At 57.7% G+C, this 49,139-nt stretch carries 46 protein-coding genes, 3 tRNA genes, 1 pseudogene and 1 riboswitch; of the genes and pseudogenes, 31 read left to right on the top strand and 19 right to left on the bottom strand.

The features are described from left to right. From K0F75_RS24470 to K0F75_RS24435, 8 genes are all read right to left on the bottom strand, one after another. Positions 1-1,656: DUF2235 domain-containing protein (locus K0F75_RS24470; protein WP_257604479.1), on the bottom strand; the 1,656-nt coding region annotated here is incomplete at its 3' end. Positions 1,657-1,746: 90 nt separating this feature from the next. Then, a complete protein-coding gene (locus K0F75_RS24465) occupies positions 1,747-2,304 on the bottom strand; it encodes a DUF3304 domain-containing protein (protein ID WP_219064541.1) in 558 nt (185 codons plus the stop codon). Positions 2,305-2,738: 434 nt separating this feature from the next. After that, positions 2,739-4,076: a HAMP domain-containing sensor histidine kinase gene (locus K0F75_RS24460; RefSeq protein ID WP_219064540.1), complete on the bottom strand. Its 1,338-nt coding sequence runs from the start codon at positions 4,074-4,076 to the stop codon at positions 2,739-2,741. A 69-nt stretch (positions 4,077-4,145) separates the two neighbouring features. Continuing rightward, positions 4,146-4,565, bottom strand: coding sequence for an LTXXQ domain protein (locus tag K0F75_RS24455; protein WP_219064539.1), 420 nt, complete (start codon positions 4,563-4,565; stop codon positions 4,146-4,148). Between the two features lie 133 nt (positions 4,566-4,698). Further along, positions 4,699-5,376, bottom strand: a complete 678-nt coding sequence (locus K0F75_RS24450) for a response regulator transcription factor (protein ID WP_219064538.1) — start codon at positions 5,374-5,376, stop codon at positions 4,699-4,701. Positions 5,377-5,383: 7 nt separating this feature from the next. Then, positions 5,384-5,794 carry a translation initiation factor 2 gene (locus K0F75_RS24445; protein WP_219064537.1) on the bottom strand — a complete coding sequence of 137 codons (411 nt, stop codon included), beginning with the start codon at positions 5,792-5,794 and terminating at the stop codon, positions 5,384-5,386. Positions 5,795-5,918: 124 nt separating this feature from the next. Continuing rightward, positions 5,919-6,218: a YciI family protein gene (locus tag K0F75_RS24440; protein ID WP_219064536.1), complete on the bottom strand. Its 300-nt coding sequence runs from the start codon at positions 6,216-6,218 to the stop codon at positions 5,919-5,921. A 2-nt stretch (positions 6,219-6,220) separates the two neighbouring features. Beyond that, positions 6,221-6,817, bottom strand: coding sequence for a septation protein A (locus tag K0F75_RS24435; RefSeq protein WP_219064535.1), 597 nt, complete (start codon positions 6,815-6,817; stop codon positions 6,221-6,223). A 66-nt stretch (positions 6,818-6,883) separates the two neighbouring features. Here K0F75_RS24435 and K0F75_RS24430 point away from each other — a divergent pair, with 66 nt between their 5' ends. From K0F75_RS24430 to scpB, 4 genes are all read left to right on the top strand, one after another. Beyond that, positions 6,884-7,744 carry a PHP domain-containing protein gene (locus tag K0F75_RS24430; protein ID WP_219064534.1) on the top strand — a complete coding sequence of 287 codons (861 nt, stop codon included), beginning with the start codon at positions 6,884-6,886 and terminating at the stop codon, positions 7,742-7,744. A 13-nt stretch (positions 7,745-7,757) separates the two neighbouring features. Then, on the top strand, positions 7,758-8,387 hold the full coding sequence (locus tag K0F75_RS24425) for an L-threonylcarbamoyladenylate synthase (RefSeq protein WP_219064533.1): 630 nt from the start codon (positions 7,758-7,760) through the stop codon (positions 8,385-8,387). Positions 8,388-8,507: 120 nt separating this feature from the next. Then, positions 8,508-9,206 (top strand): ScpA family protein, encoded by a 699-nt coding sequence (locus tag K0F75_RS24420; protein ID WP_219064543.1) that lies wholly within the window; start codon positions 8,508-8,510, stop codon positions 9,204-9,206. A gap of 75 nt (positions 9,207-9,281) precedes the next feature. After that, positions 9,282-10,055 carry an SMC-Scp complex subunit ScpB gene (gene scpB, locus K0F75_RS24415; protein WP_219064532.1) on the top strand — a complete coding sequence of 258 codons (774 nt, stop codon included), beginning with the start codon at positions 9,282-9,284 and terminating at the stop codon, positions 10,053-10,055. A 66-nt stretch (positions 10,056-10,121) separates the two neighbouring features. Here the strand turns inward: scpB and K0F75_RS24410 are convergent, their stop codons facing one another. Further along, positions 10,122-10,958: a 23S rRNA (adenine(2030)-N(6))-methyltransferase RlmJ gene (locus K0F75_RS24410; RefSeq protein ID WP_219064531.1), complete on the bottom strand. Its 837-nt coding sequence runs from the start codon at positions 10,956-10,958 to the stop codon at positions 10,122-10,124. Positions 10,959-11,242: 284 nt separating this feature from the next. Here K0F75_RS24410 and K0F75_RS24405 point away from each other — a divergent pair, with 284 nt between their 5' ends. The 3 genes from K0F75_RS24405 to K0F75_RS24395 all read left to right on the top strand — a co-directional run bounded on the left by K0F75_RS24405 (position 11,243) and on the right by K0F75_RS24395 (position 14,994). Next, the gene (locus K0F75_RS24405) at positions 11,243-11,509 is read left to right on the top strand and encodes a hypothetical protein (RefSeq protein WP_219064530.1); all 267 of its coding nucleotides are present in this window, start codon (positions 11,243-11,245) and stop codon (positions 11,507-11,509) included. Positions 11,510-11,902: 393 nt separating this feature from the next. Then, the gene (gene rluB, locus K0F75_RS24400) at positions 11,903-13,312 is read left to right on the top strand and encodes a 23S rRNA pseudouridine(2605) synthase RluB (protein WP_219064529.1); all 1,410 of its coding nucleotides are present in this window, start codon (positions 11,903-11,905) and stop codon (positions 13,310-13,312) included. A gap of 272 nt (positions 13,313-13,584) precedes the next feature. After that, entirely contained in the window at positions 13,585-14,994 is a 1,410-nt protein-coding gene (locus K0F75_RS24395; protein ID WP_219064528.1) for an amino acid permease, read from the top strand. A 129-nt stretch (positions 14,995-15,123) separates the two neighbouring features. Here K0F75_RS24395 and K0F75_RS24390 read toward each other — a convergent pair whose 3' ends face one another. Together K0F75_RS24390 and K0F75_RS24385 are read right to left on the bottom strand one after the other, a co-directional pair. After that, the gene (locus K0F75_RS24390) at positions 15,124-15,525 is read right to left on the bottom strand and encodes a type II toxin-antitoxin system MqsA family antitoxin (RefSeq protein WP_219064527.1); all 402 of its coding nucleotides are present in this window, start codon (positions 15,523-15,525) and stop codon (positions 15,124-15,126) included. A 2-nt stretch (positions 15,526-15,527) separates the two neighbouring features. Then, positions 15,528-15,824 (bottom strand): annotated as a pseudogene (locus K0F75_RS24385) (type II toxin-antitoxin system MqsR family toxin). A 211-nt stretch (positions 15,825-16,035) separates the two neighbouring features. On the opposite strand from K0F75_RS24385, the gene arfB reads away from it, so the two are divergent. Next, entirely contained in the window at positions 16,036-16,449 is a 414-nt protein-coding gene (gene arfB, locus K0F75_RS24380) for an alternative ribosome rescue aminoacyl-tRNA hydrolase ArfB (protein ID WP_219064526.1), read from the top strand. A gap of 35 nt (positions 16,450-16,484) precedes the next feature. Here the strand turns inward: arfB and K0F75_RS24375 are convergent, their stop codons facing one another. From K0F75_RS24375 to phhA, 5 genes are all read right to left on the bottom strand, one after another. Further along, complete coding sequence (locus K0F75_RS24375) at positions 16,485-17,693, bottom strand: MFS transporter (protein WP_219064525.1); 1,209 nt, start codon at positions 17,691-17,693, stop codon at positions 16,485-16,487. A gap of 150 nt (positions 17,694-17,843) precedes the next feature. After that, the gene (locus tag K0F75_RS24370) at positions 17,844-18,032 is read right to left on the bottom strand and encodes a hypothetical protein (RefSeq protein ID WP_219064524.1); all 189 of its coding nucleotides are present in this window, start codon (positions 18,030-18,032) and stop codon (positions 17,844-17,846) included. Between the two features lie 509 nt (positions 18,033-18,541). Next, positions 18,542-19,732, bottom strand: coding sequence for an amino acid aminotransferase (locus K0F75_RS24365; protein WP_219064523.1), 1,191 nt, complete (start codon positions 19,730-19,732; stop codon positions 18,542-18,544). Then, positions 19,732-20,088 (bottom strand): 4a-hydroxytetrahydrobiopterin dehydratase, encoded by a 357-nt coding sequence (locus tag K0F75_RS24360; protein WP_219064522.1) that lies wholly within the window; start codon positions 20,086-20,088, stop codon positions 19,732-19,734. The genes K0F75_RS24365 and K0F75_RS24360 overlap by 1 nt, the downstream gene beginning before the upstream one ends. 14 nt (positions 20,089-20,102) lie before the next feature. Next, positions 20,103-20,894 carry a phenylalanine 4-monooxygenase gene (gene phhA, locus K0F75_RS24355; protein ID WP_219064521.1) on the bottom strand — a complete coding sequence of 264 codons (792 nt, stop codon included), beginning with the start codon at positions 20,892-20,894 and terminating at the stop codon, positions 20,103-20,105. 266 nt (positions 20,895-21,160) lie between these two features. Here phhA and K0F75_RS24350 point away from each other — a divergent pair, with 266 nt between their 5' ends. Then, positions 21,161-22,711, top strand: coding sequence for a sigma-54-dependent transcriptional regulator (locus K0F75_RS24350; RefSeq protein WP_219064520.1), 1,551 nt, complete (start codon positions 21,161-21,163; stop codon positions 22,709-22,711). Between the two features lie 241 nt (positions 22,712-22,952). On the opposite strand, the gene K0F75_RS24345 is transcribed toward K0F75_RS24350, so the two are convergent. Continuing rightward, complete coding sequence (locus K0F75_RS24345; RefSeq protein ID WP_219064519.1) at positions 22,953-23,219, bottom strand: DUF2790 domain-containing protein; 267 nt, start codon at positions 23,217-23,219, stop codon at positions 22,953-22,955. Between the two features lie 407 nt (positions 23,220-23,626). Here K0F75_RS24345 and acs point away from each other — a divergent pair, with 407 nt between their 5' ends. The 14 genes from acs (at position 23,627) to astE (ending at position 39,656) form a co-directional block, all read left to right on the top strand. Further along, positions 23,627-25,582, top strand: coding sequence for an acetate--CoA ligase (acs, locus tag K0F75_RS24340; RefSeq protein ID WP_219064518.1), 1,956 nt, complete (start codon positions 23,627-23,629; stop codon positions 25,580-25,582). Positions 25,583-26,213: 631 nt separating this feature from the next. Beyond that, positions 26,214-26,990: an ABC transporter substrate-binding protein gene (locus tag K0F75_RS24335; RefSeq protein ID WP_219064517.1), complete on the top strand. Its 777-nt coding sequence runs from the start codon at positions 26,214-26,216 to the stop codon at positions 26,988-26,990. 95 nt (positions 26,991-27,085) lie between these two features. After that, a complete protein-coding gene (locus K0F75_RS24330; RefSeq protein ID WP_219064516.1) occupies positions 27,086-27,775 on the top strand; it encodes an ABC transporter permease in 690 nt (229 codons plus the stop codon). Next, positions 27,772-28,470, top strand: a complete 699-nt coding sequence (locus K0F75_RS24325) for an ABC transporter permease (protein WP_219064515.1) — start codon at positions 27,772-27,774, stop codon at positions 28,468-28,470. Before K0F75_RS24330 ends, K0F75_RS24325 begins: the two co-directional genes overlap by 4 nt. Before the next feature lie 3 nt (positions 28,471-28,473). Further along, on the top strand, positions 28,474-29,586 hold the full coding sequence (locus tag K0F75_RS24320) for a succinylglutamate desuccinylase/aspartoacylase family protein (RefSeq protein WP_219064514.1): 1,113 nt from the start codon (positions 28,474-28,476) through the stop codon (positions 29,584-29,586). A gap of 26 nt (positions 29,587-29,612) precedes the next feature. Beyond that, complete coding sequence (locus K0F75_RS24315) at positions 29,613-30,377, top strand: ABC transporter ATP-binding protein (RefSeq protein ID WP_219064513.1); 765 nt, start codon at positions 29,613-29,615, stop codon at positions 30,375-30,377. A 140-nt stretch (positions 30,378-30,517) separates the two neighbouring features. Then, a complete protein-coding gene (argR, locus tag K0F75_RS24310; RefSeq protein ID WP_219064512.1) occupies positions 30,518-31,498 on the top strand; it encodes a transcriptional regulator ArgR in 981 nt (326 codons plus the stop codon). A gap of 278 nt (positions 31,499-31,776) precedes the next feature. Further along, a complete protein-coding gene (locus tag K0F75_RS24305; protein ID WP_219064511.1) occupies positions 31,777-32,997 on the top strand; it encodes an aspartate aminotransferase family protein in 1,221 nt (406 codons plus the stop codon). A gap of 150 nt (positions 32,998-33,147) precedes the next feature. After that, positions 33,148-34,164 carry an arginine/ornithine succinyltransferase subunit alpha gene (gene aruF / locus K0F75_RS24300; protein ID WP_219064510.1) on the top strand — a complete coding sequence of 339 codons (1,017 nt, stop codon included), beginning with the start codon at positions 33,148-33,150 and terminating at the stop codon, positions 34,162-34,164. Positions 34,165-34,244: 80 nt separating this feature from the next. Beyond that, positions 34,245-35,270 (top strand): arginine N-succinyltransferase, encoded by a 1,026-nt coding sequence (gene astA / locus K0F75_RS24295; protein ID WP_219064509.1) that lies wholly within the window; start codon positions 34,245-34,247, stop codon positions 35,268-35,270. Continuing rightward, complete coding sequence (gene astD / locus K0F75_RS24290) at positions 35,267-36,736, top strand: succinylglutamate-semialdehyde dehydrogenase (protein WP_219064542.1); 1,470 nt, start codon at positions 35,267-35,269, stop codon at positions 36,734-36,736. Before astA ends, astD begins: the two co-directional genes overlap by 4 nt. A 184-nt stretch (positions 36,737-36,920) precedes the next feature. Next, entirely contained in the window at positions 36,921-38,267 is a 1,347-nt protein-coding gene (gene astB / locus K0F75_RS24285) for an N-succinylarginine dihydrolase (protein ID WP_219064508.1), read from the top strand. A gap of 57 nt (positions 38,268-38,324) precedes the next feature. Then, the gene (locus K0F75_RS24280) at positions 38,325-38,612 is read left to right on the top strand and encodes a topoisomerase II (RefSeq protein WP_219064507.1); all 288 of its coding nucleotides are present in this window, start codon (positions 38,325-38,327) and stop codon (positions 38,610-38,612) included. Positions 38,613-38,645: 33 nt separating this feature from the next. Beyond that, on the top strand, positions 38,646-39,656 hold the full coding sequence (gene astE, locus K0F75_RS24275) for a succinylglutamate desuccinylase (protein WP_219064506.1): 1,011 nt from the start codon (positions 38,646-38,648) through the stop codon (positions 39,654-39,656). Between the two features lie 98 nt (positions 39,657-39,754). On the opposite strand, the gene K0F75_RS24270 is transcribed toward astE, so the two are convergent. Beyond that, the gene (locus tag K0F75_RS24270) at positions 39,755-40,267 is read right to left on the bottom strand and encodes a 6,7-dimethyl-8-ribityllumazine synthase (protein WP_219064505.1); all 513 of its coding nucleotides are present in this window, start codon (positions 40,265-40,267) and stop codon (positions 39,755-39,757) included. A 130-nt stretch (positions 40,268-40,397) separates the two neighbouring features. Then, positions 40,398-40,567: riboswitch (FMN riboswitch) on the bottom strand. A 215-nt stretch (positions 40,568-40,782) separates the two neighbouring features. Here K0F75_RS24270 and ltaE point away from each other — a divergent pair. The 7 genes from ltaE to K0F75_RS24235 all read left to right on the top strand — a co-directional run bounded on the left by ltaE (position 40,783) and on the right by K0F75_RS24235 (position 46,743). Continuing rightward, complete coding sequence (gene ltaE / locus K0F75_RS24265) at positions 40,783-41,787, top strand: low-specificity L-threonine aldolase (RefSeq protein WP_219064504.1); 1,005 nt, start codon at positions 40,783-40,785, stop codon at positions 41,785-41,787. 146 nt (positions 41,788-41,933) lie between these two features. Beyond that, the gene (gene alaS, locus K0F75_RS24260; protein ID WP_219064503.1) at positions 41,934-44,552 is read left to right on the top strand and encodes an alanine--tRNA ligase; all 2,619 of its coding nucleotides are present in this window, start codon (positions 41,934-41,936) and stop codon (positions 44,550-44,552) included. A 96-nt stretch (positions 44,553-44,648) separates the two neighbouring features. Next, positions 44,649-45,884 carry an aspartate kinase gene (locus K0F75_RS24255; protein ID WP_219064502.1) on the top strand — a complete coding sequence of 412 codons (1,236 nt, stop codon included), beginning with the start codon at positions 44,649-44,651 and terminating at the stop codon, positions 45,882-45,884. Between the two features lie 183 nt (positions 45,885-46,067). After that, positions 46,068-46,256 (top strand): carbon storage regulator CsrA, encoded by a 189-nt coding sequence (gene csrA / locus K0F75_RS24250; RefSeq protein WP_020290522.1) that lies wholly within the window; start codon positions 46,068-46,070, stop codon positions 46,254-46,256. A gap of 62 nt (positions 46,257-46,318) precedes the next feature. Then, a tRNA-Ser gene (locus tag K0F75_RS24245) sits at positions 46,319-46,409 on the top strand. A gap of 107 nt (positions 46,410-46,516) precedes the next feature. After that, positions 46,517-46,593 (top strand) — tRNA-Arg (locus tag K0F75_RS24240). A 73-nt stretch (positions 46,594-46,666) separates the two neighbouring features. Beyond that, positions 46,667-46,743, top strand: a tRNA-Arg gene (locus K0F75_RS24235). Between the two features lie 19 nt (positions 46,744-46,762). Here K0F75_RS24235 and K0F75_RS24230 read toward each other — a convergent pair. Continuing rightward, entirely contained in the window at positions 46,763-47,290 is a 528-nt protein-coding gene (locus K0F75_RS24230) for a cell envelope protein SmpA (RefSeq protein ID WP_219064501.1), read from the bottom strand. A gap of 309 nt (positions 47,291-47,599) precedes the next feature. Between K0F75_RS24230 and mgtE the strand changes: the two genes are divergently transcribed. Beyond that, positions 47,600-49,042, top strand: a complete 1,443-nt coding sequence (mgtE, locus tag K0F75_RS24225) for a magnesium transporter (RefSeq protein ID WP_219064500.1) — start codon at positions 47,600-47,602, stop codon at positions 49,040-49,042. Positions 49,043-49,139: the final 97 nt, after the last annotated feature.

Genomic DNA, 49,139 nt, shown 5'->3' with positions numbered 1-49,139 from the left:
CATGGCCCTGTCCATCTGGCGCTGATCGAGCGTGGGTTCAAAGGCTTTATGGGTATTAAAGTCGATGGGGTTTTCCGCGCCGACGCGTTGTTCATAACCCTGTTTGAGCGCCCGATATTCCTGATGCGTTGCCAGCGTGCTGCCCGACAACTCCTTGAGCGGTTGGCCCTCATGGTTGGCCTTGTTCTCGGCCAGCTGTCGCTCATGCAGCGCTTTAAGGGCATCCCACTCTTCCTGGGTCATGTCCTTGCCTGTGACATGCTGGTAAGCGGAGGTTGTCCTGAAGTGAAAACTGCCATAACGATTGATCCGCCACCCCGTCAGTAGCGCCTGCTCACCGGCCAAGGCGTCTTCCAGCGGGCCGGTTTTGTGGTGGGCTAGCCAGGTGTTGAAGCGGTGAGTGAGGGTTTCGGAGACGTCGAAGACGATTTCTGTTTCTTCCGCCATTGCCAGCCACGGCCAGACCTGTCTCTGTTCGTAGCTGAGCACGTCTTTCGGCGCCTGTAACGGTGCACCCACGGCATAAGCTTCGGCGTACATGTGCTGCAATGGGATTTGTGACATCACGTCCTGAGGGCCACCCAGTGACTTGCCCTGATCGCCCGGCGAATACCCACCACCGACATCGGAGTGCATGCCGGGGTACAGGTATTCGACCGTATTGGCGCGGTAGGTCGAAGGGCAACGCGGGTCATCGGGGTCGTTCTTGCGCCGGATCGAGTCCACCGGGAAACAGGTGCGTTGCTCGTGGGCGGCGACCAGATGCACGCAGCGCTCCAGAAACGTCTCCGAGTCCGACAGGCGCATGGAGTCATCGGCCCACCCCATATGACCCTCGGCGAACGGCATCGCGTAGGCCATGCCGGTGGAGGACACGGTGTCGAACAGGCCCAGGAAGGCAATGCAGATCGGCAGGCCGGCAAACAGGTAACAGGTTTCACCCTCGACCTCGACTTGGGTCAGGCTCTCCAGCCAGGTGGCAAAGGCCCGGGCTTCGGCGGCGCCCCGGGAAAAGCCATACACGTACAGGCGCAGGCCGATGATTCTGGGTTGGGTCTTGCGCGCATGCACGTAGTCGACCTTTTTTTGCAGCGCCAGCAACGGCGCGTGGAGGGCCTCTTGCCGACGGCTGTCGCCACTCTTGATCAACGTCGCGCCGAGCATCTCTTCAGTGAACGAGGTGCCCATTTTTTGCACCAGCTCGAAGGCTGCATCCACGGCTATCGGGTCTTCTCCGCAGGCCCGGCCTACCGCATCCAGCAGGCGCGTAATACCCCAATTGATCCGATTCTCGCCACCGACCGCGCCGATCAGCCCCAGGTCTCGTGGTTCGAACTCACCGATTTCCTTGAACTCGGTGCCGACCCCTTGAATGTAATAGGCGTAAAACCCGTTTGTGTTCGCCCGGCTCTGCTCTGTGCCTGAGTTGGCGCCGACGCTGGCGTGGTAAAGCCGTGCGACGTTGCTGGTGCTCGGGGGTTGACCGAGTTTGTCCGAGGGTTCGTGGTTGTTGGTGCCGTCGAAACACAAGGTGATGTTCAGCACATTGATGCACGGCGCGCCGGAATAGGTTTCACCCGCCGCCTTGGCGGCCCGTTTAGCCGCATAGGCCGCCAACAGTTTGGGCCGATACTGTGTGCGGTAGTTAAGCGCCACATCCTCGGATGTGCGCGGCAGCAGCCCCCTCTTTTGGGAACGGCGGGGTCGGCGTTAAAGGCGCCGAGGCCGGGCGTTGAGAACCTGAATTCAAGGTAATGGACATTTGGCAGGGACTTCCATCTTGAGGGGGTAGTTGTAGGGATGATTGGGGCGACCGTGGTAGCTAGGACTGGCGGCGACCTTGACTTGATCGCAAGGCAGAAAATGCACATTGACCAGGCCGAGTTGCTCATACGGTGCCACCTCCACGACGGCGCGATGGCGGGTGTATTTGGATTGGTGTTCTCTTGCAGCCTTTCGCCAAGCATCTGAGTAGCGAGGTTTGGGCCAGTTAACTGAGTCACCGGTATTTGGATCCCTCTCCCACTCGACCACCACGGTCAGGCCGGGATGCCACTTGCGCGGCAGGCTCACGCAGCAGTTCTGCTTGCCGCCCCCGCCGTAAGGGCCGATGTTCGGCCCGCCGTTGCCGTTGACCATGAAGTAGTTGATCGCCGCTGAGGTGTGGCTGTACCCCTCGATAGGCGCGCCCAGTCGGTCGGGCAGAGATTTGCTGCACGCTTGCAGCGCAAGGCAGGCGAGTACGCCGGCCACCCATACCGTCGGACGGCGACGTATCGAACCAGAATTCAAGGCACTGGACATACAGGAGGCACTTCCATTTTGCGGGGATAGATAAAGGGGTAGCCCGATTTCCCGGGCAGCTCCACGACAAAAGGGTTCCGTCCAGGCCTGGCGGTGGTCAGGCTAAAGCCTGGCTGATGAGCTAACGCTGGCATTCCGCTGTCCTGCCTTTTGTAAGGAGAGTTGTCCAAGGCATGTTCGGCGAAAGGTTTTTTATCGTCTGTAGGTCAAATCCGCGCTGAGTTGCGGGAAAGGTCTGAAATGTTGACTCATAAAAAAACCGCCGTTCGTGAGAACGGCGGTTTTGGGGGGCGTGGCGTTAGCGTGAATGAAATGGAAATAATAAAATGTGCCCTGACGTCCGATATCGACCCGGGCTTATCGCAACGTTCGGCAGCACCTACAGTGAATGGGTGTTCAGCCCAAGACCCGCGAATTTATTCGAAGGCATCCGCTCAAGCACCCGGGTTAACGGGCTCCAAAGGTAGATCCAGCGTCGCCACGAACCCGCCTTGGGGATGGTTGGTCAGGGTCAGGTAGCCGCCGTGCCGTTCGGCCGCACGCTTGGCGATTGCGAGTCCCAGGCCGTGGCCCGGCGCGCTCTGGCCGGGGGCGCGGAAGAAGGGTTCGCCTAGCTGAGACAGGTGTTCCGAGGCCACTCCGGGGCCATGGTCACGGACGCTGATCAGCAATCGGCCACCCTCGCACTGCGCTTGCAAGTCAATGGCTTGGCCTGCCGGGTTGAAGCGCAGGGCATTGCGCAACAGGTTATCCAGCGCCCGCTCGAGCATGTCGGGCCAGCCTTGCAACTCGACACCGTCTTGCACCCAAACCCGCACCTCCTGTTCCGGGACGTTGAGCAGGGCGTCGCTTTGTAAATGGTGCAGCAGCGCGTCCAGATCCACGGGCTCTGCGGTGCCAAAATCAGCGTCCAGGCGTGCCAGCACGAGAATCTCGCTGATCAATGCTTCCAGCCGATCACATTCGCGGGCCAGACGCGGCCAGAGCTTCTCGCGCTCAGCCGGTTCGGCACGTTCGGCCAGCGCCAATGCGATGCGCAGCCGTGCGAGCGGTGAGCGCAACTCGTGGGACACATCGCGCAATAACTGACGCTGGCTGCTGATCAGGCTCTGCAGGCGCGCGCCCATGCGGTTGAAATCGGTGGCCAGCACGCCGAACTCGTCCCGGCGGTTGGCCAGTTGCGCAAGGCTGTTCTGTTGGTAGGTGGTTTGCCCCAGGTCATCCACGGCACTGCGCAGGCGGCTGAGTGGGCGGGTGATGGACAGCGTCACCAGCAGGCTGAACAACGTCAGCACCACCAAAGCAATGCCCAGGGCGCTGAGAGGCCAAAGCAGGCTTTCACGGTGCCAGGCGTCAAGTTCCGGGTGGGGGATCCGGTAGATCAGTAAATACGTTTCGGCTGTTTTCGGGCTGGTGTATTCGGTGGTCAGGCGACGCCACGGTAATTGGCGGGGGTCGTTGTGTTGGCGTGCTTCAAATGCCGCTGCACGGGGCGGAAACGTCCCGCGTACCAAGGGCTCGCCGCTTTCGTTAAGGACCTGGACGTCAATGTGATAGCGCCGTTTACTCTGTTGCAGGTAGTCCTGTGCAGCGTCTTCGCCCTGGTTTTCGTAGAGTTCGGTCCAGTTCTGCGCCAGGTTGGCCAGGCCCGGATGGCGACTGAGGATCCACGCATCTTGATTGAGCATATGCCCGAGCAAAATAGACAGGCCTGCAACCAAGGCGATGGCTAACCAGAAGCTGGCCAGGATTCGCCAGAACAATGAACGCACGTGAATACCTCAAACGATAAAAGCCCGACACACGTGAGCGTATCGGGCGGGTAAGGAGTCGGTTCGCCGTTATTGGGCTTGCTGAGCTTTCTGGGCTTTCCAGGTCTGGAACTCGGCATGCTCTGCGCGACGTTGGGCTTCTTTTTGCTGGATCACGTCGAACTGCTTTTGCTGATCAGGTTTCAGCAGTGCGCGGACGTCGCTTTGGGCCTTTGTGTGTTTGGCGTCGATCTCATCCTGCATGCTTTTCTGCTGTGCTGGTGGCAGCATTTGCAGATAACGCTGGGTGATTTCATCACGGCTACGTTTTTGCTCAAACATGATTCGGCCGATTTGTTGGCGTTGGTCCGGTGTCAGGTTCAGCTCGCTGTAAGGGCTGTGACCATGCATGCCCGGGCCACCGTGACCCATGCCGCCTTCTGGCGGCGCGGCCATCGCGATAGCAGGCAACGAAGCAGCAAACAGCAGGGCGATTAAAGTCTTGCGCACGGTGTATCTCCTTGTCTCGAATCCGGCTCGTTGCCGGTTGAGGCCAGTGTAGGGAGATCAAGGTCAGCGGCGGTCAGCACTCGGTAAAGCTTGAGTAAAGAGCTTCTGGCCTGAAACTGACAGAAGCAGGCCCTCAGACACTGTAGTAATAACCGCGACTGCGCAGCGCAACGATTCGTGGACGGCCGTCGGCATGAGGCCCGATCTTCTTGCGCAGGTTGCTGATGTGCATGTCCAGGCTGCGATCATAGAGCGTCAATTTGCGACCCAGTGCCAGTTGCGCCAGCTCTTGCTTGTCCAGCGGTTCGCCGGGTTGGCGCAGGAGCGCCTCGAGCAGGCGGCTTTCGGAGACGGTCAGCGTGAACTCATGCTCGTCGATAATCACCACGCCGCGCACGGGGCTGAAGCATAAGTCGCCGAGTTCGAGCTGACTGGACACTGCCGGGGGATGGCTACGGCGCAAAACCGCGCGCAGGCGTGCCGTCAACTCCCGAGGGTCGCAGGGTTTGGCCAGGTAATCGTCGGCGCCCAGTTCCAGGCCGAGAATCCGGTCCAGCGGTTCGCCCCGGGCCGACAGCATCAGCACGGGCAAGTCGGGGTGATCGTTGCGCAGTTGTTTGAGCAGTTCCAGACCGCTGCCATCGGGCAGCATCACATCCAGCACTACGGCTGCGGGTTGCGATTGAGCCAGTGCGCGTCTGGCGCTATGGCCGTCGTGGCAAGCCTGCACCTGAAAGCCTTCCTGGCTCAGCCAACTGCTCAGAAGCTCGCAGAGCTCCTGATCATCATCAATTAATAACAGTTCGCTCATGATTCACTCAATTCAGCCACTGACGGCGCTGTCTACGCCAGCCACTGGCAAAGATACCGCAGAGTAGGGCGATCACCGCAACTCCACCCCCGACAACGAACCATTGTTGCTCATCCGTAAACATGCGTGGAGGCAAGACGGACTGTGCTTCTTTGAGTTGCAACTTGAGGCGTTGGTTTTCCAGGCGCAAGCGACTGAGTTGCGGGCTTTCGCGTTCGGTGTCGACACCCTGTATATGGTTACTCAACTCTTCGCGCTGGTGCTCGCTTTCTTTGAGGCGCTGTTGCAACTCGGTGATCTGGCTGCTGGCGCTCGGCGATAGGAGCTTGGCGTTGTTGGCACCGGATAACTCGTCAGCCTGGGCGGTAACCCCAAGGGTTAGCACGGTCAACAGCAGACACAACGGACCTGAACGCATCTGAACTCCTATATTTTTATTGAGTGTTCAGCAGGTTGTCGGCAGGTTATCGAGAATAGTGAGCAAGCGAAAAGGGTAATCGGCAAGCGCCGCGATGATTGAGCGCGGCGCCTGCGCAAGCCTGTTACGGCAGGGTTTGTCTGAACGGCTTGACCAGGACGTTGGCGTATACGCCGGCGGCAACGAACGGATCGGCGTCAGCCCAGGCCTGTGCGGCGCTGAGGGATTCAAACTCGGCGACGATCAGGCTGCCAGTGAAGCCGGCAGCACCGGGGTCGTTGCTGTCGATGGCCGGGTTCGGACCTGCCAACACCATTCGACCTTCATCCTTGAGCGCGACGAGCCGCGCCAGGTGATCAGGCCGCGCAGCCAGGCGTTTTTCGAGCGAATTGGCGACGTCTGTAGCAATGATGGCGTAAAGCATGGTCAGTCCTTGGTTTTAGGAGTGGAAGGGTCCGCGTCGTGCATGTGGCGGGCCAGGAATATCCCTTGGCCGACCAGAAACAGCAAGGTCATGCCCAGGCTGCCGAAGACTTTGAAATCTACCCAGAAATCCTGATAGGTGAAGGCCACATACAGATTGGCCGTGCCGCAGAACAGGAAGAAGAAGACCCAGGCGATGTTCAGTCGGGTCCAGATCGGCTGGGGCAGGGTCAATGCATGGCCCATGATGCGCTGGATCAATGGGCGGTCACCGATGAAGTGACTGCCTGCGAATGCCAGGGCGAACAGCCAGTTCACAACTGGCGCCTTCCATTTAAGAACGGCTTCGCTATGGAAGGCCAAGGTCAGGCTGCCGAACACCAGGCAGGCGATCAGGGTCAGCCATTGGCTTTTTTCCAGTTTGCGCTGGGTGATGAACAAAATGCCGTAGACCACGAGCGAGCTGATGATCAGCATCGCGGTAGCGCTGAAAATTCCGCCTACCATGAAGCTGTGACCCAGAATGTCGACGGCGCGGGGGTCGATCTTGTAGACGATGAAAAACAGGAGCAGCGGGATGAAGTCGATGAATTGTTTCACAATGGCAGCCAGAAGCAGGATGTGGCGGCATAATAACAAACATCAATGACAGCGAAAGCGCCTCCTATGAATGTTGACCTGCACTGCCACAGCACCGCTTCCGATGGCGCCCTCGCGCCCGCGGTCCTGGTTGCGCGTGCTTATGAAAACGGAGTGCGGGTCCTGGCCCTTACTGATCACGATACCCTTGAAGGCCTCGAAGAGGCCCGTACTGCGGCGCTTGCGCTGAATATGCAGCTGGTCAATGGGGTGGAATTATCCTGCACCTGGGGTGGGGCAACTGTCCACATTCTGGGCTACGGTTTTGATATGAAAGCCCCGGCATTGGTCGATGCCATTGACCGTTTACACCATGGACGCTGGTTGCGCGCCGAAGAAATAAGCCGAAAATTAGCGATCAAAGGTATGCCGGGGGCCCTGGAAGGTGCTCGTGCGATCCAGCAAGCGCTGGGTGACAGCGGTAATGCTCCGGCGCGACCGCACTTCGCGGACTTCATGGTGAGTGCCGGTTTTGTCAAAGATCGCGCCGAGGCATTCCGCAAATGGCTGGGCGCTGGCAAGCTGGGCGACGTCAAGCAGCATTGGCCTACTCTGGAAGAAACTGTCGCGACCTTACGCGAGTCCGGGGCCTGGGTCAGTCTGGCGCACCCTTGGCATTATGATTTCACCCGCAGTAAACGTCGTAAGCTGATCGCCGCCTATATTGAGGCTGGCGGTCACGCTATCGAGGTGGTTAATGGTCTGCAACCTGCGGAGCAGGTGGGTAGTCTGGCCATTCTGGCTCGTGAGTTCGGTCTGCTGGTAACTGCCGGCAGTGACTTTCATGCCCCTGGCGCTTGGTCCGAGATTGGCGTTTATCGCCCGTTACCGGAGGATCTTCCGCCACTTTGGTGTCGATTCAAACATGACCAGCCTACTGCCGTCTGAACAGGAAGATACCGTGAGTCAATTTTTCCAGGTCCATCCGGAAAACCCGCAGGCACGTCTGATAAAGCAGGCGGTGGAGATTATCAAGGCCGGTGGCCTGGTGGTGTATCCCACGGATTCGTCCTACGCCTTGGGCTGCCAGATCGGTGATAAAAACGCCATTGAGCGCATCCGCCGCTTGCGCCAATTGGACGACAAACACAACTTCACCCTGTTGTGTTGCGACCTGTCTCAGCTGGGGACCTATGCCAAGGTCGACACTGCGGCGTTCCGCGCGCTCAGGAACCACACGCCTGGGCCTTACACCTTTATTCTCAACGCCACGCGTGAAGTGCCGCGGTTGATCCTGCACCCCAAACGCCGGACCATCGGCTTGCGCGTGCCAAGCCATCCCATTGCGCAGGCGTTGCTTGAGGAGCTGGGCGAGCCGCTGATGAGCGTGAGCCTGATCATGCCGGGTGAAACCGTGCCTTTGAGCGATCCATACGAGATGCGTCAAATATTGGAGCATCAGGTCGACCTGATCATTGATGGCGGCATCGGTGGCATCTCGGCGTCCACCGTGATCAATCTGGCCGATGGCGAGCCGCAAGTGATACGGGTGGGCTGTGGCGATCCGCGACCGTTTGGGGTTCAGCCCTAGATGACAGTGGTCGAGGCGGTTGATAGCCAGGCGGATGCCCAGCAGGAGCTGCCGTTCGCCATGGTCTATGGTCAGGCGGTCATGCACATGCCGCTGGACCTGTACATCCCGCCGGATGCGCTGGAGGTCTTCCTCGATGCGTTCGAAGGTCCGCTGGACTTGTTGCTGTACCTGATTCGTAAACAGAACATCAACATCCTCGATATTCCCGTGGCGGAAATCACCCGTCAGTACATGGGGTATGTCGAGCTGATGAAAACCGTGCGCCTGGAGCTGGCGGCCGAGTACCTGGTGATGGCGGCCATGCTCGCCGAAATCAAATCGCGGATGCTGTTACCTCGCTCGGCTGAGATTGAGCAGGAAGAAGACGATCCGCGCGCTGAGTTGATCCGACGTCTGCAAGAGTACGAGCGCTTCAAAGCCGCCGCCGAAGGTATTGATGGCTTGAGTCGGGTAGGGCGTGATGTGGTCGTGCCCAGGCTGGATGCCCCCGAAGCGCGTGCGCGCCGGTTGCTGCCGGATGTCAGCCTGGAAGAGCTGTTGATGTCCATGGCTGAAGTCCTGCATCGGGGTGACATGTTCGAAAGCCACCAGGTCAGTCGCGAAACGCTGTCGACCCGGGAGCGCATGAGCGATGTGCTTGAACGCCTCAAGGGTGGCGGGTTTGTGCCGTTCTCCGAGCTGTTCACGGCCGAAGAAGGGCGCTTGGGCGTTGTGGTGACCTTTATGGCGGTCTTGGAACTGGTCAAGGAGTCCTTGGTCGAGCTGGTGCAGAACGAACCCTTTGCGGCGATCCATGTCCGGGCGCGAGCCGAATAGCGGTTTAGCTGAATAGCTGAATAAATAAAAGACGCGCACGACTGAAGCGCGGCGAGCCTGATAAAGAGCCAAACGATGAATTTGAACGAGCCGCGCGAGCTGGCCCCCCTGCTCGAAGCTTTTCTGCTGGCCTCCGGTAAACCTGTATCGCTGGAACGCCTGTTCGAGCTGTTCGAGGAGGGCGAGCGTCCCGAGCCGCCGGTATTCAAGAAAGCCCTGCAATTGCTGGGAAAATCTTGCGAAGGCCGGGCTTTCGAGCTCAAGGAAGTGGCCTCAGGGTATCGTTTGCAGATCCGAGAGCGTTTTTCGCCGTGGGTTGGTCGGCTCTGGGAAGAGCGGCCGCAGCGTTATTCCCGGGCGATGCTGGAAACCATGGCGCTGATTGCCTATCGCCAGCCCATCACTCGGGGCGAGATCGAGGATGTGCGGGGCGTGGCGGTCAACAGCCATATCGTCAAAACCTTGCTGGAACGCGAGTGGATCAGAATCGTCGGCTACCGTGACGTGCCCGGAAAACCGGCAATGTTTGCCACCACCAAGGCGTTTCTTGATCACTTCAACCTGAAAAACCTCGACGACTTGCCGCCACTGGCCGACCTGCGGGAGCTGGAGCCAGATCCGATTCTCGATTTCGACGACGCTCCGGTGCCCGCCAGCCTGCAGGCCCTGGCTGACGCGAGTCTCGACCCCGACGCTGAGCCAGAGCCGCCGCGTGATGAAACCAGCTTCCGCAGTCTGCTGGTAGAGCTCGATTCGATGGAACTGGGACTCAAGACTGATTTTGATGATTTGCTGCGTCAGGACATTGAGGCCGAGGCAGATGAAAGTGAGGGCACGGATCCCCTGTGACGGCTGTGTGGGAATTCATTCGCGAAGGAGCCAGATCAATCACCGACGATTGATCTGGCCTCCAACTTACTCGGCGATCAACCAATCCATGCGCCAATCACCCTGGGTTTGCCCCAGTGTCTTGGCCAGCCATGGCATCAGCTCACGCAGTTCCTCTTCCAGACCCCAAGGCGGGTTGGCGATGGCCAGGCCCGAGCCGTTCAGACTCTGCGGCGTATCCAGCGGATGCACGAATAGCTCCACCCGCAGCAACTTCGGCGCACCGGTCTCGGCCAGGTCTTGATAGAAGCGCTTGAGCAGGCGCTGGTCCTTGATCGGGTACCAGATTGCGGTCACGGTCTGACGCATGCGGCCGACGGCTTCTTTGAGGGCCACGGCACAGCGTTTCATTTCGTCGAGCTGTTCGAACGGCGGGTCGATCAGCAACAACCCACGCTTTTCCGCCACGGGCAGCAGCGCACGCGGCACGTGCCAGCCTTCGCCCAAATGCACCGCAACGCGGCGATCTCCCCTCATGTTCTCTTTAAGCAGCCGCCCGTCTTCGGGGTGCTTCTCATTGAGCAGGATGCGCTCGCGCTCGCGGGTAAGGCGGCGGGCAATTTCCGGAGACCCGGGGTAATAACGCAGCTCGCCATCGGGGTTCATGTCGTGCAGCACTTGCAGGTAATCGGCCGTCAGCGCAGGCAGGTCCGGCGCGTCCCACAGGCGCGCGATGCCCTCGAGCCATTCGCCCGTGCGGGTGGCCTGATCGCCTTTGAGGTCATACAGACCAATCCCGGCGTGGCTGTCGATATAAGCGAACGGCTGCTCCTTGCGCGCCATCAGGGCGATCAAGCGAGTCAGAATCAGATGTTTGAACACGTCGGCATGGTTGCCAGCGTGGAAGGCGTGACGGTAATTCATGGCAACTCCTGGGTGGCAGCGAAGTTTACATGAGTTTTCGACAGACAAAAAAAGCCCCGGTTAAGCCGTCACAAAACCGGGGCTGAGGTATTACGCGATGCAGAGGGTGACCAAACCATGCGCCGCGCATTATCGAGTGACGCCAGTGTGCCTGCAGACCCGACTGGCGAGTTAGCCGAAAACGACCTGTTCATAGGTATATCGGACACCGTCGATCAGAAGCCTTGCCGACATTCGAGAGCGCTACCAGAATCGACCCACACCCCATAACAGGAGCGGACGTGATGATGCATGCGGATTTGATTGACCAAGAGGACCTGATTGGCCAACTCAGGTCACTGGGTTTCGAAATGCCTTCAGGCGCAACCGCCGAGCAGGCCTGCACCCAAGCGGTCTGCGGCCTGACGGACGCCCGCGCCACAGCCTTGCGACGGTTGGTCGAACAGATGCTCACCGGCAGCGCAACCATCCTGCCCGCCGTGCGCCAGGCGATTGATCAACAGTTGCTGCCCGCACTGGCTGCGTACAAACAGAGCCGCGCGCAGGGCTGAGTTCGCGGATGTACGGCGTAAGAAAGTGCTCTGTATCTTCCGATGCGGGCATTTTCTTGAATCCCCAAGGGGATTTCCAGATGCTCACACAGCCTGCGTTCAACCAAAAAACACTGCATCAGCGTCTGCACGTTCGATGTCGATAAAAGCTCGTTGCTGGCCGGGTCGGCAGTGCGTTTACTTCAGTTAAAAGCCACCGGTCGGCGGAAAAAGAAGTAAGGCGCTGCATTTGCACGAGTCCCTGATGCGCGGCGCGCGCCTTGAGCGTATCATTCGCGCCCTTTTGGCGATTTATCCTCGTCATCAGGCACGGCTTCAAGTCATCAGATTTTAGCAACCAGGTCGCGCCATTTCTCAGCACGATCTGTTATCGACACACCGGGAGGTGCCCAGATGAGTGTACAAGACAAGCAAGACAGCCAGGAAATCGGTCCTGCAGGCGAAAAACTGCAAAAGGTTCTGGCACGCATTGGCGTAGGTTCTCGCCGTGACGTAGAAGCCTGGATCAGCCAAGGCCGAATCAAGGTCAATGGCAAAGACGCGACCCTCGGTCAGCGCGTAGATTTGCACGATGCCATCGCCATCGACGGTCGTGTGATCAAGCGCGAAGAAACTGCCGAATCGGTACGCCGCGTCATTCTCTACAACAAACCAGACGGTGAAATCTGCACCCGTGACGACCCAGAAGGTCGTCCGACCGTGTTCGATCGCCTGCCGCGCCCTAAAGAAGGCCGCTGGGTCAACATTGGTCGTCTGGACATCAACACCACCGGCTTGCTGATGTTCACCACCGACGGTGAGTTGGCCAACCGCTTGATGCACCCGTCGTTTGAAATGGACCGTGAATACGCCGTCCGTGTGCGTGGCGAAGTCGATGACGACATGCTGCTGCGTCTGAAAACCAGCGTGGTGCTGGAAGACGGCCCGGCACGCTTCACCGATATCAAGCAAGCGCCAGGCGGTGAAGGTTTCAACCACTGGTATCACTGCGTGGTGATGGAAGGTCGCAACCGCGAAGTGCGTCGCCTGTGGGAATCCCAAGGGCTGGTGGTCAGCCGCTTGAAGCGCGTGCGTTACGGTCCGGTGTTCCTCAACTCCGACCTGCCGATGGGCCGCTGGCGCGAAATGAGCCAGTACGAAGTTGACGTTCTCAGTGCCGAAGTCGGCCTGACGCCTGTGGCTCAGCCGCAGATGAACGCCAAGGTCAAAGACAAAATGGAACGTTTGCAGCGTCAATCGTCTCGCCCTCTGGGTAAAGGCGAGCGCGTACGTACGTTGCGTCCAGCCAACCCGGCTCCGGCAGGCGAGCGTCCAGCCCGTCAGCCACAGGTGACCGGCAGCGAGCGCGATCGTCCGCGCGCGGATTCTACGGGTCGCGATCAGCGTCCTGCAGGGCCGCGTTCGGATTCGTCGAGTCGTGGTCCGCGTCCAGCTACCGGCCGTACCGACTCGGCTAACCGTCCGTTGCGTGGCCGCAGCGAAGGTGCCGATCGTCCAGCGCGCAAGCCGCGTGAAGACGGTGACAGCGCTCCGCGTACGCCGCGCAGCGATTCTGTCGAGCGTTCTCCTCGTGCACCGCGTGGCGATTCGCCACGCACGCCGCGCCCTGCTGCCGGTCGTTCTGACAGCCGTGGCACGCCAGTGGCCGAGCGTCCTAGTGACGTGAGCAAGCGTCCGGGCAAGCCTAAACAGCAGCGTCCAGGCATTGTTCTGGTGGACAACGGCAAGCCTTCGGGCAAGCGCAACGGCCCACCGGCAGGCTCCGGTCAGCGTCCGGGCTTTGGTCGTCGCAAGCCGCAGTAATCGCGTGCGGTGAACAAAAAACGCCAATCGAAAGATTGGCGTTTTTTTTTGTTTGATGATTGTCGCTTACCTTCGATAGCTGACCGACCGAATAGCTTTCCAGCACGCCTGGACCCTTTCGGCGGTGTACACTACCTCGCGTTTTTTCTGTGATTCAACGGCGTAACTGCGCATCCAACACATTCAGGGCTATCCGCCTTGTTGCACTCCGCTGCGTCATGAGCGCGGTGGATTCGGTTCCGTCACAGACAATAAAAATCAGGTGACTATCAATGAGTGAACAAAACTCACATTCGGGCGAGCTGAAGCGCGGCCTTAAAAACCGCCATATCCAGCTGATTGCGCTGGGCGGCGCTATCGGCACAGGCTTGTTCCTTGGTTCGGCAGGCGTGCTCAAGTCGGCCGGTCCGTCGATGATTCTCGGCTACGCGATCTGCGGCTTTATCGCTTTCATGATCATGCGCCAGCTCGGCGAAATGATTGTCGAAGAGCCGGTGGCCGGTTCCTTCAGTCATTTCGCTCACAAATACTGGGGCGGCTTTGCGGGCTTCCTCTCTGGCTGGAACTGCTGGGTACTTTATATTCTGGTTGGCATGTCGGAGCTCACGGCGGTCGGCAAGTACGTGCATTACTGGTGGCCAGAGATTCCGACCTGGGCCTCGGCCGCCGTATTCTTTGTGATGATCAATGCGGTCAACCTGGCCAACGTCAAGGTGTTCGGGGAAGCCGAGTTCTGGTTCGCCATCATCAAGGTCGTGGCCATTGTCGGCATGATCGCCCTCGGCAGCTACCTGTTGGTCAGCGGCAACGGCGGCCCGCAAGCGGCAGTGAGTAACCTGTGGGAGCACGGTGGCTTCTTCCCCAATGGGGTCAAAGGTCTGGTGATGGCATTGGCGATCATCATGTTTTCCTTTGGTGGCCTGGAAATGCTCGGTTTCACCGCAGCAGAAGCCGACCAGCCGAAAACCGTGATTCCCAAGGCCATCAATCAAGTGATCTACCGGATACTGATTTTCTACATCGGCGCCTTGGTCGTACTGCTTTCGTTGACCCCGTGGGACAGCCTGCTTGCGAGCCTCAATGCCTCCGGCGATGCCTACAGCGGCAGCCCGTTCGTGCAAGTGTTCTCGATGTTGGGCAGCAACACGGCGGCGCACATTCTCAACTTCGTGGTGTTGACAGCCGCCTTGTCGGTCTATAACAGCGGCACCTACTGCAACAGCCGGATGTTGTTAGGCATGGCAGAGCAGGGCGATGCACCTAAAGCGTTGGCGCAGGTCGATAAGCGTGGTGTGCCGGTTCGGGCGATTGCTGTGTCGGCGTTGGTGACGTTCGTTGCGGTGGTGCTCAACTATCTGGTCCCACAAAATGCGCTGGAACTGCTGATGTCGCTGGTGGTGGCCACGCTTGTGATCAACTGGGCGATGATCAGCTACTCACACCTGAAGTTCCGCCAGCACATGGTGCGTACGCATCAGACGCCCTTGTTCAAGGCGTTCTGGTACCCGTACGGCAACTATCTGTGCCTGGCTTTCGTGGTGTTCATCCTCGGCATCATGTTGTTGATTCCAGGCATTCAGGTGTCGGTTTACGCGATTCCGGTCTGGTTGCTGGTGATGTGGGTTTGCTACAACGTCAAAAACAAGCGCAGTGATGCGGCTGGCGTGAAGGCGTTGACGTAGTGCTTCTATGCGGGTGATTGCTAACAATTCAGCACGATAAGAGGCCGCGTAGTGCCTTTAAACAACTGACTTGGTGGTGCGGGTCAGCGCGATACCCGGTTGGGGAATATATCAACCGGGTAAAGGCGCTTATGCCATCCTGACTTCGTCCAACAGCTCGGGGTGACGATCAAGCACCTTGAGCAGCTTCACCAACGCCAATGGCGGCTTGGTCTTGCCATTCTCGTATCGCGAGAACGCATTGATGCCACCGCCGAAAATCTCCGCAGCCTCACGCTGATCGAGCGCAAGCTTTTTACGGACCGTGGAGATAAAGCCAGGATCGACAATGGAGGCATTTATCTGCTTGTTGAACGCCAGCATCGCAGTGCTGACTCGGGTCGATTCGACGATATCAAGCACAGACTCGCCGCAGGCCGGGCAGTAGTCGCCGGTGACGGACGGAATAACTGTTGATTCATTTTTGTAGGTGTACGGCATATCGCGAGTGTCATGTACCAGTTCAGCCGCTGCACACGATGGACATTTCATGTTCATAGCTCCTTGAAGGACACGATGAGCACATCATCAATGACCGTGAGTTTTAGATAAACCTCCCCGGCTACGCTGGTGTGCCGGTACACGTCCTGCCAAACCTTATGATCGGCGTGCGTGGTCATGCTTTTGTAGAAGTCTGCCGGGGCCAGTGCCATGACAACGCTGATAATGCCTTCAAAGTCGAAGCCGAGCGCGGCACCGCCAGCCAGCGCTGATCAGGTTGACCGCACCTTGCCGGCTTCGATCAAGGCTTTGACAATGGGTAGCTTGCAGTGGGGTGCTTTTTTCTCCATAAATCGAAACTAACCTACTTGGTTTTTTTTGGCAAGTTGGTTAGTGGGCTATCAGTCGAATTTGCTTGGTCATTTTCCCGTTTCTTTCCCGCTTTGTGTGGAAAGGTACGTTGGAGAGTGGGCCATTGAGATAATAGAAAACCGTTTAACAGCCCATTAATCAAGGCTTTTGTGGTGCTACAGAGGCATACGGAATGTGTATGGAAGACCTATGTTGATAGTTTCCAGCAACGTGCATCTACCCGATGCCGAAATCGAGTTGACTGCCATCCGCGCTCAAGGCGCGGGTGGGCAGAACGTCAACAAGGTGTCGAGCGCAGTGCACTTGCGCTTCGATATCACTGCGTCGTCGTTGCCGCCGTTCTATAAGGAGCGGTTGCTGGCGTTGCGCGACAGCCGTATCACCGGCGACGGCGTGATCGTCATCAAGGCCCAGCAATACCGCACTCAGGAGCAGAACCGTGCCGACGCACTGGAACGCCTGAGCGAATTGATCATCAATGCGGCCAAGGTCGAAAAGAAACGACGCCCGACCAAGCCCACCCTGGGCTCGAAAAAGCGTCGTCTTGAAAGCAAAAGCCAGCGCGGCAACATTAAAGCCGGGCGCGGCAAGGTGGATTTCTAGGCCGGACCGCGAAGGTGATCCTGCCGGAGCAAAATCTAAACCGTGTAATCCCGTACAGGCTTCGTCTGGCGGTACAGATAGACACTGAGCAGCAGGCCGGCCATGGCCGCCAGCGCTGCAAACAGAAAGATCGAAGCAAAGCCGAAGCCAGCGGCAATCGCGCCAGCAACGGGGCCGGTAATACCCAGTGAGAGGTCGATGAACAGTGAGTACGCGCCCACAGCCGCCCCACGGCTAGAGGCCGGTACCAGATTCACAGCCTCGACACCCAGCGCCGGGAACACCAATGAGAAGCCAAAACCGGTGAGTGCAGCCCCGGCCAGGGCCAATGTTGGTGTGGGTGCAAGCCACAACAACAGCAAGCCAATGCTTTCCACCGACAGACAGGCAATCGCCACCCGGAAGCCGCCCAGGCGGTTGATCAAGTTACCGAACAGTAACCGTGCGCCGATGAAACAGGCGCCGAACAGGCTCAGGCATAGCACTGCGTTCGGCCAGCTATGGCTGGCGTAATAGAGGGTGATGAAGGTGGCGATGGTGCCAAAACCAATCGAACCGAGCGCCAGCCCCGTGCCGTGAGGCAATACTCGACCCAGGACATGCAGAAAGGGCATGCGCTCTCCATGAACAATGGGTGCGGCTTGCTTGGGCCATGCCAGCGCGAAACCGATACTGGCGAGCAGGATGATACTCACGCCCATGCTCCATAAGCCGAGCTGCTGGACCAGCAGCACGCCCATGGGGGCGCCTATTGCCAGCGCGCCATAACTGGCGATGCCGTTCCAGGAAATGACTTTGGCGGTGTTTTGCGCGCCGACCCGACCGATGCCCCAGCCAATCGAGCCTGAGCCCACTAGGCTTTCCGCGCTGCCTAACACCAGTCGACCGATTAGCAGGCTGATCAGACTGAGCATCGGCATGCTTTGTAGCCAGGCCGAGAGCAGCATGAACACGCCGCTGAGACCGCACCCAGCCAAACCGTAAAGCACAGCTTTTTTGCTGCCAAGGTTGTCGATGATGCGGCTTGCATAGGGGCGACTGAGCAGCGTGGCCAGGTATTGCACGCTGATCACCAGGCCAGCGGCCACGGCGCCAAACCCTAAATCACTGTGCACGTAGCCGGGGAGGACGGCGAGGGGAATGCCGATGTTCAGATAACCGATAAACGTGAACAGGACGATAGAAACGACCTGCAGCGTAACGGCCATAGGTCGTTGTGAGGCGGCAGACGGGGTGTCTTGCATGGGTAAAATCCACGGTTGCGACAGCGTTGGAAAATGCTCAAGGTGTAGCGGAAGAATCGTTTCAGCTTGAGGCGCGCTCAAGGCTGCTTATGATAGCGGCGGTTGAGGCGATGCAGGGGAGGGTGAAGGCAAAACGTTGAAATAACGTGCTTATGACGCGGTGCCGCTAGCGGGTGCGAGCAATTGCGAAGCCACCAAGGCTGCCAGCGCATTTTCCTGGGTGCCGAAACGCTTGAGCAGCGCCGCCTTTTTTTCAGCGTTGAGGCGACCCCAGATGTCGATCATCTTCTCAGTGGTGCCCATTACGACGCTGGCTTGGGTGTCGGTGAGGTCGGTCATGGCAGGTTCCACCGTTGTTTAAGGCTGTTTTGCTCAGGAGCGGTCTTGTTTAGGGACGCTATCTGCAGCGGGTGCGGCAGGTATAACAGGCCGTATGAAACCAGGTAAAGAATACGGGTTTGGCATACGGCCTGGGAAAGTCGCCGTCAGTGTTTGTGTTTGACGCTGCGGCTGTCTTCAGTTTTGGCAGGGCTGGCCTTCAACTCGGTTTTTTTGTTTGGCTCTTGGTGGGCTGAGGGGGTCTGCTCAGGTTCTGGCAGGCTTGGGAAAGGAAAGTTAGGGATTTCATGCATCGTCGTCGCTCCGCGCAAGATCTGATTGAAGGTTGCTGGAAAGATCAGTGCTTTTAAAAAGCTTGGGCAGGATACAGCACTGGAAATGACAAACAGGTTTTTTATGACCGCCTTTTGTCACTTAAAGACACACGGCACGACGAATGACGAACCATAACGGCATAACGCAGTCGCGCCCTGACAGGGCGCGATGTTTGAAGCGGCAAGTGATTGGTTTCAGCAAACGGCGGCGATGGCCTGGGCCAGTAGATCCAGGCGCGAAGCATCAATCCCCGCGATATTGGCGCGTCCGGCACTGACCAGATAAACGCTGTGCTCATGGCGCAATCGCGCCACCTGATCATCATTCAGGCCGGTGTAGGAGAACATGCCGCGTTGCACGCCGATATGGGCGAAACGCTCGCCCAGGCCCAGCGGGGTCAACGCCTCGACCAAGCCTGCGCGCAGTTGCGCAATACGTGCGCGCATCTCTTCCACTTCATCGGCCCACAGGCTTTTCAGCTCGGGATCGCCGAGGATCTCGGCAACGATGGCCGCGCCATGATCTGGCGGGTTCGACCACAGGTTTCGCGCGATTGAAGAAAGCTGACTGCGTACATCCAGCAGTTTGTCTGCAGTACTGGCACACACCAGCAGGGCACCAGTACGTTCGCGGTACAGGCCGAAGTTTTTCGAGCAGGAACTGGTGATCAGTAACTCGGGCAAAGCCTCCGCGAACAGGCGCACTGCCCAGGCGTCTTGCTCCAGACCGTCGCCGAACCCCTGATACGCGAAATCGATCAATGGCAGCAGATCGCGACTGCGCACGATGTCCAGCACCTGTCGCCAATCGTCGTGGGACAGATCGAAGCCGGTGGGGTTGTGGCAGCAGGCATGCAGCAGCACGACGTCGCCACGTGGCACCTGATTCAAGGTGGCGAGCATGGCCTCGACGTTGAGGCGATTGTCGCTGCCCACGTACGGGTAATGACTGACCATGAGCCCGGCTTTGGCAAAGATGGTTTCATGGATCGGCCAGGTCGGGTCGCTCAGCCAGATACCGCGTCCCGGCAGGCAGTCAGCGATAAAGTCCGCGCACAGACGCAGGGCGCCGGTACCGCCTGGCGTCTGGGTCGCGCCAACGCGCTTGCTTGCCAGTAACGGCGAATCCTTGCCCAGCACCAACTCGCTGATCAGCGCGCCAAAGCGAGGCTCGCCATGACCGCCGATGTAGGTTTTGGTGGTTTGGGTGTCCAGCAGGCGCTGCTCGGCCAGCTTGACCGAGCGCAGGATCGGCGTCAGGCCCAATGCATCTTTATAGACGCCGACGCCAAGGTCGAATTTGTTCGGGTTCGGATCAGCCGCGTAAGCGTCGATCAACCCGAGAATCGGGTCGCCGGGCACTCGCTGGATGTCGTTGAAATGCATTACTTGCGGCCCTCGGCGCTTTTGGCCACTTCGTCAGTACGCGCGGCCATAATGAAATCGTTACGGTGCAGCCCTTTGATCGAGTGGCTCCACCAGGTCACGGTCACTTTGCCCCATTCGGTGAGCAAGCCAGGGTGATGACCCTCGGCTTCGGCAATTTCGCCGACAGCGTTGGTGAACGCAAGCGCGAACTTGAAATTCTTGAACAGGAAGACTTTTTCCAACTGCATCACGCTGTCGCGAACTTCGATGTTCCAGTCGGGGATCTGCTTGATCAGAATCGGCAATTCTTCATCGCTGACGTGTGGGGCGTCAGCGCGGCAGGCTACGCAATGGGCTTGGTTAAGAGTGCTCATAAATGGGTTCCTGATCAGGCAGCTTTGGGTTTGGGTGGGAATTTCGGTGCGTGCAGACCTAGCTGCATGCCTTGTTGGACCATGCCCATGATGTCTTCGTGGGCCAGGTCGAACAGCCGTTTCAGATTTGGCAGGACAAAGTACAAGGGCTGGAGGATATCGATCCGATACGGGGTGCGCATTGCATCCAGCGGATCGAACGCCTGATGTTCAGGCGCGGACGACAGGCTGTAAACCGTTTCTTTGGGCGAGGACAGAATGCCGCCACCGTAGATTCGACGGCCTTGCGGGGTGTCCACCAGGCCGAACTCGATGGTCATCCAGTACAGGCGCGCCAGGTAGACGCGCTGTTCCTTGGTCGCACTCAAGCCGAGCTTGCCATAGGTGTGGGTGAATTCGGCGAACCACGGGTTGGTCAGCAACGGGCAGTGACCAAAGATCTCGTGAAAAATGTCCGGCTCTTGCAGGTAGTCCAGTTCCGCTTCGCTACGAATGAACGTTGCCACCGGGAACTGTTTGTTGGCCAATAATTCGAAGAAGGTCTGGAACGGAATCAGGGCCGGGACGCGAGCGACTTGCCAGCCAGTGGCCGCGCCGAGGACTTTATTGACTTCACCCAATTGCGGGATGCGGTCATGGGGCAGTCCGAGTTGTTCGATGCCTTCAAGGTACTCCTGGCAGGCGCGGCCTTCGATCACCTTCAGTTGTCGAGTGATCAGGGTATTCCACACCGCATGCTCGGCAGCTGGGTAGTCGATAAAGCCGTTTGCGTCGGGCTCACGAGCTACGTAATGCGTTTGCGTCATGTTGCTCTCCTGGGGGCAATTCGTTGTTGTTATAAGGAGCTGTTATGGCTCTAGAGATAACTCAAACGACTCGTCCTGACAGCAGGTGGAATAGGGTATGCCTTAAAGAATAGACTGCTTTTCGTAACGATAAGTTTACGAAAGCGCTGCCGTGCCGTAATCCTTGTGTCGGAATGAGGTGATTTACACGCTTGCTGTCAGGTAATCGTTACGGATAATTTAGGCATACAGAAAATACCCGCCCGACAGACAGGATCGAATCGTTCATGCGTATCAAAGTGCACTGTCAAAACCGCATCGGCATCCTTCGCGACATTCTCAATTTGTTGGTCGAGTACGGGATCAACGTGGCGCGTGGTGAAGTGGGCGGCGAGCATGGCAACGCGATTTATCTGCATTGCCCAAACCTGATCAATCTGCAATTTCAGGCGATGCGTCCCAAGTTCGAGGCAATTGGCGGTGTATTCGGGGTCAAGCGCGTAGGGTTGATGCCCAGCGAACGGCGGCACATGGAGCTTAATGCGCTGCTTGGCGCGCTGGAGTTCCCCGTGTTGTCTATCGACATGAGCGGCTCCATCGTCGCGGCCAACCGCGCGGCGGCGCAGCTGCTGGGGGTGCGGGTCGATGAAGTACCGGGTATTGCGTTGTCGCGCTACGCCGAAGATTTCGATTTGCCAGCACTGGTTCGCACCAACAAATCACGAATCAACGGGCTGCGGGTCAAGGTCAAGGGCGATGTGTTTCTTGCCGACATCGCGCCGTTGCAATCGGAGCACGATGACAGCGAAGCCATGGCCGGTGCGGTGTTGACCCTGCACCGGGCAGATCGGGTCGGCGAGCGCATCTATCAGGTGCGCAAACAAGAGCTGCGCGGCTTCGACAGTATTTTCCAGAGTTCCAGGGTCATGGCCGCCGTAGTCCGCGAGGCTCGACGCATGGCGCCCCTGGACGCTCCGTTGCTGATTGAAGGCGAAACGGGGACCGGTAAAGAATTGTTGGCGCGGGCCTGCCACCTTGCCAGTCCGCGGGGACAATCGCCGTTGATGGCGCTCAACTGCGCTGGACTGCCGGAATCCATGGCCGAAACCGAGCTGTTTGGTTATGGCCCCGGCGCATTTGAAGGTGCGCGGGCCGAAGGCAAGCTGGGGTTGCTGGAGCTGACCGCAGGCGGCACGCTGTTCCTGGATGGTGTCGGCGAGATGAGTTCGCGTCTGCAGGTCAAGCTGCTGCGCTTCCTGCAGGATGGCTGCTTCCGCCGGGTCGGCAGCGATGAAGAGGTTTACCTGGATGTACGGGTGATGTGTGCGACGCAGGTTGATCTGTCTGAGCTGTGTGCCAGAGGTGAGTTCCGCCAGGACCTTTATCATCGGCTCAACGTGTTATCGCTGCACATCCCACCGCTTCGCGAATGCCTGGACGGTTTACCCCTGCTGGTTGACTACTTTCTCGACCAGGCAAGCCGGCAGATTGGCTGTCCTTTGCCCAAACTGGCGCCTGCCGCCATGGAGCGTCTGAGTCATTACCGTTGGCCTGGTAACGTGCGGCAGTTGGAGAACGTCCTGTTTCAGGCAGTTTCTCTGTGCGAAGACGGTATTGTCCGCGCCGAACATATACGACTTCCGGACTACGGTATGCGCCAGCCATTGGGGGATTTTTCGTTGGAAGGGGGGCTGGATGAAATCGTCGGGCGTTTCGAAAAGGCGGTGTTGGAACGCCTCCATTCGGAGTACCCAAGTAGCCGGCAGTTGGGCAAGCGTTTGGGTGTTTCACACACGACAATTGCCAATAAGTTGCGTGAGTATCACGTGGATAAATAAACATGATCAGGGTCAGCATTAAGCGCTATAAAGCCGGGTGCATGATCAGTGATAAAGAAATTAATACGCTGCGAATAGAGTGGCGGTCTTTATCGGGTGTGTTAATGCGCTCCACTCAAACAGGTGTGACGTGCGTTGATTAAATAAGCGATCGGTTGTTCTGAGTTTACATGCGTCAACGCCTCCTGGAATGCTCCAGGAGGCGTTGACGTGGTGATTGAGGGGGCGGTGTGCTGATGAATCAACCATCGATACAACCGTTACCCATGACACGGTACTCGAGTATGTGTTGTACACCTTTCGAGTCTTCATACGTCATGCGGGCAGGCACGACCTCGCAGACGTTCGGGATGTCGCTCATCGAAACGACTTTAGCGATGTCCAGATGAGTGGCATACGTGTATTCCTCCACGGGAGGCGTCGAGTTGACTGCCACGGCGGTTGTTTCGGCCGCCATCGCAGCAACACTAAAACTACTCAGGGCCATGACCATCAATGCAACTTTCATTTCTAATGTCCTTATTGCTGTCTTGAAAGAGTGCCTGGTTCTTGTGGAACCAGGCGTGTCACTAAGTTTACAGGTTGATTAACATGCCATTGTGGGGGCTGTTACGTGTTAATCGTTTGCCGGTTGGCGAGATAAATTATAGGCCTGCCGGGTGGGTTCATATATGAAGTGTTTTGATAAAGACTATTGATGAAACCTGTAACAATCGAGGCACGAAAAATGACGGCATCCATCATCGGTGGCGCGACAGATCGTCGCGGGGAGGCGCGGCATATCATCGCAGGAGAATGGGGGTCTATAGTAGTAGGCTTGCTTGCGACCGGTAAGACCATCGTCGAATGGCCTGAAGGGGGCAGGAAAGATACAACGGGTTCATAAAACAACAACTATCCACCGAGGTAACAACGATGAGTGCGGCTTCCGTCTATCCTGTGCGTCCAGAGGTTGCGGCTACAACGCTGACCGATGAGGCAACCTACAAGGCCATGTATCAGCAGTCGGTGGTCAACCCTGATGGTTTCTGGCGTGAGCAGGCCCAGCGCCTGGATTGGATTCAGCCCTTCACCACGGTCAAGCAGACCTCCTTCGACGACCACCATGTCGACATTAAATGGTTCGCTGACGGCACGTTGAACGTCTCCTACAACTGCCTGGACCGCCATTTGGCCGAGCGCGGCGATCAGATCGCAATCATCTGGGAAGGCGACGATCCTTCCGAACACCGCAACATCACCTATCGCGAGCTGCACGAAGAAGTCTGCAAGTTCGCCAACGCATTGCGCGGCCAGGATGTGCACCGCGGCGATGTAGTCACTATTTATATGCCAATGATCCCCGAAGCTGTGGTCGCCATGTTGGCCTGTACCCGGATTGGCGCAATCCACTCAGTCGTGTTCGGTGGCTTCTCGCCGGAAGCGCTGGCGGGGCGGATCATCGATTGCAAATCGAAAGTCGTCATTACCGCAGACGAAGGTCTGCGTGGCGGCAAGCGCACGGCGTTGAAAGCTAACGTCGACCTGGCGCTGACCAATCCGGAAACCGCCAGCGTGCAGAAGATTATTGTCTGCAAGCGCACGGGCGGCGACATCGCCTGGCACCAGCATCGCGATATTTGGTACGAAGACTTGATGAAGGTCGCCTCCAGCCATTGCGCGCCCAAAGAAATGGGTGCCGAAGAGGCGCTGTTCATTCTCTACACCTCTGGCTCCACCGGCAAACCCAAAGGCGTGCAGCACACCACGGGTGGCTATCTGTTGTATGCCGCGCTGACCCATGAGCGTGTATTCGACTACAGACCAGGTGAGGTTTATTGGTGCACCGCCGACGTGGGCTGGGTCACTGGGCACACGTATATCGTCTACGGCCCGCTGGCCAATGGCGCGACCACGTTGTTGTTCGAAGGGGTGCCGAACTACCCGGACATTACGCGTGTGTCGAAGATCATCGACAAGCACAAGGTCAATATCCTCTACACCGCACCGACTGCCATTCGCGCCATGATGGCCGAAGGTCAGGCGGCAGTGAAAGATGCAGACGGTTCAAGCCTGCGCCTGCTCGGTTCGGTCGGTGAGCCGATCAACCCGGAAGCCTGGACGTGGTACTACAACACTGTCGGCAAGGGCCGCTGCCCGATTGTCGACACCTGGTGGCAGACCGAAACCGGCGGCACGTTGATGAGCCCGCTGCCAGGCGCTCACGCGCTCAAGCCGGGCTCGGCGGCGCGACCATTCTTCGGCGTCGTGCCGGGGCTTGTGGATAACCTGGGCAACCTGATCGAAGGTGCGGCTGAAGGTAACCTGGTCATTCTCGACTCTTGGCCGGGTCAGGCGCGCACGTTGTACGGTGATCATGATCGTTTCGTTGATACGTACTTCAAGACTTTTCGTGGCATGTACTTCACGGGCGACGGCGCACGTCGTGACGAAGACGGTTACTACTGGATCACTGGGCGCGTGGATGACGTGCTCAACGTTTCCGGGCACCGCATGGGTACTGCTGAAATCGAAAGTGCGATGGTTGCCCATCAGAAAGTCGCCGAAGCCGCTGTCGTCGGCGTACCGCATGACCTCAAAGGGCAGGGCATTTATGTCTACGTCACCCTCAATGGCGGCGAAGAGCCTAGCGAAGCGCTGCGCCTGGAGTTGAGAAACTGGGTGCGCAAGGAAATCGGTCCGATCGCTTCGCCGGATTTCATCCAGTTTGCGCCGGGGCTGCCGAAGACTCGTTCCGGCAAAATCATGCGTCGTATCCTGCGCAAGATTGCCACCGGGGAATACGATGGTTTGGGTGATATCTCCACCTTGGCTGATCCGAGTGTCGTGCAGCAGCTGATCAATGAACACAAGTCTATGAACGCCGCCTGATCCCAGGCTCAGAAACGCCCCGCCCGGTGTACGCCTGGCGGGGCGTTTTTGTGTGCGCTATTGGGTGGCCGAACGCATTGCGCAAAGCCATTCGCGCCTAAGGGGTGCGTTCTTGCTGGCCCACAGAATCGAACTCGGAACGAGATATATATCGGCTTCACCACCGGTACCCCTTCTTTGTTACCGGCGCGCAGCCAGGTAACCAAATGTGTAACCGTCTGCTCTCTTTCGGGGTCGAGAGGAACGCTCCGCAGGATTCGGGTGCAATTTCCAGCACTCTGAAAACAAGTCGACACGCCAGACTTGCCGGAATAGAAGCCTTTGCCAATAATAGGCCCGCAACTTGCAATAAATATTGGTTTTATGTCTTTTGGCTTTGCATAATCTGCAGGGCCTGTCAATATTTCGGGTCTGCTTTCTCAGTGCTTCTATAACTAGTTGTCGCATTGAAGAAATATCGACTTCGGGCCTGTCGTTAAAATGCCAATCAATCGCTCAAGGCTTTTCGTGTGACTTTTCGTGTGAAAGGTCAGACACGGCCGCCCCAGCGTCGCTATCCATGCTGACCCTTCGCATATTGGGCCATCGCTCACTCTGCCATTTGTCGCCCTAAACCGACGGAGTCCTAATAATGAAGAAACTCATGCTTCTCGGCGCCTTGGCGCTGTCCGTGTTGGCACAGCCGACGTTCGCTGATGAAAAACCATTCAAGATCGGTATCGAGGCTGCGTACCCTCCCTTCGCCTCCAAAGCCCCGGACGGCAGCATCGTTGGTTTCGATTACGACATCGGCAATGCGCTGTGTGAAGAAATGAAGGTCAAGTGCACATGGGTCGAGCAGGAATTCGATGGTCTGATCCCGGCGCTCAAAGTGCGCAAGATCGACGCCATCCTGTCTTCGATGTCCATCACTGAAGATCGCAAGAAGTCGGTTGATTTCACCAATAAGTACTACAACACGCCTGCACGTCTGGTCATGAAAGACGGCACCGTCATCAGCGCAAGTCTCGCTGAGCTGAAAGGCAAGAAAATCGGCGTGCAACGCGGTTCGATCCATGACCGTTTCGCCAAGGAAGTACTCGAACCTCTGGGCGCCGAGATCAAGCCGTACGGCTCGCAGAATGAAATCTACCTGGACGTCGCCGCTGGCCGACTCGATGGCACCCTGGCTGACGCGACCCTGTTGCAAGACGGTTTCCTCAATACCGACGCAGGCAAGGGTTATGCCTTTGCAGGCCCTGCGTTCACCGACGCCAAATACTTCGGCGACGGCATCGGTATCGCCGTGCGTAAGGGCGACAAGGCTGATCTGGACAAAATCAACGCGGCCATCGCTACGATTCGTGCCAACGGCAAGTACAAGCAGATTCAGGACAAATACTTCAATTTTGATATCTACGGCGAGTAAGTACATCGCGTAACACTCGCAATGGCGCTAGCAGCGGTGGCTCTGCACTGTCTGGTTAGCGCCATTTTTCATTCTCATGCTTGAGGACCTGAATCATGTTGAAAGGCTACGGGGCTGTCATCCTCGATGGCGCATGGCTGACGCTGCAGCTCGCCTTGTCGTCCATGGCCCTGGCGATCGTCCTCGGTTTGATTGGCGTGGCATTGCGTTTGTCGCCGGTGCGCTGGCTGGCCTGGTTAGGTGATCTGTACTCCACGGTCATTCGCGGGATCCCCGATCTGGTTTTGATTCTGCTGATTTTCTATGGCGGCCAGGATCTGCTCAACTATATTGCACCGTTGCTCGGCTACGATGACTACATTGATCTGAACCCGCTCCTGGCCGGTATCGGTACGCTGGGTTTCATCTTCGGCGCGTACCTGTCGGAGACCTTTCGGGGGGCGTTCATGGCGATTCCCAGAGGGCAGGCTGAAGCCGGCATGGCCTATGGCATGAGCAGTTTCAAAGTGTTCTTCCGGATTCTGGTGCCACAGATGATTCGCCTGGCGATCCCCGGGTTTACCAATAACTGGCTGGTACTGACCAAGGCCACTGCGCTGATTTCCCTGGTCGGTCTGCAAGACATGATGTTCAAGGCCAAGCAGGCGGCAGATGCCACCCGCGAACCCTTTACTTTCTTCCTGGCAGTGGCTGCGATGTACCTGGTGATCACCAGCGTGTCGTTACTCGCCCTGCGTTATCTTGAGAAGCGCTACTCGGTAGGCGTAAGGGCGGCTGATCTATGATCTTCAACTACAACGTCATCTGGGAAAGTTTTCCGCTGTATTTCGGTGGCCTGCTGATCACCCTCAAGTTACTGACCATCTCCCTGGTATTCGGTCTGCTCGTCGCTTTGCCGTTGGGCCTGATGCGCGTGTCGAAACAACAGTGGGTCAACATGCCTGCCTGGCTGTACACCTATGTGATTCGCGGCACGCCGATGTTGGTACAACTGTTTTTGATCTACTACGGGCTGGCTCAGTTTCAGATCGTGCGCGACAGCATCTTCTGGCCATGGCTGTCCAGTGCGACGTTTTGCGCCTGCCTGGCTTTCGCGATCAATACCAGCGCCTACACCGCCGAAATCATCGCCGGCAGCTTAAGGTCGACACCGGCTGGCGAGATCGAAGCGGCCAAGGCCATGGGCATGTCCCGCTCGAAAATGTACCGGCGGATTCTGCTGCCCTCGGCGTTGCGCCGGGCGCTGCCGCAGTACAGCAATGAAGTGATCATGATGCTGCAGACCACCAGTCTGGCCTCCACCGTGACCTTGATTGACATCACCGGTGCGGCGCGCACGGTCAACGCTCAATACTACTTGCCGTTCGAGGCCTACATCACCGCCGGCGCGTTCTACTTGTGTCTGACCTTTATTCTCGTGCGACTGTTCAAGATGGCCGAACGTCGCTGGCTGGGCTACCTCGCCCCACGCAGGGCCTGAACCATGCAACGTATCGATCATTCATTGCCGTGGAGCAGCCTCGGCACCGAGCGTCAGTTAAGCGTGTTCCGATTCGGCAGCGGCGAGCGCAAGGCCTATATCCAGGCCAGCCTGCACGCCGATGAACTACCGGGCATGCGCACGGCCTGGGAGCTGAAAAAGCGCCTGATGCAACTCGAAGAGCAAGGGGTGCTCAAGGGTGTCATCGAGTTGGTGCCGGTGGCCAATCCCATTGGCTTGGGGCAGTTGCTACAAGGTGCTCATCAAGGCCGTTTCGAGTTTGGCAGCGGCAAGAATTTCAACCGTGATTTTCCCGAACTGAGCGAGTCGGTGGCCGAGCTGCTGAAAGGCCAGTTGGGCGATGATCCGCATGCTAATACCCGACTGATCCGTCAAGCAATGACCTTCGCTTTGGACGCGTTACCGGCGCCGGGCAGCGAGTTGCAGGGGCTGCAGCGTTTACTCCTGAGCCATGCCTGTACCGCCGATGTGGTGCTGGACCTGCATTGCGACGCCGAAGCGGCGCTGCATATGTATGCCTTGCCGCAGCACTGGCCGCAGTGGCGGTCGCTGTCGGCGCACTTGAACGTGAGCGTCGCCTTGCTGGCGGAGGAGTCTGGCGGCAGCTCGTTTGATGAAGCGTGTTCGCTGCCATGGTTGCGTCTGTCACAGATTTTTCCTGAGGCGCAGATCTTGTTGGCGTGTCTGGCGACGACCCTTGAATTGGGTGGGCAGGCCGACACTGGCAAGGATGAGGCTCAGGCACATGCCGAAGGCATTCTGGCGTTCCTTGCCGAGCAGGGTTTTATTGGCGGTGACTGGCCGCAACCTGCATACGAGGCGTGCGAAGGGATGCCGTTCGAAGGCACGTACCTGCACTTTGCGCCCCATCCTGGCGTAGTGACTTATTTATGTCGCGCAGGCGTATGGGTTGATGTCGGCGAACCGTTGTTCGAAGTCATCGATCCCTTGTCCGATCGGGTCAGCACGGTGTGTGCCGGCACGTCCGGCGTGCTGTACGCAACTGAACGGCTACGTTACGCCCAACCTGGTTTCTGGCTGGCCAAAGTGGCAGGGCGTACACCGCTCCGCCACGGGCGCCTGCTCAGCGACTGACTGACTGTTTTGTGAGAACCGAAAGCATGAACAAACTGGAAGTCCAAGACCTGCATAAACGCTATGGCAGTCATGAAGTGCTCAAGGGCGTTTCCCTGACGGCCAAGGCTGGGGATGTGATCAGCATCATCGGCTCCAGCGGCTCGGGTAAAAGTACCTTTCTGCGCTGCATCAATCTGCTCGAACAGCCCCACGCAGGCAAAATCCTGCTGAACAACGAAGAGCTGAAGCTGGTGGCAAGCAAGGATGGCGCCCTGAAGGCCGCTGACCCTAAACAGCTGCAGCGCATGCGTTCGCGACTGTCGATGGTGTTCCAGCACTTCAATCTCTGGTCACACATGACGGCCATGGAAAACATCATCGAAGCACCGATCCATGTGCTCGGCATGTCGAAAAAAGATGCGCTGGAAAAGGCCGAGCATTACCTGGCCAAGGTGGGTGTCTCGCACCGCAAGCACGCTTACCCGGGGCATATGTCCGGCGGGGAGCAGCAGCGTGTCGCGATTGCTCGTGCATTGGCGATGGAGCCGGAGGTCATGTTGTTCGATGAGCCGACTTCTGCACTTGACCCGGAACTGGTAGGCGATGTACTCAAGGTGATGCAGGCGCTGGCGCAGGAAGGCCGGACCATGGTGGTGGTTACCCATGAAATGGGCTTTGCTCGTGAAGTGTCGAACCAGTTGATCTTCTTGCATCAGGGTGTGGTGGAAGAGCGGGGCGATCCTCGTGAAGTATTGGTTAACCCGCAGTCCGAACGGCTTCAGCAATTCTTGTCCGGCAGCCTGAAATAATCTAAACGTTTTAACGATGCCTTACGCACCAAAACAGGTCATTATTCGGCTCTCTTGATTCATGACCTGGTTTCACCTTAATAAAGATCGAGCGCACTGATGCTCGACCCACAACCGCGAAACGTTTCGGACTGTACGCCATGACTGCCCATCGAATTGGTTTCCTGATTTGGCCCAGCACTAAAGCCATGACGCTGGCGCTGGCCGAGGAAGCCTTGCGTGTTGCACAGCGCGTCCATCCAGAAGTGCTTTACGAATTGCTGTTCCTGCAAGCTGAACCGCCGGTCGAAGGCGCCTGGCAATTGCCCGGCGAGCCTTGGGCCGGGCGTCTGGAAGGTTGCCAGAAGCTGTTTCTGCTGGCCGATGAGCCGCCGGCGCAAATGACTTCGGTGTTGAGCAGTGCGCTCAAACAATTGGTGCGTGCCGGGTGTGTGATCGGTGGTTTATCCGCCGGTGTTTACCCGCTGGCCCAGCTCGGTCTGCTCGATGGTTATCGTGCTGCAGTGCACTGGCGTTGGCAGGATGATTTTGCCGAGCGTTTTCCAAAAGTGATCGCCACCAGTCATTTGTTCGACTGGGACCGTGATCGCCTGACCGCGTGCGGCGGTCTTTCGGTGCTTGATCTGCTGTTGGCAGTTTTGGCGCGTGATCATGGCGCCGAGCTGGCGGGCGCTGTGTCGGAAGAGCTGGTAGTAGAGCGCATCCGAGAGGGTGGCGAGCGTCAGCGCATTCCGCTGCAAAACCGTTTGGGCTCCAGCCATCCGAAGCTGACTCAGGCTGTGCTGCTGATGGAAGCCAATATCGAAGAGCCGTTGACCACCGACGAGATTGCCCAACACGTGTGCGTGTCACGTCGGCAATTGGAGCGGATCTTCAAGCAGTACCTCAATCGTGTCCCGAGCCAGTATTACCTGGAGCTGCGCCTGAACAAGGCACGGCAAATGCTGATGCAGACCAGTAAGTCGATTATCCAGATCGGCTTGTCCTGCGGTTTTTCATCAGGACCGCATTTCTCCAGCGCCTACCGTAACTTCTTCGGCGCCACCCCGCGTGAAGACCGCAACCAGCGCCGCAGCAGCAGCCCGTTCGAGTTGTCATCGGTGCCTTCCGAGCGCGGCTGATTTTTTCTGATGACCCCTTCGCGAATGAATTCGCTCCCACACGTTGCGTAGATCTCCTGTGGGAATTCATTCGCGAAGGCGGCATGTCAGACACACCCTTAAAACGTTTAAACTGCTTTTTTCCGACGCTATATGTCGCATTGCCGAAAGCCACGGAAAAACACGGTTTAGCGCTGTAACAAGTTGTCGCTTGGCGGCAAGGCTGGACCTAAATCAGTCCTTACAATCCTCCCATCGCTTGCCAGTTTCAGGCAGGCGTTCCTCTTCAGGAGACTCCGATGTCCGTTGAGCATGCTCAGGTGCAACGCACCGATTTCGACCAGGTGATGGTCCCTAACTACGCGCCTGCGGGTTTTATCCCCGTGCGCGGTGCGGGTTCCCGAGTCTGGGATCAATCGGGTCGCGAACTGGTCGATTTTACCGGCGGGATCGCCGTGAACGTGCTTGGCCATGCCCACCCGGCGTTGGTCAGCGCCTTGACCGAGCAAGCTAATAAGCTGTGGCATGTCTCTAACGTGTTCACCAACGAGCCCGCCCTGCGTATGGCGAAGAAGCTGGTTGACGCCACGTTCGCCGATCGTGCGTTCTTCTGTAACTCGGGTGCCGAAGCCAACGAAGCAGCTTTCAAGCTGGCGCGCCGAGTAGCATTTGATCTGTACGGCACGGAAAAATACGAAATCATTGCCGCGATCAACAGCTTCCACGGTCGCACGTTGTTCACCGTGAACGTGGGCGGCCAGTCGAAGTATTCCGACGGCTTCGGTCCGAAAATTACGGGCATTACCCACGTTCCGTACAACGATCTTGAGGCGCTGAAAGCCGCCATTTCCGACAAGACCTGTGCCGTGGTACTGGAGCCGGTTCAGGGCGAAAGTGGCGTCATTCCTGCCGAGTTGGCGTACCTGCAAGGTGCTCGCCAGCTGTGTGATGAACACAACGCATTGTTGGTGTTCGATGAAGTGCAGACCGGCATGGGCCGCACAGGTGAACTGTTCGCCTACATGCACTACGACGTGACCCCGGACATCCTCACCAGCGCCAAGAGCCTGGGCGGCGGATTCCCGATTGCCGCGATGCTCACCACCGAAGCACTGGCCAAACACTTGACCGTCGGCACCCACGGCACCACCTATGGCGGCAACCCGCTGGCGTGTGCGGTGGCCGAAGCGGTGATCGATATCGTCAACACCCCGGAAACCCTGGCGGGCGTGAAAGCCAAGCGCGAACTGTTCAAGACCCGTCTTGAAGCCATCGGAGAGCAATACGGCGTATTCACTCATGTGCGTGGCCTGGGTCTGCTGCTCGGTTGCGTCCTCAGCGATGCCTGGAAAGGCAAGGCGAAAGACTTCTTCAACGCCGCTGAAAAAGAAGGCGTGATGGTTCTGCAAGCCGGCCCCGATGTTGTCCGTTTCGCACCGAGTCTGGTGGTGACCGAAGCCGATATCGACGAAGGGCTGGACCGTTTCGAGCGTGCCATCGCCACCTTGACGCAGGCTTGATGAGTATTTGATACAAAACGTTGTATCCCCGGCGTTAGCCATAAAGGCCGGCGTCGGGCATCTTTCTCGTGCTGGGTGGGCTGTAGGCCACGCGGTGTTTTTTTCTGAGTCGGCGGATGTCGACCTGTTTTTCTGGTAAGGAGTGGCACCATGCTGGTGATGCGCCCCGCGCAAATGGCTGATCTGGGCGAAGTACAGCGTCTGGCTGCAGACAGCCCGATTGGTGTCACTTCCCTGCCGGATGATGCCGGCCGTTTGACTGACAAAATCGCGGCTTCGGAAGCATCGTTTGCTGCTGAAGTCAGCTTCAACGGCGAAGAGAGCTATTTCTTTGTCCTCGAAGACAGCGAAACCGGGCGGCTGGTCGGCTGTTCGGGGATCGTCGCTTCGGCGGGGTATTCCGAGCCCTTCTACAGTTTCCGAAATGAGACCTTCGTTCATGCGTCGCGTGAACTGAAGATCCATAACAAGATTCACGTGCTGTCGCAGTGTCACGACCTGACCGGCAATAGCCTGCTGACCAGTTTCTATGTGGTGCCTGAGTTGGTCGGTACAAACTGGTCGGAACTCAACTCTCGTGGACGACTGCTGTTTGTCGCCAGCCACCCGGAGCGTTTCGCCGATTCGGTGGTGACGGAAATCGTGGGCTATAGCGATGAACACGGCGACTCGCCATTCTGGGATGCCATCGGGCGCAATTTCTTCGACCTGAACTATGCCGAGGCCGAGCGCCTGTGCGGCCTGAAAAGCCGGACATTCCTCGCCGAACTGATGCCGCATTACCCGATCTACGTACCGCTGCTACCCGATGCCGCGCAAGAGGCCATGGGCCAGGTTCACCCGCGCGCGCAGGTCACGTTCGACATCCTGATGCGTGAGGGTTTCGAGACCGATCACTACATCGACATCTTCGACGGTGGTCCGACCTTGCATGCGCGAGTGTCCGGCATTCGCTCGATTGCCCAAAGCCGAGTGGTGCCTGTGAAGATGGGTGAAATGGGCAAGGGTGGGCGTCTGTATCTGGTTGCCAATGGTCAGTTGCAGGACTACCGCGCCGTACTGCTGGAACTGGATTGGGCGCCGGGCAAACCGGTCAACCTGAGCCTGGAAGCCGCCGAGGCCCTGGGCGTCGGCGAAGGTGCCAGCGTACGCATTGTTGCGGTTTAACAGATCCGGCCATTCAGTGTCTGGTTTGCAGGTTTAGCGAGATTCGCGGGCTCCCGAGGGCGTCCGGTTGAGGAGATAGCATGATCGTTCGTCCCGTACGCAGCAGCGACTTACCGAAGCTGATCGAGCTGGCGCGCACCACAGGTCCAGGCCTGACGACGCTGCCAGCCAATGAAGAGCGCCTGGCGCATCGAGTCGGCTGGGCCGAGAAAACCTTTCGCGGCGAGGCCGAGCGCGCCGACGCGGACTATCTGTTCGTCCTTGAAGACGATGACGGTCAGGTGGTGGGGATTTCTGCCATCGCAGGTGCTGTGGGGCTGCGTGAGCCCTGGTACAACTATCGGGTCGGCCTGACGGTCAGCGCGTCTCAGGAATTGAAGATCTATCGTGAGATTCCGACGCTGTTTCTGGCCAACGATCTGACCGGAAACTCGGAGCTGTGCTCACTGTTCTTGCGCAGCGACGCCCGCACTGGCCTTAACGGTCGCTTGTTGGCCAAGGCGCGATTGCTGTTCATCGCCGAGTTCCCGAAATTGTTCGGCAACAAGATCATCGCCGAAATGCGTGGCATGTCCGACGCAGCGGGGCATTCACCGTTTTGGGAAAGCCTGGGTCGGCACTTCTTCAAGATGGAATTTAGCCAGGCCGATTACCTGACGGGCGTGGGTAACAAGGCGTTTATTGCCGAGCTGATGCCCAAGTTCCCGCTGTACACCTGCTTCCTCTCTGAAGAGGCACGCAACATCATCGGCCGTGTACACCCCGACACTGAGCCTGCGCTGGCCATGCTGAAAAGCGAAGGCTTCAGCTATCAGGGTTATGTCGATATTTTTGACGCCGGCCCCGCCGTGGAATGCGAAACCTCGAAGATCCGTGCGGTGCACGATAGCCAGGCGCTGGTGCTGGCTGTCGGTACGCCGGGCGATGACGCCACGCCGTTCCTGATTCACAACCGCAAGCGCGAAGACTGCCGCATCACCGCCGCACCTGCACGGTTGGCTGCTGGCACGTTGGTTGTCGACCCCATGACCGCAAAACGTCTGCAATTGAGCGCGGGTGATCAAGTTCGTGCGGTGCCTTTATCCGCCGCAAGGGAGGCTATCTGATGAGTACGCTTTATATCGCAGGTGCCTGGCAAGCCGGGCAGGGCGAGCATTTTGAGTCGTTGAACCCCGTCACTCAGAACGTGGTGTGGGCCGGTCAGGGCGCAACGGCTGTACAAGTCGATGCGGCCGTGCAGGCTGCGCGTCAGGCATTTCCAGCCTGGGCCAAACGCTCGCTGGACGAGCGAATCGCGGTGCTTGAAGCGTTTGCCGCGAGCCTGAAAACCCACGCGGACGAACTGTCCCATTGCATCGGTGAAGAAACCGGCAAGCCGCTCTGGGAGTCGGCCACCGAAGTCACCAGCATGATCAATAAAATCGCTATTTCGGTGCAGAGCTACCGTGAGCGCACCGGCGAAAAAAGTGGCCCGTTGGGCGACGCCACCGCTGTGCTGCGTCATAAGCCTCACGGCGTGGTTGCGGTCTTTGGTCCCTACAACTTCCCGGGGCATTTGCCGAACGGGCATATCGTTCCGGCGCTGCTGGCGGGCAATGCCGTACTGTTCAAACCCAGCGAGCTGACACCCAAAGTCGCTGAGTTGACGGTCAAGTGCTGGATTGAGGCCGGGTTGCCAGCGGGTGTATTAAACCTGTTGCAAGGTGCGCGCGAAACGGGCGTTGCGTTGGCGGCCAATCCTGGGATAGACGGTTTGTTTTTCACCGGGTCCAGCCGTACCGGTAACGTGTTGCACCAACAATTCGCCGGGCGCCCGGACAAGATCCTGGCCCTGGAAATGGGCGGTAATAACCCGCTGATTGTCGATCAGGTCGAAGACCTTGATGCGGCGGTCTACACGGTGATTCAGTCGGCGTTCATCTCCGCCGGGCAGCGTTGTACCTGTGCCCGCCGTTTGCTGGTGCCTGAAGGCGAGTGGGGCGATGCCTTGCTTGCGCGTCTGGTAGCTGTCACCGCCACTATTGAAGTTGGCGCGTTCGATCAGCAACCAGCACCCTTCATGGGTTCGGTGATTTCTTTGGGGGCTGCGCGTGCCTTGCTCGACGCTCAGGAACATCTGCTGGCCAATGGCGCCGTGGCGTTGCTGGAAATGACCCAGCCACAGGCGCAGTCAGCCTTGCTGACGCCGGGGATTCTGGATGTCAGCGATGTCACTGATCGCCTTGATGAAGAGCTGTTCGGGCCACTGCTGCAAGTGATCCGCTATGCTGATTTTGATGCGGCCATTGCGGAAGCCAATGCCACCCAATACGGGTTGGCAGCGGGTTTGTTGTCGGACTCTGAAGAGCGTTATGAGCAGTTCTGGCTGGAAAGCCGTGCCGGTATCGTCAACTGGAACAAGCAATTGACCGGCGCTGCCAGCAGTGCGCCGTTCGGTGGAGTGGGTGCTTCGGGCAACCATCGCGCCAGTGCGTATTACGCAGCCGATTATTGCGCGTACCCGGTGGCCTCGCTGGAAGCGCCTCGTATCAGTTTGCCGGCTACTTTGACGCCGGGTGTAAAACTTTCCTGAGCGCCGATCCGGTGTAGGAGCTGACGTGTCTGCGATCGAGTGCGAAGCGCTCGCAAATATGGTGAATTCACCTTCGCTTGAAGGTCCTTCGTGTCGGGCGCGACCCCGGCCTATCGCAGACACGTCAGCTCCTGCAGAAAATCAGGAACTTACACCATAACAACAGATCCATGGAGCCTCGCCGATGAAATCATATGAAGTCAATTTTGACGGTTTAGTGGGGCCGACCCATAACTATGGCGGTTTGTCCTACGGCAACGTCGCGTCCCAGAGCAACAGCCAGCAGTCTTCCAACCCAAGGGAAGCGGCGTTGCAAGGTCTGGCGAAGATGAAAGCCCTGATGGAAATGGGCTTCACCCAAGGCGTGCTGGCCCCGCAGGAGCGCCCGGATGTGGCAGCACTGCGCTCTTTGGGTTTCAGTGGCAGCGACGCGCAAGTGATCCAGCAAGCCGCCAAAGACGCGATGCCGTTGTTGGTCGCCAGTTGCTCGGCCTCAAGTATGTGGGTGGCTAACGCTGCCACGGTCAGCCCGAGCGCCGACACGGCTGATGGCCGGGTGCATTTCACGGCGGCCAACCTCAATTGCAAGTACCACCGCAGCATCGAACACCCGACGACTACCCGCGTATTAAAGGCGATGTTCGCTGATCAGCAGCACTTTGCCCACCACGCGGCGTTACCTGCAGTGGCGCAATTTGGCGATGAGGGTGCCGCCAACCACACCCGTTTTTGCCACGACTATGGTCAAGCGGGCGTTGAGTTTTTCGTGTTCGGGCGCAGTGCATTCGACACCCGTTACCCGGCGCCGCAGAAGTACCCGGCGCGGCAAACCCTGGAAGCTTCGCAGGCCGTTGCGCGTTTGCACGGTCTGAGCGAAGACGGTGTGGTCTTCGCCCAGCAAAACCCGGCGGTGATCGATCAAGGGGTATTTCACAACGACGTGATCGCAGTGGGCAACGGTGAGCTGCTGTTCTATCACGAAGATGCGTTCCTCAATACTGAACACATGCTGGCTGAACTTCACGACAAGCTGGGTCGACGCGGCGGGCGCTTCCGTGCGATCTGCGTACCGCGTGCTGAAGTCGCGGTCGAAGACGCGGTGCGTTCCTATCTGTTCAACAGCCAATTGCTGTCTCGTGCCGATGGCTCAATGCTGCTCATCGTCCCGGAAGAGTGCCGAGGCAACGAGCGCGTCTGGCAGTATTTGCAGCGATTGATCGCTGACGATGGCCCGGTCGCTGAAGTGAAAGTCTTCGATCTCAAGCAAAGCATGCAGAACGGTGGTGGCCCAGCGTGCCTGCGGCTGCGGGTCGCACTCAACGAAACCGAGCTGGCGGCAGTCAATCCAGGGGTTATCATGACGGCGCCCTTGTACGACACGCTGACCCAGTGGGTCGAGAAGCACTACCGCGATCGAATGAGCGAAACCGACCTGACCGATCCCGGATTGTTGCTCGAATGCCGTGCGGCACTGGATGAACTGACGAAAATCCTTAAACTGGGCTCGGTTTATCCCTTCCAAATCAATTGAAAGTACGCGCCCTTGAAGACGGGGCGCGCGATTTTCCTCTCTAAAGAGCACCCGATTATGAGCGACACCCTGCAGTTGATCCTTGAAGACACCGACGGCACCCAGCTGGAGACCTCTTGCACCCGTGTTGCGGTCATGTGGCAAGGCAAAGAGCTGTGGATTCAGCACGATGGCCGTGGCCAGTTGCTGATTGGCGTCGATGTTGAAGAGGGTGACGCCGAATACGCTAACCTGCTGTTACGTCCTTTGGCGACCAACCTGGTCAGCCTGCAACTGGAAATGGAACCGGCAGACGTCGGTGATGAAGAGCACGTTCACGGTCCTGACTGCGCCCACGATCACTGAAATACCACGCCCGCTCAATAAGGAGCACGACGTATGCTCGCTCTCGGCAAGCTGCTTGAACTGACCCTGGCTGGTCATGAACCAGCGGAAAAGACTCAACTGACTGTCGAAGGCGTGCGTATGCGCTGGATGAGCGAAGGCGCGCTTGAAGTCCGCCCGCCCGCAGCCCGGGACAATGGCATGGACTTGCTGTTGTCCGCAGGGATTCACGGCAACGAAACCGCGCCTATCGAGCTGTTGGACCAATTGATTCGTGACATCGCACGCGGCGACCTGAAGCCGCGGGCACGTATTTTGTTCCTGTTCGGCAACCCCGAGGCCATGCGTCGCGGGGAGCGTTATATCGAGCAGGATGTGAACCGGCTGTTCAACGGACGCCATGAACAGACCAGCGGCTTCGAGGCTTTACGGGCCTGTGAGCTGGAGCGTCTGGCGGCCAGTTTCTTCAGTCTGCCTGATCGTTATCGGTTGCATTACGACCTGCACACGGCGATTCGTGGTTCGAAGATCGAGCAATTCGCGCTGTATCCATGGAAGGAAGGTCGTCAGCATTCACGTCTGGAGCTGGCGCGTTTGCGTGCGGCGGGGATGGCTGCGGTGTTGTTGCAGAACAAGGCATCGATTGTCTTCAGCGCGTATACCTACGACAAACTGGACGCCGAGTCCTTTACCCTGGAGTTGGGTAAGGCGCGGCCGTTTGGGCAGAACCAGCAGGTCAACCTTCAGTTGCTTGAGAAGCGCCTCAAGCAAATAATCGAGGGCACCGAGCCGCCGCTTGAAGACGAGCCGCTCAACGGTTTGCAGCTATTCAGCGTGGCCCGGGAAATCATCAAGCACAGCGATGCGTTCAAGCTGAATCTGCCCGCTGATGTCGAGAATTTTTCGGAACTGGATCAGGGCTTTCTGTTGGCCAACGACTTGGCTGATACCCGCTGGGTCGTTGAAGAGCAGGGCGCACGTATCATCTTCCCTAACCCCAAGGTCAAGAACGGCTTGCGCGCCGGCATTCTGATTGTGCCCAGTGATGGCGAAGAATTGGCTTGAAGCCAAATGGTCTGTAACTGACTTGTTTGCGACCTCTACTTTTCGCAGACAAGTCAGTTCCTAACTAGGCCCAGTTTGTTGCGCGACAGCGCTGCTGATTAAACCGCGACGCGCTGTTGCGGCTCGGCGCGACGCAGGCTGCGCAACTTGTTCACGGTGTCCGCGCAGGTTTTTGCTGCTTCTGCGCCTTTCAGTACGAAATGCTCGAAGAAGAACTTTTGGTGTTCGTCACCGGCATGAAAGTTATGCGGCGTGAGGACCACGGAAAATACCGGGACTTCCGTTTCCAGCTGCACTTGCATCAACGCACTGACAACCGATTGAGCGACGAACTCATGGCGATAAAGACCGCCGTCGACCACCAGGCCGGCCGCGACAATGCCTGAGTAACGTCCGGTTTTGGCCAGCAGCTTGGCGTGCAGGGGGATTTCAAACGCGCCGCCGACTTCGAAGAAATCGATATCGCTCTCGGCGTAGCCATGGTTTGCCATTTCAGCGACAAAACCATTACGGCTCTGATCGACAATATCCTTGTGCCAGCAGGCCTGGATAAAAGCGATGCGCTCGTTAGGGTGGCTTTTGTTTTTGCTATCGATTGCGGTGAGTTGCATCTGTTCTGACTCCTGTTTATAAAAAAAACAGGGCGCTTTGGATCGAATGGGATTCAAGGGTACGTCGAGATCATGGCCAGAATGCAAAAGTGTTCATGGCAATGCGCACGATACGGCCCTTTGGTGCCAATCCCGTTCTCTCTTCATCCGGACTATGACCGTCGGCCCCGGAATCACACCGAGTCTGCTGACCTTGTCAGGGCGGGAGCCGAAGCATCCTGCACCACAAGCGCTCGCGGGCTAAACGCATGTCGCGTTATTACCGCCGGTGGGGAATCACACCCCGCCCTGAGAACGTTGCCGACAGCATTTCTGCCGGCGCGCATTTTTTATCATAGTTTTCTCGAGTGTGCATGGACACTTTAGTCAGGGTGTCCTGACTTTTTCTTATATCGAAGTGGTCGGTCCTTGGCGTGCTACCTTGAATAAAGTACTCAATGGCCTCAGTAATGAGTGATTGCAGGACTGTTATTGCGTTCACTTTCCAGGTTTTGAACATTTCATGGAGCTCTATCGTGACGGTTATTGATCTGCGCAGTGACACCGTGACCCAGCCCACGGCTGGAATGCTCGACGCCATGTCACGTGCGCCGTTGGGCGATGATGTGTATGGCGAAGATCCGACAGTGAACCGTCTTGAGGCGCATCTGGCTGATCGGCTCGGGTTTGCAGCGGGACTGTTTGTACCCAGCGGCACCATGAGCAATTTGCTCGGTTTGATGGCCCATTGTGGGCGCGGCGATGAATACATCGTCGGTCAACAAGCGCATACCTATAAATATGAAGGCGGCGGGGCTGCGGTATTGGGCTCGATTCAGCCGCAACCGCTGGACGTCCAGGCGGATGGTTCGCTGGATTTGAATCAGGTATTGGCCGCGATCAAGCCTGATGATTTCCACTTTGCCCGTACCCGACTTCTGGCGCTGGAAGACACCATGCAGGGCAAGGTTTTACCCCTGTCTTATCTGGCCGCCGCTCGAACCTTGTGTGATGAGCAGGGGCTGGCCTTGCACCTGGACGGCGCGCGCGTGTACAACGCGGCGGTGAAGCTGGGGGTTGATGCCAAAGAAATCACCCAGTACTTTGATTCTGTCTCGGTGTGCCTGTCCAAAGGCTTGGGCGCCCCGGTTGGTTCAGTGTTGTGCGGGACGACCGAACTGATTGGCAAAGCCCGCCGTTTGCGCAAGATGGTCGGGGGCGGTATGCGTCAGGCCGGGATTCTTGCTGCTGCCGGGCTGTATGCGTTGGAGCACCACGTCGAGCGATTGGCCGACGACCATGTCAATGCCCAATTTCTGGCCGAACGTTTGCGCGGGCTGGGCTATCAGGTCGAACCGGTACAGACCAACATGGTGTACGTGCAGGTTGATGATCGGGCTGAAGCGCTCAAGGCTTTTTGCGCTGAACGGGGCATCAAGCTCAGTGCCGCAGCGCGTCTGCGGATGGTCACGCACCTGGATGTATCGCGTATTCAGATCGAACAGGTCGTGGCGGCATTTGCCGAGTTCGCTAAAGGGTGACGTTGCCGACGATCCAATTGCTTGTTTCTATCGTACAAACACGCTGTACCGACGGCGCAACGCCTATATAATGCGGCCCTTTGCAAGTCGCACCCTCTTTTGACATTTTGCACTTGCCTCTGGCCGCCGTCTCCGTGGAAGAATCTATGAAAAGCGCAGAAATCCGTGAAGCCTTCCTTCGCTTCTTCGAAGAGCAAGGTCACACCCGTGTAGCCTCCAGCTCTTTGATTCCGGGCAATGACCCCACCCTGCTGTTTACCAACGCGGGGATGAACCAGTTCAAGGATTGCTTCCTGGGTCAGGAAAAGCGCGCCTACACCCGTGCGGTCAGTAGCCAGAAATGCGTGCGTGCCGGTGGTAAGCACAACGACCTGGAAAACGTCGGTTACACGGCTCGTCACCACACGTTCTTCGAAATGCTGGGTAACTTCAGCTTTGGTGATTATTTCAAGCGCGATGCCATCACCTACGCCTGGACCTTCCTGACCGGTGTGTTGAACCTGCCCAAGGAAAAGCTGTGGGTCACGGTCTACGCCAGCGATGACGAGGCTTACGATATCTGGACCAAGGAAATCGGGGTGCCGGTCGAGCACATGGTGCGTATCGGCGACAACAAAGGCGCGCCGTACGCCTCCGATAACTTCTGGACCATGGGCGATACAGGCCCTTGCGGTCCGTGCACCGAGATTTTTTACGATCACGGCGCTGACATCTGGGGTGGTCCACCGGGCTCGCCTGAAGAAGACGGCGACCGTTATATCGAGATCTGGAACAACGTGTTCATGCAGTTCAACCGCACTGCCGATGGCGTGCTGCATCCGTTGCCAGCGCCGTCGGTGGACACCGGCATGGGCCTGGAGCGGATCAGTGCCGTGCTGCAGCACGTGCATTCGAACTACGAGATCGACCTGTTCCAGAACCTGCTGGTCGCTTCAGCCAAGGCCATCGGTTGCAGCAACGACATGCAGCCTTCGCTCAAAGTCGTGGCAGACCACATCCGTTCTTGCGGTTTCCTGATCGCCGACGGTGTGCTGCCGTCCAACGAAGGTCGCGGTTATGTACTGCGCCGGATCATTCGTCGCGCCTGCCGCCATGGCAACAAGCTGGGCGCCACAGGCAGCTTCTTCTATCAGATCGTTGGCGCGCTGGTCGCGGAAATGGGCGGCGCTTTCCCGGAATTGACCGAGCAGCAAGCGCACATCGAGCGCGTGCTCAAGGCTGAAGAAGAGCAATTCGCCAAGACCCTGGAGCAGGGTTTGAAGATCCTCGAGCAGGATCTGGCTGAACTCAAAGGCAGCGTGGTGCCGGGTGATGTGGTGTTCAAGCTGTATGACACCTACGGTTTCCCGATGGACCTGACCGGCGATATCGCACGCGAACGTAACCTGACCCTTGATGAGGAAGGCTTTGAGCGCGAAATGGACGCCCAGCGCGTGCGCGCTCGTTCGGCCAGTTCGTTTGGCATGGACTACAACAGCCTGGTCAAGGTTGATGAGCCCACTCGCTTCATCGGTTACACCGCTACTCGCGCTGTCGCCAAGGTGATTGCGCTCTATAAAGATGGCCAGGCGGTCGAGCAATTGAGCGAAGGCGAAGAGGGCGTTGTGATCCTCGATCAGACGCCGTTCTATGCCGAATCCGGTGGTCAGATTGGCGACTGCGGTTATCTGTCGGCGGGTGCCGTGCGTTTCGACGTGCGTGACACCACCAAAACCGGCGGCGCGTTCCTGCACCACGGCGTCCAGGCTGCAGGCAGTCTTAAAGTGGGTATCGAGCTCAATGCAGAAGTCGATGCCGAGGTTCGCCACGCCACATCCCTGAACCACTCGGCGACGCACTTGCTGCACGCCGCGTTGCGTCAGGTGCTCGGTGAGCACGTACAGCAGAAGGGGTCGCTGGTCGACAGTCAACGCCTGCGTTTTGACTTCAGCCACTTCGAAGCGATCAAGCCAGAGCAGTTGAAAGCTCTGGAAGACATCGTAAACCGCGAAGTGCGCAAGAACTCCCCGGTCGAAACCGAAGAAACCGATATCGAGACCGCCAAGAAGAAAGGCGCCATGGCGCTGTTTGGCGAGAAGTACGGCGACAGCGTGCGCGTACTGAGCATGGGTGGCGACTTCTCGGTCGAGCTGTGTGGTGGCATTCACGCCAATCGCACTGGCGACATCGCGTTGCTGAAAATCATCAGTGAAGGTGGCGTTGCTGCAGGCGTTCGGCGTATCGAAGCGGTCACTGGCGCTGCGGCGCTGGCCTACCTCAACGCGGCCGAAGACACACTCAAGGAAGCCGCGACGCTGATCAAGGGCAGTCGCGACAACGTGCTGGACAAGCTCTCGGCTGTACTGGAGCGTAACCGCCAGTTGGAAAAACAACTCGAACAATTGCAGGCCAAGGCAGCCAGTGCCGCGGGTGACGATCTGTCGTCGGCCGCGCTGGATGTCAAAGGGGTGAAAGTCCTTGCCGTACGCCTTGACGGTCAGGATGGCAAAGCCCTGTTGGCGCTGGTTGATCAATTAAAGAACAAGCTCGGCCGCGCAGTGATCCTGCTTGGCAGTGTCCATGAAGATAAGGTCGTATTGGTTGCAGGCGTAACCAAGGACCTGACTGGCCAACTCAAAGCCGGTGATTTGATGAAGCAAGCGGCCGCTGCCGTGGGCGGTAAAGGCGGTGGTCGTCCTGATATGGCTCAGGGTGGTGGTGTTGATGCCGGTGCACTGGATGCAGCGCTGGCGTTGACCGTGCCCTTTGTCGAGCAGGGTGTTTAAGTCGTCCACCAGGCCTGCCGTTTGACGGCAGGCTTTGGCGCTTTGATGGGTTTGAATGTTTAATGGGCGCCCTTCACGGGCTGAGGCTGCTTTGAGATGGCTTTAATCGTACAGAAATTTGGAGGCACCTCCGTTGGCTCTATCGAGCGAATCGAGCAGGTGGCCGACAAGGTTAAAAAGTTCCACGATGCAGGCGTCGAGCTGGTGGTTGTGTTGTCAGCCATGAGTGGCGAGACCAATCGCCTGATCGGATTGGCCAAGCAGATCAGCGACCAACCGGTTCCGCGTGAGCTGGATGTGATTGTGTCCACGGGCGAGCAAGTGACCATTGCCTTGCTGGCCATGGCCTTGATCAAGCGTGGCGTGCCAGCGGTGTCCTACACCGGCAATCAGGTACGTATCCTGACCGACAGCGCGCACAACAAGGCGCGTATTCTTCAAATCGACGATCAGAAGATTCGTGCCGATCTGAAGGCGGGCAGGGTAGTCGTTGTCGCCGGTTTCCAGGGCGTCGATGAGCACGGCAATATCACCACCCTCGGTCGCGGTGGTTCGGACACGACCGGCGTGGCCCTGGCGGCTGCGTTGAAAGCTGACGAATGCCAGATCTATACCGACGTCGATGGCGTCTACACCACCGACCCGCGTGTGGTGTCGCAGGCTCAACGCTTGGACAAGATCACCTTTGAAGAGATGCTGGAAATGGCCAGCCTCGGTTCGAAGGTGCTGCAAATCCGTGCGGTCGAGTTTGCTGGCAAGTACAACGTTCCACTGCGCGTTCTGCACAGTTTCCAGGAGGGTCCGGGCACCCTCATTACCATTGATGAAGAGGAATCCATGGAACAGCCGATCATTTCCGGTATCGCCTTCAACCGTGATGAAGCCAAGCTGACCATCCGTGGCGTGCCGGATAACCCAGGGGTGGCCTTCAAGATTCTGGGCCCTATCAGTGGCGCGAACATTGAAGTGGACATGATCGTGCAGAATGTCGCGCACGATAACACCACCGATTTCACGTTCACCGTGCATCGCAACGACTATCAGGCCGCCTTGCTGGTGCTGGAAAACACGGCGCGTGAAATTGGCGCTCGTGAGGTTGTCGGTGATACCAAGATCGCCAAGGTGTCGATCGTGGGTGTGGGCATGCGTTCGCACGCGGGTGTCGCCAGCCGTATGTTCGAATCGCTGGCCAAGGAAAGCATCAACATCCAGATGATTTCGACGTCTGAAATCAAGGTGTCCGTGGTTATCGAAGAGAAATACCTGGAGCTGGCAGTGCGTGCGTTGCACACGGCGTTTGAATTGGACGCTCCGGCCCGACAGGGCGAGTGATGCGTTGCCCGAAAGGCGCGGTTGATCCGCGCCTTTCGTTTTTTTGATCTGCGTAGGAAGGCTGTTCTTTTCTTTGCGCTAGTCAATACTCAGGTGTAGGTCTATTGCTCATTTTGTTGTAGGCCAATGCTGTTTTAGCTTTGCAGACTGTTGTCCCTGAAAGTAGTGCGTGAGGAGAAAAGTATGTTGATTCTGACTCGTCGGTGCGCAGAAAGCCTGATCATTGGTGATGGTGAAATCACAGTGACCGTGCTCGGCGTTAAAGGTAATCAAGTACGAATTGGTGTCAATGCCCCCAAAGAAGTGGCTGTTCACCGTGAGGAAATTTACCTGCGTATCAAGAAAGAGAAGGACCAGGAACCAAGCCATTAATTTTTATTGAATTTTTGGCTTTGCAAACGGGGAAAAGGCGGTTATTATACGCCCCGTGTTGCGGAGAGGTGGCCGAGTGGCCGAAGGCGCTCCCCTGCTAAGGGAGTACACCTCAAAAGGGTGTCGGGGGTTCGAATCCCCCCTTCTCCGCCATTATTTATGTAGGGCGTTGTAATCTGGCTTGAGCGGTAAGTGTTTGAATTTACTCGCAAAAGTGCTTGACGAAATGATTAAACGATCTATAATGCGCGGCAACAAATGCACTCGTAGCTCAGCTGGATAGAGTACTCGGCTACGAACCGAGCGGTCACAGGTTCGAATCCTGTCGAGTGCACCATTTAAAGGGTTGTTTACAGTGATGTAAGCAACTTGCTTCAACCAGCGGTGGTCTGGTTTATCAAACGCCAATTGCACTCGTAGCTCAGCTGGATAGAGTACTCGGCTACGAACCGAGCGGTCACAGGTTCGAATCCTGTCGAGTGCACCAAACACCAAAAAGCCCGCATTTAATGCGGGCTTTTTGCTTTCTGGCGTTTGCCCTTTACGCATCCGTTCTCGTCGAATACAACCTGATTGCTGCGGCCCTTCTTTTCGCTGTAGTGATAGCGGGTTTCTCCGTTTCGTTTGGCTATTTTATCCGGCTTGCCCAGTGAGCTTTCCACATCCCGGAAACTCATGCCTGCTCGGACTCGCTGATTGATGATCGCCCGCCGCCGTTGTTCGCTACTCACTTGATTTTCGCACCCGTCGTCTCTCTGGCCGACGACTACCAGTTCTTTGTGTGCTCGGCGATTGTCCGATGGCGCCAGGACCTGTCTTGAGGAGGGCGTAGATTCGGGCAGCAGATGGGTTGCGTTGCCTGGTGGTGCGTTATAGGTGCTTTGCAGGAGCAGGCTATGACCGCTAGGGCAGCCCTGGGACGTGAAAGTGATATTCCCTTGGGCGTCTTCGCAGCGTTGAACGGTTGTTGCCAGTGTTGGCAGGGGAAGGCATAGCAGGGCAAGCAATAGGGGTGTTCGAGCAGTGGCGGGCATTCAGCGTCCTCCGTGACAGCTGTCTTCAAGGCTAGTCCATGCTTATTTGACAGGGCGCGTGCTTTCTTCTCGGGATGTAACGTCGTACATGTATTGATTCAATTTTGTCGCGCAAGCGCTTGTTCTTGCCAAGATTTTGTAGCGTGCGATGCTCTCAAGCGGTGTATCATTGCGCCCGTCAGCCCCGCCGGGGCTTGTGGAATACTTCCATGGACTTACCCAGTAGTTACTCAGAATTACGTTTTACCAATCACGAATTGACTGATTGATCTCCCCGGCGTACTCCGCTGCTGGGAGTGGAGTTCGCCTATGACCGAAATAGAAGTAAAAAAAACACAAGAAAGCCTGCAAGATCGCCTCGCTCAAGTTGTTGAGCTGCTGCATCGTCAGCGTGTGGTCGAAGACCTGACTCATCGTCAGGAAGGTCAGCATCATGACCGCGTAGAAAACCTCGTTCACCGGCAGAACCTCGTCGAGTTGCAACGCAAACTCGATGACCTTCACTCTGCCGACGTCGCTTACATCCTCGAAGCCTTGCCCCTCGCAGAACGTCTGACGGTCTGGCAGTTGGTAAAAGCCGAGCGCGACGGCGATATCCTTCTTGAAGTTTCCGATTCTGTCCGTGAAACACTGATCGCCGACATGGACGATCACGAGCTCCTGGCTGCTGCCAGAGAGATGGACGCCGACGAACTGGCTGACCTTGCACCTGAATTGCCGCGTGACGTTGTCCATGAGCTCATGGAGGCCCTCGATGGCCAGCAACGTGAGCGCGTACGGTCTGCTTTGTCTTACGACGAGGAGCAGGTCGGTGCGCTGATGGACTTCGAGATGGTGACTATCCGTGAGGATGTCAGCCTCGAAGTAGTGTTGCGTTATCTGCGTCGCCTCAAAGAATTGCCTGGGCATACCGATAAACTGTTCGTGGTTGATTACGACGGTGTGCTCAAGGGCGTGCTGCCGATCAAGCGTTTGCTGGTCAATGATCCCGATAAACAGGTGGCTGCAGTGATGGCCAGCGATCCGGTGAGTTTCCACCCGGATGAAGACGCCTACGATGCGGCTCAAGCCTTTGAGCGTTATGACCTTATTTCAGCGCCAGTGGTGGACAAGAATGGCAAGCTGATCGGGCGTCTGACCATCGATGAAATGGTCGACCTGATCCGTGAAGAAAGCGAAAACGAAGTCCTCAACATGGCGGGTCTGCGCGAAGAGGAAGACATCTTCGCCTCCGTCTGGAAGTCCTTGCGCAACCGCTGGGCCTGGCTGGCGATCAATTTGATCACCGCCTTTATCGCTTCGCGCGTCATCGGTTTGTTTGAGGGCTCTATCGAGAAACTGGTAGCGCTGGCTGCGTTGATGCCGATCGTTGCCGGGATTGGCGGTAACTCCGGTAATCAAACCATTACCATGATCGTTCGGGCCATGGCGTTGGACCAGGTCAGTACCGGTAATACATCGCGCCTGATGCGCAAAGAACTCGCGGTCGCGCTGATCAATGGCGTGATATGGGGCGGTGTAATCGGGGTGGTGGCTTACTTGCTGTATGGCAGTTGGTCGCTTGGCGTGGTCATGACCTCCGCCATGACGCTCAATCTGTTGCTTGCGGCGCTCATGGGGGTGCTGATCCCTATGACGCTGACGCGTCTGGGGCGAGATCCGGCCATGGGGGCGAGCGTGATGATTACTGCGGTGACGGACAGCGGAGGGTTCTTTATCTTCCTGGGATTGGCCACTGTCTTCTTGCTTTGAATACGACTAATAAAAAAACCGCCTGAACAGACTGTGTGAAAACGCAGTTTCCCGAGGCTAAAAGAAACGCCCCGACTTGTCGGGGCGTTTCCTTTTA

Origin of the sequence: Pseudomonas sp. UMAB-08 (assembly GCF_900095225.1) — a bacterium.
Taxonomy (GTDB): domain Bacteria; phylum Pseudomonadota; class Gammaproteobacteria; order Pseudomonadales; family Pseudomonadaceae; genus Aquipseudomonas.
The sequence above is the reverse complement of the archived record's forward strand: the minus strand, read 5'-3'. Positions and strand labels throughout refer to the sequence as shown.

Excerpts from the sequence above, each read along its gene's own strand:
- K0F75_RS24465 (WP_219064541.1), bottom strand. The coding sequence starts at position 2,304 with ATGTCCAGTGCCTTGAATTCTGGTTCGATACGTCGCCGTCCGACGGTA.
- K0F75_RS24450 (WP_219064538.1), bottom strand. The coding sequence starts at position 5,376 with ATGAGCGAACTGTTATTAATTGATGATGATCAGGAGCTCTGCGAGCTT.
- K0F75_RS24445 (WP_219064537.1), bottom strand. The coding sequence starts at position 5,794 with ATGCGTTCAGGTCCGTTGTGTCTGCTGTTGACCGTGCTAACCCTTGGG.
- K0F75_RS24440 (WP_219064536.1), bottom strand. The coding sequence starts at position 6,218 with ATGCTTTACGCCATCATTGCTACAGACGTCGCCAATTCGCTCGAAAAA.
- K0F75_RS24430 (WP_219064534.1), top strand. The coding sequence starts at position 6,884 with ATGAATGTTGACCTGCACTGCCACAGCACCGCTTCCGATGGCGCCCTC.
- scpB (WP_219064532.1), top strand. The coding sequence starts at position 9,282 with ATGAATTTGAACGAGCCGCGCGAGCTGGCCCCCCTGCTCGAAGCTTTT.
- K0F75_RS24410 (WP_219064531.1), bottom strand. The coding sequence starts at position 10,958 with ATGAATTACCGTCACGCCTTCCACGCTGGCAACCATGCCGACGTGTTC.
- K0F75_RS24405 (WP_219064530.1), top strand. The coding sequence starts at position 11,243 with ATGATGCATGCGGATTTGATTGACCAAGAGGACCTGATTGGCCAACTC.
- rluB (WP_219064529.1), top strand. The coding sequence starts at position 11,903 with ATGAGTGTACAAGACAAGCAAGACAGCCAGGAAATCGGTCCTGCAGGC.
- K0F75_RS24395 (WP_219064528.1), top strand. The coding sequence starts at position 13,585 with ATGAGTGAACAAAACTCACATTCGGGCGAGCTGAAGCGCGGCCTTAAA.
- K0F75_RS24390 (WP_219064527.1), bottom strand. The coding sequence starts at position 15,525 with ATGAAATGTCCATCGTGTGCAGCGGCTGAACTGGTACATGACACTCGC.
- arfB (WP_219064526.1), top strand. The coding sequence starts at position 16,036 with ATGTTGATAGTTTCCAGCAACGTGCATCTACCCGATGCCGAAATCGAG.
- K0F75_RS24375 (WP_219064525.1), bottom strand. The coding sequence starts at position 17,693 with ATGCAAGACACCCCGTCTGCCGCCTCACAACGACCTATGGCCGTTACG.
- K0F75_RS24370 (WP_219064524.1), bottom strand. The coding sequence starts at position 18,032 with ATGACCGACCTCACCGACACCCAAGCCAGCGTCGTAATGGGCACCACT.
- K0F75_RS24365 (WP_219064523.1), bottom strand. The coding sequence starts at position 19,732 with ATGCATTTCAACGACATCCAGCGAGTGCCCGGCGACCCGATTCTCGGG.
- K0F75_RS24360 (WP_219064522.1), bottom strand. The coding sequence starts at position 20,088 with ATGAGCACTCTTAACCAAGCCCATTGCGTAGCCTGCCGCGCTGACGCC.
- phhA (WP_219064521.1), bottom strand. The coding sequence starts at position 20,894 with ATGACGCAAACGCATTACGTAGCTCGTGAGCCCGACGCAAACGGCTTT.
- K0F75_RS24350 (WP_219064520.1), top strand. The coding sequence starts at position 21,161 with ATGCGTATCAAAGTGCACTGTCAAAACCGCATCGGCATCCTTCGCGAC.
- K0F75_RS24345 (WP_219064519.1), bottom strand. The coding sequence starts at position 23,219 with ATGAAAGTTGCATTGATGGTCATGGCCCTGAGTAGTTTTAGTGTTGCT.
- acs (WP_219064518.1), top strand. The coding sequence starts at position 23,627 with ATGAGTGCGGCTTCCGTCTATCCTGTGCGTCCAGAGGTTGCGGCTACA.
- K0F75_RS24335 (WP_219064517.1), top strand. The coding sequence starts at position 26,214 with ATGAAGAAACTCATGCTTCTCGGCGCCTTGGCGCTGTCCGTGTTGGCA.
- K0F75_RS24330 (WP_219064516.1), top strand. The coding sequence starts at position 27,086 with ATGTTGAAAGGCTACGGGGCTGTCATCCTCGATGGCGCATGGCTGACG.
- K0F75_RS24325 (WP_219064515.1), top strand. The coding sequence starts at position 27,772 with ATGATCTTCAACTACAACGTCATCTGGGAAAGTTTTCCGCTGTATTTC.
- K0F75_RS24320 (WP_219064514.1), top strand. The coding sequence starts at position 28,474 with ATGCAACGTATCGATCATTCATTGCCGTGGAGCAGCCTCGGCACCGAG.
- K0F75_RS24315 (WP_219064513.1), top strand. The coding sequence starts at position 29,613 with ATGAACAAACTGGAAGTCCAAGACCTGCATAAACGCTATGGCAGTCAT.
- argR (WP_219064512.1), top strand. The coding sequence starts at position 30,518 with ATGACTGCCCATCGAATTGGTTTCCTGATTTGGCCCAGCACTAAAGCC.
- K0F75_RS24305 (WP_219064511.1), top strand. The coding sequence starts at position 31,777 with ATGTCCGTTGAGCATGCTCAGGTGCAACGCACCGATTTCGACCAGGTG.
- aruF (WP_219064510.1), top strand. The coding sequence starts at position 33,148 with ATGCTGGTGATGCGCCCCGCGCAAATGGCTGATCTGGGCGAAGTACAG.
- astA (WP_219064509.1), top strand. The coding sequence starts at position 34,245 with ATGATCGTTCGTCCCGTACGCAGCAGCGACTTACCGAAGCTGATCGAG.
- astB (WP_219064508.1), top strand. The coding sequence starts at position 36,921 with ATGAAATCATATGAAGTCAATTTTGACGGTTTAGTGGGGCCGACCCAT.
- K0F75_RS24280 (WP_219064507.1), top strand. The coding sequence starts at position 38,325 with ATGAGCGACACCCTGCAGTTGATCCTTGAAGACACCGACGGCACCCAG.
- astE (WP_219064506.1), top strand. The coding sequence starts at position 38,646 with ATGCTCGCTCTCGGCAAGCTGCTTGAACTGACCCTGGCTGGTCATGAA.
- K0F75_RS24270 (WP_219064505.1), bottom strand. The coding sequence starts at position 40,267 with ATGCAACTCACCGCAATCGATAGCAAAAACAAAAGCCACCCTAACGAG.
- alaS (WP_219064503.1), top strand. The coding sequence starts at position 41,934 with ATGAAAAGCGCAGAAATCCGTGAAGCCTTCCTTCGCTTCTTCGAAGAG.
- K0F75_RS24255 (WP_219064502.1), top strand. The coding sequence starts at position 44,649 with ATGGCTTTAATCGTACAGAAATTTGGAGGCACCTCCGTTGGCTCTATC.
- csrA (WP_020290522.1), top strand. The coding sequence starts at position 46,068 with ATGTTGATTCTGACTCGTCGGTGCGCAGAAAGCCTGATCATTGGTGAT.
- K0F75_RS24230 (WP_219064501.1), bottom strand. The coding sequence starts at position 47,290 with ATGCCCGCCACTGCTCGAACACCCCTATTGCTTGCCCTGCTATGCCTT.
- mgtE (WP_219064500.1), top strand. The coding sequence starts at position 47,600 with ATGACCGAAATAGAAGTAAAAAAAACACAAGAAAGCCTGCAAGATCGC.